This is a genomic window from Specibacter cremeus, from assembly GCF_003946885.1.
Lineage (GTDB): Bacteria > Actinomycetota > Actinomycetes > Actinomycetales > Micrococcaceae > Specibacter > Specibacter cremeus.
Map to the genome: position 1 here is coordinate 1 of NZ_RWKQ01000022.1, position 56933 is coordinate 56933.

The 56933-nt window shown below is 68.0% G+C and carries 45 protein-coding genes and 2 pseudogenes; 16 read left to right on the forward strand and 31 right to left on the reverse strand.

The window, feature by feature from the left end:
- Nucleotides 1-135: 135 nt before the first annotated feature.
- On the forward strand, nucleotides 136-858 hold the full coding sequence (locus EJC77_RS10145) for an AAA family ATPase (RefSeq protein ID WP_125612230.1): 723 nt from the start codon (nucleotides 136-138) through the stop codon (nucleotides 856-858).
- Between the two features lie 36 nt (nucleotides 859-894).
- Nucleotides 895-1467, forward strand: a complete 573-nt coding sequence (locus tag EJC77_RS10150; protein ID WP_125612232.1) for a YdeI/OmpD-associated family protein — start codon at nucleotides 895-897, stop codon at nucleotides 1465-1467.
- 135 nt (nucleotides 1468-1602) lie between these two features.
- Here the strand turns inward: EJC77_RS10150 and uvrA are convergent, their stop codons facing one another.
- The 4 genes from uvrA to EJC77_RS10170 form a co-directional block, all read right to left on the reverse strand.
- A complete protein-coding gene (gene uvrA / locus EJC77_RS10155; RefSeq protein WP_125612234.1) occupies nucleotides 1603-4485 on the reverse strand; it encodes an excinuclease ABC subunit UvrA in 2883 nt (960 codons plus the stop codon).
- A gap of 83 nt (nucleotides 4486-4568) precedes the next feature.
- The gene (locus tag EJC77_RS10160) at nucleotides 4569-4976 is read right to left on the reverse strand and encodes a GntR family transcriptional regulator (RefSeq protein ID WP_125612236.1); all 408 of its coding nucleotides are present in this window, start codon (nucleotides 4974-4976) and stop codon (nucleotides 4569-4571) included.
- Entirely contained in the window at nucleotides 4973-6907 is a 1935-nt protein-coding gene (locus EJC77_RS10165) for an ABC transporter ATP-binding protein (protein WP_125612238.1), read from the reverse strand. The genes EJC77_RS10160 and EJC77_RS10165 overlap by 4 nt, the downstream gene beginning before the upstream one ends.
- On the reverse strand, nucleotides 6904-8643 hold the full coding sequence (locus EJC77_RS10170; RefSeq protein WP_164520379.1) for an ABC transporter ATP-binding protein: 1740 nt from the start codon (nucleotides 8641-8643) through the stop codon (nucleotides 6904-6906). Before EJC77_RS10170 ends, EJC77_RS10165 begins: the two co-directional genes overlap by 4 nt.
- A gap of 145 nt (nucleotides 8644-8788) precedes the next feature.
- Between EJC77_RS10170 and EJC77_RS10175 the strand changes: the two genes are divergently transcribed.
- A complete protein-coding gene (locus EJC77_RS10175; protein WP_125612240.1) occupies nucleotides 8789-9460 on the forward strand; it encodes an MBL fold metallo-hydrolase in 672 nt (223 codons plus the stop codon).
- Nucleotides 9461-9508: 48 nt separating this feature from the next.
- Here the strand turns inward: EJC77_RS10175 and EJC77_RS10180 are convergent, their stop codons facing one another.
- Together EJC77_RS10180 and EJC77_RS10185 are read right to left on the reverse strand one after the other, a co-directional pair.
- Entirely contained in the window at nucleotides 9509-10237 is a 729-nt protein-coding gene (locus EJC77_RS10180) for a PIG-L deacetylase family protein (protein WP_125612243.1), read from the reverse strand.
- A gap of 10 nt (nucleotides 10238-10247) precedes the next feature.
- Nucleotides 10248-11036: a trans-aconitate 2-methyltransferase gene (locus EJC77_RS10185; RefSeq protein ID WP_125612245.1), complete on the reverse strand. Its 789-nt coding sequence runs from the start codon at nucleotides 11034-11036 to the stop codon at nucleotides 10248-10250.
- Nucleotides 11037-11080: 44 nt separating this feature from the next.
- Here EJC77_RS10185 and EJC77_RS10190 point away from each other — a divergent pair, with 44 nt between their 5' ends.
- Genes EJC77_RS10190 through EJC77_RS10200 form a run of 3 tightly spaced genes read left to right on the forward strand, consistent with a single transcriptional unit; the run spans nucleotide 11081 to nucleotide 15453 of the window.
- Nucleotides 11081-13618: a DEAD/DEAH box helicase gene (locus EJC77_RS10190; RefSeq protein ID WP_125612247.1), complete on the forward strand. Its 2538-nt coding sequence runs from the start codon at nucleotides 11081-11083 to the stop codon at nucleotides 13616-13618.
- 21 nt (nucleotides 13619-13639) lie between these two features.
- The gene (locus tag EJC77_RS10195) at nucleotides 13640-14158 is read left to right on the forward strand and encodes a GNAT family N-acetyltransferase (RefSeq protein ID WP_125612249.1); all 519 of its coding nucleotides are present in this window, start codon (nucleotides 13640-13642) and stop codon (nucleotides 14156-14158) included.
- Nucleotides 14155-15453: an alpha/beta fold hydrolase gene (locus tag EJC77_RS10200; protein ID WP_125612251.1), complete on the forward strand. Its 1299-nt coding sequence runs from the start codon at nucleotides 14155-14157 to the stop codon at nucleotides 15451-15453. Before EJC77_RS10195 ends, EJC77_RS10200 begins: the two co-directional genes overlap by 4 nt.
- 185 nt (nucleotides 15454-15638) lie before the next feature.
- Here EJC77_RS10200 and EJC77_RS10205 read toward each other — a convergent pair whose 3' ends face one another.
- The 4 genes from EJC77_RS10205 to speB all read right to left on the reverse strand — a co-directional run bounded on the left by EJC77_RS10205 (nucleotide 15639) and on the right by speB (nucleotide 21250).
- On the reverse strand, nucleotides 15639-16934 hold the full coding sequence (locus EJC77_RS10205) for a D-arabinono-1,4-lactone oxidase (RefSeq protein ID WP_125612253.1): 1296 nt from the start codon (nucleotides 16932-16934) through the stop codon (nucleotides 15639-15641).
- Between the two features lie 27 nt (nucleotides 16935-16961).
- Complete coding sequence (locus EJC77_RS10210; protein WP_205787091.1) at nucleotides 16962-18464, reverse strand: aldehyde dehydrogenase family protein; 1503 nt, start codon at nucleotides 18462-18464, stop codon at nucleotides 16962-16964.
- A gap of 79 nt (nucleotides 18465-18543) precedes the next feature.
- Nucleotides 18544-19995: a purine-cytosine permease family protein gene (locus EJC77_RS10215; RefSeq protein WP_125612255.1), complete on the reverse strand. Its 1452-nt coding sequence runs from the start codon at nucleotides 19993-19995 to the stop codon at nucleotides 18544-18546.
- A 256-nt stretch (nucleotides 19996-20251) separates the two neighbouring features.
- Complete coding sequence (gene speB / locus EJC77_RS10220; protein WP_205787100.1) at nucleotides 20252-21250, reverse strand: agmatinase; 999 nt, start codon at nucleotides 21248-21250, stop codon at nucleotides 20252-20254.
- Nucleotides 21251-21275: 25 nt separating this feature from the next.
- Between speB and EJC77_RS10225 the strand changes: the two genes are divergently transcribed.
- A complete protein-coding gene (locus EJC77_RS10225; RefSeq protein WP_338069471.1) occupies nucleotides 21276-22952 on the forward strand; it encodes a PucR family transcriptional regulator in 1677 nt (558 codons plus the stop codon).
- Between the two features lie 337 nt (nucleotides 22953-23289).
- Here the strand turns inward: EJC77_RS10225 and EJC77_RS21560 are convergent, their stop codons facing one another.
- From EJC77_RS21560 to EJC77_RS10245, 5 genes and pseudogenes are all read right to left on the reverse strand, one after another.
- The gene (locus EJC77_RS21560; protein WP_125612338.1) at nucleotides 23290-24042 is read right to left on the reverse strand and encodes an aminotransferase class I/II-fold pyridoxal phosphate-dependent enzyme; all 753 of its coding nucleotides are present in this window, start codon (nucleotides 24040-24042) and stop codon (nucleotides 23290-23292) included.
- A gap of 17 nt (nucleotides 24043-24059) precedes the next feature.
- Nucleotides 24060-24224, reverse strand: a pseudogene (locus EJC77_RS21565) (IS1380 family transposase); the annotation flags it as partial.
- A 161-nt stretch (nucleotides 24225-24385) separates the two neighbouring features.
- On the reverse strand, nucleotides 24386-24967 hold the full coding sequence (locus tag EJC77_RS10235) for a recombinase family protein (protein ID WP_125612257.1): 582 nt from the start codon (nucleotides 24965-24967) through the stop codon (nucleotides 24386-24388).
- Nucleotides 24968-25228: 261 nt separating this feature from the next.
- Nucleotides 25229-25585, reverse strand: coding sequence for a hypothetical protein (locus EJC77_RS10240; RefSeq protein WP_125612259.1), 357 nt, complete (start codon nucleotides 25583-25585; stop codon nucleotides 25229-25231).
- 181 nt (nucleotides 25586-25766) lie between these two features.
- Entirely contained in the window at nucleotides 25767-26225 is a 459-nt protein-coding gene (locus EJC77_RS10245) for an SgcJ/EcaC family oxidoreductase (protein ID WP_125612261.1), read from the reverse strand.
- Nucleotides 26226-26317: 92 nt separating this feature from the next.
- On the opposite strand from EJC77_RS10245, the gene EJC77_RS10250 reads away from it, so the two are divergent.
- Nucleotides 26318-26860, forward strand: a complete 543-nt coding sequence (locus tag EJC77_RS10250; protein WP_125612263.1) for a MarR family winged helix-turn-helix transcriptional regulator — start codon at nucleotides 26318-26320, stop codon at nucleotides 26858-26860.
- A gap of 47 nt (nucleotides 26861-26907) precedes the next feature.
- On the opposite strand, the gene EJC77_RS10255 is transcribed toward EJC77_RS10250, so the two are convergent.
- The 3 genes and pseudogenes from EJC77_RS10255 to EJC77_RS21055 all read right to left on the reverse strand — a co-directional run.
- The gene (locus EJC77_RS10255; protein WP_125612265.1) at nucleotides 26908-28032 is read right to left on the reverse strand and encodes an amidohydrolase family protein; all 1125 of its coding nucleotides are present in this window, start codon (nucleotides 28030-28032) and stop codon (nucleotides 26908-26910) included.
- Nucleotides 28033-28917: 885 nt separating this feature from the next.
- Nucleotides 28918-31992: a Tn3 family transposase gene (locus EJC77_RS10260; RefSeq protein WP_125612267.1), complete on the reverse strand. Its 3075-nt coding sequence runs from the start codon at nucleotides 31990-31992 to the stop codon at nucleotides 28918-28920.
- An 81-nt stretch (nucleotides 31993-32073) separates the two neighbouring features.
- Nucleotides 32074-32829: pseudogene (locus EJC77_RS21055) on the reverse strand (transposase family protein); the annotation flags it as partial.
- A 122-nt stretch (nucleotides 32830-32951) separates the two neighbouring features.
- Between EJC77_RS21055 and EJC77_RS10270 the strand changes: the two are divergent.
- Nucleotides 32952-33623, forward strand: coding sequence for a response regulator transcription factor (locus EJC77_RS10270; protein ID WP_125612269.1), 672 nt, complete (start codon nucleotides 32952-32954; stop codon nucleotides 33621-33623).
- An 11-nt stretch (nucleotides 33624-33634) separates the two neighbouring features.
- On the opposite strand, the gene EJC77_RS10275 is transcribed toward EJC77_RS10270, so the two are convergent.
- Together EJC77_RS10275 and EJC77_RS10280 are read right to left on the reverse strand one after the other, a co-directional pair.
- Complete coding sequence (locus tag EJC77_RS10275) at nucleotides 33635-35023, reverse strand: sensor histidine kinase (protein ID WP_164520381.1); 1389 nt, start codon at nucleotides 35021-35023, stop codon at nucleotides 33635-33637.
- Between the two features lie 730 nt (nucleotides 35024-35753).
- Nucleotides 35754-36050, reverse strand: a complete 297-nt coding sequence (locus tag EJC77_RS10280; protein ID WP_125612273.1) for a hypothetical protein — start codon at nucleotides 36048-36050, stop codon at nucleotides 35754-35756.
- A 432-nt stretch (nucleotides 36051-36482) separates the two neighbouring features.
- Between EJC77_RS10280 and EJC77_RS10285 the strand changes: the two genes are divergently transcribed.
- Nucleotides 36483-36725 (forward strand): trypsin-like peptidase domain-containing protein, encoded by a 243-nt coding sequence (locus EJC77_RS10285; protein WP_125612275.1) that lies wholly within the window; start codon nucleotides 36483-36485, stop codon nucleotides 36723-36725.
- A gap of 13 nt (nucleotides 36726-36738) precedes the next feature.
- Here EJC77_RS10285 and EJC77_RS10290 read toward each other — a convergent pair whose 3' ends face one another.
- Both EJC77_RS10290 and uvrB read right to left on the reverse strand, forming a co-directional pair.
- Nucleotides 36739-37722, reverse strand: coding sequence for a TerC/Alx family metal homeostasis membrane protein (locus EJC77_RS10290; protein WP_125612277.1), 984 nt, complete (start codon nucleotides 37720-37722; stop codon nucleotides 36739-36741).
- A 153-nt stretch (nucleotides 37723-37875) separates the two neighbouring features.
- A complete protein-coding gene (gene uvrB / locus EJC77_RS10295) occupies nucleotides 37876-39951 on the reverse strand; it encodes an excinuclease ABC subunit UvrB (protein WP_125612279.1) in 2076 nt (691 codons plus the stop codon).
- A gap of 104 nt (nucleotides 39952-40055) precedes the next feature.
- Between uvrB and EJC77_RS21345 the strand changes: the two genes are divergently transcribed.
- Complete coding sequence (locus EJC77_RS21345) at nucleotides 40056-40562, forward strand: DUF4190 domain-containing protein (RefSeq protein WP_125612281.1); 507 nt, start codon at nucleotides 40056-40058, stop codon at nucleotides 40560-40562.
- A gap of 69 nt (nucleotides 40563-40631) precedes the next feature.
- Here EJC77_RS21345 and coaE read toward each other — a convergent pair whose 3' ends face one another.
- From coaE to EJC77_RS10315, 3 genes are all read right to left on the reverse strand, one after another.
- On the reverse strand, nucleotides 40632-41816 hold the full coding sequence (coaE, locus tag EJC77_RS10305; protein WP_125612283.1) for a dephospho-CoA kinase: 1185 nt from the start codon (nucleotides 41814-41816) through the stop codon (nucleotides 40632-40634).
- A gap of 87 nt (nucleotides 41817-41903) precedes the next feature.
- Complete coding sequence (locus EJC77_RS10310) at nucleotides 41904-42233, reverse strand: type II toxin-antitoxin system PemK/MazF family toxin (protein ID WP_125612285.1); 330 nt, start codon at nucleotides 42231-42233, stop codon at nucleotides 41904-41906.
- Nucleotides 42230-42466, reverse strand: a complete 237-nt coding sequence (locus EJC77_RS10315; protein ID WP_125612287.1) for a DUF2191 domain-containing protein — start codon at nucleotides 42464-42466, stop codon at nucleotides 42230-42232. The genes EJC77_RS10310 and EJC77_RS10315 overlap by 4 nt, the downstream gene beginning before the upstream one ends.
- A 185-nt stretch (nucleotides 42467-42651) precedes the next feature.
- On the opposite strand from EJC77_RS10315, the gene EJC77_RS21570 reads away from it, so the two are divergent.
- Both EJC77_RS21570 and EJC77_RS10325 read left to right on the forward strand, forming a co-directional pair.
- The gene (locus EJC77_RS21570; RefSeq protein ID WP_125612289.1) at nucleotides 42652-42891 is read left to right on the forward strand and encodes an RICIN domain-containing protein; all 240 of its coding nucleotides are present in this window, start codon (nucleotides 42652-42654) and stop codon (nucleotides 42889-42891) included.
- Entirely contained in the window at nucleotides 42839-43534 is a 696-nt protein-coding gene (locus tag EJC77_RS10325; RefSeq protein ID WP_125612291.1) for an RICIN domain-containing protein, read from the forward strand. The genes EJC77_RS21570 and EJC77_RS10325 overlap by 53 nt, the downstream gene beginning before the upstream one ends.
- A 191-nt stretch (nucleotides 43535-43725) precedes the next feature.
- Here the strand turns inward: EJC77_RS10325 and EJC77_RS10330 are convergent, their stop codons facing one another.
- Complete coding sequence (locus tag EJC77_RS10330; protein WP_125612293.1) at nucleotides 43726-45147, reverse strand: FAD-binding oxidoreductase; 1422 nt, start codon at nucleotides 45145-45147, stop codon at nucleotides 43726-43728.
- A 114-nt stretch (nucleotides 45148-45261) separates the two neighbouring features.
- A complete protein-coding gene (locus tag EJC77_RS10335) occupies nucleotides 45262-48453 on the reverse strand; it encodes an ATP-binding protein (protein ID WP_205787106.1) in 3192 nt (1063 codons plus the stop codon).
- 80 nt (nucleotides 48454-48533) lie between these two features.
- Here EJC77_RS10335 and EJC77_RS10340 point away from each other — a divergent pair, with 80 nt between their 5' ends.
- Nucleotides 48534-49247 (forward strand): IMPACT family protein, encoded by a 714-nt coding sequence (locus tag EJC77_RS10340; protein ID WP_240630084.1) that lies wholly within the window; start codon nucleotides 48534-48536, stop codon nucleotides 49245-49247.
- A gap of 152 nt (nucleotides 49248-49399) precedes the next feature.
- On the opposite strand, the gene rpsA is transcribed toward EJC77_RS10340, so the two are convergent.
- Together rpsA and EJC77_RS10350 are read right to left on the reverse strand one after the other, a co-directional pair.
- On the reverse strand, nucleotides 49400-50875 hold the full coding sequence (gene rpsA / locus EJC77_RS10345) for a 30S ribosomal protein S1 (protein ID WP_125612295.1): 1476 nt from the start codon (nucleotides 50873-50875) through the stop codon (nucleotides 49400-49402).
- A gap of 104 nt (nucleotides 50876-50979) precedes the next feature.
- Nucleotides 50980-51420 carry a VOC family protein gene (locus EJC77_RS10350; RefSeq protein ID WP_125612297.1) on the reverse strand — a complete coding sequence of 147 codons (441 nt, stop codon included), beginning with the start codon at nucleotides 51418-51420 and terminating at the stop codon, nucleotides 50980-50982.
- Nucleotides 51421-51487: 67 nt separating this feature from the next.
- On the opposite strand from EJC77_RS10350, the gene EJC77_RS10355 reads away from it, so the two are divergent.
- On the forward strand, nucleotides 51488-52252 hold the full coding sequence (locus tag EJC77_RS10355; protein WP_205787108.1) for an ABC transporter permease: 765 nt from the start codon (nucleotides 51488-51490) through the stop codon (nucleotides 52250-52252).
- Here the strand turns inward: EJC77_RS10355 and EJC77_RS10360 are convergent.
- Nucleotides 52249-53589 carry a GNAT family N-acetyltransferase gene (locus EJC77_RS10360; RefSeq protein WP_125612301.1) on the reverse strand — a complete coding sequence of 447 codons (1341 nt, stop codon included), beginning with the start codon at nucleotides 53587-53589 and terminating at the stop codon, nucleotides 52249-52251. The genes EJC77_RS10355 and EJC77_RS10360 overlap by 4 nt on opposite strands.
- Before the next feature lie 107 nt (nucleotides 53590-53696).
- The gene (gene polA / locus EJC77_RS10365) at nucleotides 53697-56327 is read right to left on the reverse strand and encodes a DNA polymerase I (protein ID WP_240630087.1); all 2631 of its coding nucleotides are present in this window, start codon (nucleotides 56325-56327) and stop codon (nucleotides 53697-53699) included.
- Nucleotides 56328-56448: 121 nt separating this feature from the next.
- Here polA and EJC77_RS10370 point away from each other — a divergent pair, with 121 nt between their 5' ends.
- Nucleotides 56449-56922: a hotdog fold thioesterase gene (locus EJC77_RS10370; protein ID WP_125612305.1), complete on the forward strand. Its 474-nt coding sequence runs from the start codon at nucleotides 56449-56451 to the stop codon at nucleotides 56920-56922.
- Nucleotides 56923-56933: the final 11 nt, after the last annotated feature.

Consider the following 56933-nt stretch of genomic DNA (forward strand, 5'->3'; position numbering starts at 1 on the left):
CCTTGTCTGACCGTGAAACTAATAACCAGACTAGCGCCATACTGACCCTAAAAACCATCACCTACATTCCTGACGCACACCCCCCGTCTCCCCACCGGCCGCGGCGATGTCGGTGGCACCTGCCACACTGGTCGCATGGAGTTCGCCACCGTCCCCCTACGGGAAATCACCGAGAACCCGGACAACCCGCTCAATCGCACCGTGTGGCCCGGCACGCTGGCACCCGTGCGGCACATTCTCGACAACGGCCTGCGGCCGGGAAAGGCCACGGTCCTGGTGGGTGAAAACGGTACCGGCAAATCGACCGTCGTCGAAGCCATCGCGGCCGCCTACGGCATCAACGCCGAGGGCGGTTCCACGAACGCCATGCACCATAGCCGGCCCACCGAGTCGGACCTCCCGGTGCACCTCCGCGTCCTCCGCAATGCCGGAACCAGCCGCTACGGTTACTTTCTGCGCGCCGAGACCATGCACGGCTTCTTCACCTACCTGGAAGAGAATCCCAGCACCGGGCTGCCCGACCTGAAGTTCCACGAAATGTCGCACGGTGAATCGTTCCTGGGACTGATCACGTCCAGGTTCCGCGGCGGCGGGCTCTGGGTGCTCGACGAACCCGAATCGGCCCTGTCGTTCTCCGGCTGCCTCTCGCTGCTCAGCGTCTTGCGCACGCTGGTGGACGACGGCGACTCCCAGGTCATCCTCTCGACGCACTCGCCGCTGTTGGCAGCCCTCCCCGGCGCAGACATCTACGAAACCGGCGACTGGGGGCTGCGGCGCTCCGCTTGGGCGGACCTGGAGCTGGTCCGCAACTGGAGGCTGTTCCTGGACGGCCCCGAGCGGTTCTTCAAGTACATTTGACCTGCCGCCGGAATCAACGAACCGAGGAGCACGCCCATGACGGAGCAAGCCGGCGGCGCAGCAACGATCCTCTGCCGGGACGCCGCGGCCTTCGAGGCGTGGCTGGCCGCGCACGAAGGGCTGAAGGCCGGAGTCTGGCTGAAGCTGGCCAAGAAGGGTTCGGGCGTGCCGTCGATGACCAGTGACGAGGCCGTCGACGTGGGGCTGTGCTACGGCTGGATCTCCGGCCAGCGCAGGTCCTGCGACGATGTGTACTACCTGCAGAAGTACGTGCCGCGCAGGCCCCGCAGCCGGTGGTCGCAGGTCAATGTGGACAAGGTCGAGGCATTGACCGAAGCGGGGCGCATGCGGCCCGCCGGCATGGCCGAGGTCGACGCCGCGAAGGCCGACGGCAGGTGGGCGGCCGCCTACCAGTCCCAGCGAAACGCCACCGTGCCGCCCGACCTGGCAGCCGCACTGGACGCGAGCCCGCCGGCGGCCCGGGCGTTCGAGGCGCTGGGCAAGACCGAGCAGTACGTCCTGATCCTGAAACTGGACACCGCCCGCACCGCCACGGCCCGCCAAACCCATCTCCGCAAGGCGTTGGCCGCGCTCGAGGCGAACGGGTGATTGAGCTTGTCGAATTCGTGTCTCGACAGGCTCGACCACCGGGGTCTCGACAGGCTCGACCACCGGGGTCTCGACAGGCTCGACCACCGGGGTCTCGACAGGNAGCTCGACCACCGGTGATTTCGACAGGCTCAATCAGCGGCGCTCGCCCGACAACGCCTCCTGCAGGAACACGGCCGTATGGCTGTCCGTATTTGAAGCAACCTGCTCCGGTGTGCCCGTGGCCACCACCAGCCCGCCGCCGGTGCCGCCGTCGGGCCCCAGGTCGACGAGCCAGTCGGCGCTCTTGATGACGTCCAGGTTGTGCTCGATCACGATGACCGTGTTGCCCTTCTCCACGAGCCCCTGCAGCACCAGCAGCAGCTTGCGGATGTCCTCGAAGTGCAGGCCCGTGGTCGGTTCGTCCAGCACGTAGACGCTGCGCCCGTTGGAACGCTTCTGCAGCTCTGCGGCCAGCTTCACGCGCTGCGCCTCGCCGCCGGACAGCGTGGTGGCCGGCTGGCCCAGGCGCACATAGCCCAGGCCGACGCTTTCAAGCGTCTTCAGGTGCCGGGCGATCGGGGTGAACGCGGAGAAGAACTCGGCCGCCTCGTCGATCGGCATGTTGAGCACATCCGCGATTGTCTTGCCCTTGTAGTGGACCTCGAGCGTCTCCCGGTTGTACCGGGCCCCGTGGCACACCTCGCAGGGCACATACACGTCCGGCAGGAAGTTCATCTCGATCTTCAGCGTGCCATCGCCCGAGCAGGCCTCGCACCGCCCGCCCTTCACGTTGAAGGAGAACCGGCCCGGCAGGTAGCCGCGCACCTTCGCCTCGGTGGTTTCCGCGAACAGCTTGCGGATGTTGTCGAACACGCCCGTGTACGTGGCCGGGTTGGAGCGCGGGGTGCGGCCGATGGGGCTCTGGTCGACGTGCACCACCTTGTCCAGGTGCTCGAGTCCGTCCACGCGCAGGTGCCGGCCGGCAACCTGGCGGGCGCCGTTGAGCTTGTTCGCCAGCACCTTGTACAGGATCTCGTTGACCAGGGTCGACTTGCCCGAACCGCTCACGCCGGTGACCGCGGTGAACAGGCCCAGCGGGAACGTCGCGTCAATGTTGCGCAGGTTGTTCTCGCGGGCGCCGACCACCTTCAACTCGCGCTTCTTGTCGTACTTGCGGCGCTTGGCCGGCACGCCGATGCTCTTGCGCCCGGACAGGTAGTCGCCCGTGATCGACTTCGTGTTCGCCAGCAGGTCCGTCATCGACCCGGAGTGGACCACCTCTCCGCCATGCTCGCCGGCACCGGGACCGATGTCCACGATCCAGTCGGCCTCGGCAATGGTGTCCTCATCGTGCTCGACGACGATGAGCGTGTTCCCCAGGTCCCGCAGCCTGGTCAGCGTCTCGATCAGGCGGCGGTTGTCGCGCTGGTGCAGGCCGATGGACGGCTCGTCCAGGACGTACAGCACCCCGACCAGGCCGGAGCCGATCTGCGTGGCCAGCCGGATCCGCTGCGCCTCGCCGCCGGACAACGTGGCGGACGCGCGCTCCAGGTTCAGGTAGTCCAGCCCGACGTCGAGCAGGAACTGCAGCCGGGCCTGGATCTCCTTGAGCACCTGGCTGGCGATCTGGGCTTCGCGGTTGGACAGCTCGAGGCCGGACAGGAACGTGTTGCAGTCGCGCATGGGCAGCGCACAAACCTCGGCGATGGACTTGCCGTTGATCAGCACGGACAGCGACGCCGGGTTGAGCCGGGCGCCGTTGCAGGACGGGCACGGGATCTGCCGCATGTACTGCTCGTACTTGTCCCGGGCATAGTCGGATTCCGTCTCGACATGCTTGCGCTGGATGTACTCGTACACGCCCTCGAAGCCGGTGGAGTACTTGCGTTCCCGGCCGAACCGGTTGCGGTACTGGACCACCACCTTGTGGTCCTTGCCGGTGAGGATGGCGTTGCGCGCCTCGTCCGAGAGCTTCTTCCACGGCGTGTCGACGGCGAAGCCCATCTCCTCGCCGAGGCCAATCAGCAGCCGGTTCCAGTACTCGCTCGTGGCCGCGCCCAGCGACCAGGGGGCGATGGCGCCGTCGATCAGGGACAGGTCCGGGTTCGGGATGACGAGTTCCTCGTCGACCTCCAGCTTCGTGCCGATGCCGCTGCACGCCGGGCAGGCGCCGAACGGGTTGTTGAACGAGAAGGACCGCGGCTCGATCTCGTCGATGGCCAGCGGGTGCTCGTTGGGGCAGGCCAGGTTCTCGGAGAACGACCGGATCCGCCCCGCATCGTCAGCGGGCAGGTCAACCAGGTCGACCAGCACGCGTCCCTCGGCCAGGCCCAACGCCGTCTCCACCGAGTCGGTGAGCCGCTGCCGGATGCCGTCCTTGACGACGAGCCGGTCCACGACCACCTCGATGGTGTGTTTGAACGCCTTCTTCAGTTTCGGCGGCTCGGACAGCTGGATCTGCTCGCCGTCGACGCGGGCCCGCGAATACCCCTTGGCGCCCAGCTCCCGGAACAGGTCGACGAATTCGCCCTTCCGGCCGCGGACCACGGGGGCCAGCACCTGGAAGCGGGTGCCCTCGGGCATTTCCTGCAGTTGGTCGACGATCTGCTGGGGCGTCTGCCGGGTGACCGGCTCGCCGCAGACCGGACAGTGCGGGCGGCCCACCCGCGCCCACAGCAGTCGCATGTAGTCGTAGATCTCGGTGATGGTGCCGACCGTGGACCGCGGGTTCTTCGACGTCGATTTCTGGTCGATCGACACGGCCGGGGACAATCCCTCGATGAAGTCGACGTCTGGCTTGTCGACCTGGCCGAGGAACTGCCGCGCATACGCGGACAGCGACTCGACGTAGCGGCGCTGCCCCTCGGCGAAGATGGTGTCGAAGGCCAGCGACGATTTCCCCGACCCGGACAGGCCGGTGAACACGATCATGGCGTCCCGGGGCAGGTCAAGGTCGACGTTGCGCAGGTTGTGTTCCCTGGCGCCCTTGACGATCAGGCGTGACAGGTCGTTCGGCGTGGGTGCTGGCTGGGGCATGGTGTCCTTCGTGGAAGACGTTGCGCGGGTGAAAGCGCACGTCCCATCATACTCGAAAACTCGTTCGAACGCGTGTGCGGATGTCAGTGCCCGGCCGCGCGCTCCAGCGCGGCGGCGACGAGCGCCAGTGCCCGGTCGGCCGGCATGCCGGATTGACGGACGACGGCGGCAAACTCGGCTGCCGCCGTGGCGACGTCCTCGGCGAGCCGGTCCCCGCCGGCGGCAATGACCGTGCCGGCCCGGCCGGCCGTGGTGACGATCCCGGCCTGCTCGAGTTCCCGGTACGCCCGCGCCACGGTGTTCGCGGCCACGCCGAGCTCGGCGGCCAACGCCCGCACGGACGGCAGCCGGGCGCCCACGGCCAGCGCTCCCCCAACGGCCAGGTCGACGATGCGCAGCCGGATCTGTTCGTACGGCGGGACGCTTGATTGCAGGTCCGGCTTCCAGCGCCGCAGGATCACGGCCGCCGCGGCGGTGCTGGTGGGGTTCATGCGGTGGTCGGCTCCTCGATCAACGGATCGCTGAACTGGCTCATGTACAGGTCGTGGTAGAAGCCGCCGGCGGCCAGCAGGTCCTCGTGCGTGCCCTGCTCGATGATGCGCCCGTGGTCCATGACCAGGATCAGGTCGGCGTCGCGGATGGTGGAGAGCCGGTGCGCGATCACGAAGCTGGTGCGGTCCCGGCGCAGCCGGTTCATGGCCTGCCGGATCAGCACCTCGGTGCGCGTGTCCACGGAACTGGTCGCCTCGTCGAGGATCAGGATGCCGGGCTCGGCCACCCAGGCCCGGGCGATCGTCATCAGCTGGCGCTGGCCCTGGCTTAGCCCGGCCCCGTCGTCGGCGAGCACGGTGTCGTAGCCGTCGGGCAGCGCCCGGACGAAGTGGTCCACGTGGGTCGCCTCCGCCGCGGCGACGATCTGCGCCTCCGTCGCGTCCAGCTTGCCGTAGGCCAGGTTGGCCCGGATGGTGCCGCCGAACAGCCACGCGTCCTGCAACACCATGCCGAAGCGGCGGCGCAGGTCGTCGCGGGTCAGGTGTGCCGTGTCGACGCCGTCGATGGTGATCCGGCCCGAATCGATCTCGTAGAAGCGCATCAACAGGTTCACCAGCGTCGTCTTGCCGGCGCCGGTGGGACCGACGATCGCGACGGTCTGGCCGGGTTCGGCCACGAGCGACAGATCCTGGATGAGGGGTTCGTCGGGGTTGTAGCTGAAGTTCACGTGCTCGAACACGACCCGTCCCCGGGTGCCCTCGAGCACGGCCGGCGGCTGGTGGTCGGGCTCCTGCTCCTCGGCGTCGATCAGTTCGAACACGCGCTCGGCCGACGCGACGCCGGATTGCAGCAGGTTGATCATGCTGCCGATCTGCGCCATGGGTTGGCTGAACTGCCGCGAATACTGGATGAACGCCTGCACGCTGCCGATCGTGATGATGCCCGAGGCGACCTGGACGCCGCCGATCACGGCCACCACCACATAGTTGAGGTTGGACACGAAGTTCATGCTGGGCATGATGATGCCGGAGATGAACTGCGCCTTCGCGCTGGAGGCGTACAGGGCCTCGTTGGACGTGGCGAACTTGTCGATGGCCTGCTGCTGGCGGCCGAACGACTTGACGATCTCGTGCCCGGTGAACATCTCCTCCACGTGTCCGTTCAGCTCGCCGGTCGTCTTCCACTGCGCCATGAACTCCACGCGGGAACGTTTCGCGATGACCACCGTGACGGCGGCGATGACGGGCACCGTGACGAGCGAGATGAGCGCCAGCAGTGGGGAGATGGAGAACATCATGGCCAGCACCCCGACCACCGTCAGGATGGCGATGAGCAGCTGCGTGAGTGTCTGCTGGAGCGTCTGGGAGAAGTTGTCGATGTCATTGGTGACCTTGGACAGGACATCGCCGCGGGACTGCTCCTGGAAATGCGACATCGGCATCTTGTCCAGCTTGGCCTCGATGTCCTGGCGCAGCCGGTACATGGCCCGCTGCACGATGCCGGTCGTCACATACCCCTGGGACCAGTTGAAGAAGAACGCGACCACATACAGGCCGAGCACGATCAGCAACGTGCCGGCCAGGGCCGACAGATCGAGTCGCTGCCCGGGGACGGCGTTCATGCCGGAGAGCATGTCGGCCAGCTGGCCCTGCCCGGCGGCACGCAGCGCGGCCACGGCCGATTCCTTCGTGGTGCCGGGCGGGAACTGCGTGGCCAGCATCTTGCCGACGACGCCGTTGAAGATCAGGTCGGTCGCGTGGCCGAGCACTTTCGGGGCCACGACGGACAGGCCCACGGACACGGCCGCCATGACGACGACCCAGGCCACCCGCACCTTGTCGGGTTTCACGAGTCCCAGGATGCGCTTGACGCTCGGGCCGAACGCCATGGCCTTCTGCACCGGCGGCCCGCCCCTCATCATCATGCTCATGCCGCGTACTCCTGGTCCTCGTCGGTCATCTGCGAGGTCACGATCTCCTGGTAGGTGGGGCTGGTCTCCATGAGTTCGGCGTGCGTGCCCTGCCCGACCAGCCGGCCCTCGTCCAGGACCAGGATGTTGTCGGCGTGCATGATGGTGCTCACCCGCTGCGCCACGACCAGGACCGTCGAGTTCGTGGTCACGGGTTTCAACGCGGCCCGCAGCCGGGCGTCGGTGGCGAAGTCGAGGGCGGAGAAGCTGTCGTCGAACAGGTACAGCGCGGGCCGGGCGATCACGGCCCGGGCGATGCACAGGCGCTGGCGCTGCCCGCCCGAGACGTTCGAGCCGCCCTGGTCGATGGGCGCGTCCAGCCCGCCGGGCATCTCGGCCACGAAGTCGGCCGCCTGGGCGATCTCCAGGGCCGCCCAGATGTCCTCATCGGTGGCGTCCGGGAAGCCCATGCGCACGTTGGACGCCACGGTGCCGGAGAACAGGTACGCTTTCTGCGGCACCAGGCCGATGGCGCCGCGCAGCGAGTCGAGCGTCACGGACTTCGTATCGTGCCCGCCGACGCTGATGCTGCCCTCGGTGGCGTCGAGCAGCCGCGGGATCAGGTTCACGAGCGTCGACTTGCCGCTGCCGGTGGAGCCGATGACCGCCGTCGTCGTTCCCGGGGCCGCGGCGAAACTGACGCCCGAGAGCACCGGCGATTCCGCGCCCGGGTATTGGAACGCGGCGTCGCGCACCACCAGCGCGCCGTCGAGGTCCACGACGGCGGCGCCGGGCGCGTCGACGACCGACGGCTTGGTGTCCAGCACGGCCTGGATGCGTTCGGCGCTGACGGCCGCGCGCGGGATCATCATGAACATGAACATGGCCATCATGACGGACATGAGGATCTGCATGATGTAGCTCAGGAACGCGGTCAGGGCGCCGATCTGCATGTGTCCGGCGTCGATGCGCTGGCCGCCGAACCACAGCACGCCCACGCTGGTGACGTTGACCACGAAGAAGATGATGGGGAACATCAGCGACAGCAGCCGGCCGGTGCGCAGCTGCGACGCGGTCAGGTTGCCGTTGGCCGTGGCGAAGCGTTCGGCCTCGTAGTCGCGGCGCACGAACGCGCGGATGACGCTGATGCCGGTGATCTGTTCGCGCAGCACCCCGTTGATGGCGTCCAGCTGCTTTTGCACCTTGCGGAACGTGGGCACCAGCTTGCGCACGATCAGCCAGATCGACACGACCAGCAGCGGCAGGATCACGAGCAGCAGCGCGGACAACGGCACGTCCTGCTTCATGGCCAAGATGATGCCGCCGATGCACATGATCGGGGCGGTGACCATCATGGTGAAGGACATGAGCACCAGCATCTGGACCTGCTGGACGTCGTTCGTGGTGCGCGTGATCAGCGACGGCGCGCCGAACATGCCGACCTCCTGGGCGGAGAACGTCTGCACGGTGCCGAACAGGTCGCGCCGGACCGCCCGGCCCAGCCCCATGGCCGTGCGGGCGCTCAGGAACGTGGCGACGATGGCGCACACCACCTGCCCGGCCGTGATGAGCAGCATCCATCCGCCGAGGCCGAAGATGACGTCCGTGCGGCCCTTGACCACGCCGTCGTCGATGATGTCCGCGTTCAGCGTCGGCAGGTACAAGGTGGCCAGCGTGGACAGGAATTGCAGTGCGACGATCAGCAGCAACGGCCCCTTGTGGGGTGCCAGGTTGCGCGCGACCAGGCGATAGAGCACTTCTCCTCCAGCATTGGTTGATTCGGTCCGCCCACACCGGCCGTGCGGGTTGGACAAGGTTCAAGCTACTCCCCCGCCCCGACAAATGTCAGCGCAATTTTCCTCTCGGCGCAATCCGGTCCGGCGACCGTCCTAGACTGGGCGCATGGACAGCACCACCTGGACGCTCGCGGACGCCGTCATCCGCCACATCTCCGTCAGCGACATGGACAACAACGTCTACCTCATCACCTGCCGGCGCACCGGCGAGCAGCTGCTCATCGACGCCGCCGACGACTACCCGGCCATCGCCGCGCTGCTCACCGCAGGTGCGCAGGACGTGGACGACGACGTCACGGCCACGGGTGCCCGGGCGTCGCTGGCGCTGGTGGTCACCACGCATTCGCACTGGGACCATGTGCGTGCGCTCGCCGCGGTGGTGGCCGCCACAGGGGCGCCGACCGCGGCCGGACGCAAGGACGCGCCGGCCATTGAGGTCCCCACGGACACGCTGCTGGACGACGGCTCGGTGCTGGATCTCGACGGCGTGCGCCTGGATGTGATCGGGCTGCGCGGGCACACGCCCGGCTCCGTGGCGTTGCTGCTGCGCGACCCGGACGGACCGGACCACCTGTTCACGGGCGATTCGCTGTTCCCGGGCGGCGTGGGCAACACGCAGCATGACGCCAAGCGGTTCAGCCAGCTGTACGCCGACGTCGTCGCCCGCGTGTTCGACCCGCTCGACGACGACACGATCGTCCACCCGGGCCACGGCGCCGGCACGACGCTGGGCGCCGAACGGCCGTCGCTTGGCGAGTGGCGCGAACGCGGCTGGTAGCTGGGGTCTCGACGAGCTCGACCACCGACGAGCTCGACCACCGGGGAATCAGCCCAGGCCGTACAGCTCGAACCGGACCAGGCCGCCGGCCGTCACGTAGCCGACCTGGCGGCGGGCCTGCTCCTCCACCGGGTCGGGGCCGAGCGCCTGCAGATAACGGGCATGGGCGGCCAGCGACCGGACGGCCGCCGCAACACTGTCGGGGCCGACGGGTTGTTGGTGCGTGGGCCGCGGCGAGTTCATGGCCACGAAGCGCACCTTGTGCCGGGCCAGGCCCTCGCCGAGCAGGTCCGGGAAGATCCACTCATTGTCGGCGTCGGACACGGCGTCCAGCACGGCGCGGCCCACGGCCCGATGGTCGGACGAGTTCCAGCGCCCCGGCCCCCACGTGTCCGTGTGGTTGAGGGTGAGTACGACGTCGGGGCGCACGCGGCGGATCTGCCGGGCAAGGTCGCGGCGCAGCCCGGGCCCCTCCTCGATGCGCCCGTCCGGGTAATCGAGGAACACCAGGTCGTCCACGCCCACCGCCGCGCACGCCGCGGCCTGCTCGCGGCTGCGCAGCGGCGCGCACTCGTGCGGCGGGAGCCCGGCGATGCCGGCCTCGCCCCGGGTGACGAGCAGGTAGGAAACCCGCTTGCCGGCGGCCGTCCATTCGGCCACGGCCGCGGCCATGCCGTATTCCGGGTCGTCCGGGTGGGCGGCGATCACGAGCGCGCTGTCCCAGCCCGGCGGAAAGGGGGCCAGCGCCGGAGGGTGCGTGCCGCCGTCGTCTGTCATTGTTCGTCCCTCACTTTTTCTGTCCGACCATGAAGATGCGCCGGAACGGGAACACCGTGCCGAACTCGCCCGGCGGGTACGCCTCAGCCAGGAGGGCCGCGTACTCGGCCTCGAACGCGGCGGCGTCGCCCGGGCCGAGCGCGCCGACGACGGGCCGCAGCCCCGTGCCGCGCATCCAGTTCAGCACGGGCGCCTCGCCCGTCAGCAGGTGGTTGTACGTGGTCTCCCACACATCGGCCCGGCAGCCGCCGCGCAGGAACAGGTCCAGGTAGGCGTCGGGCTCCCACACGGCGTCCTCGTGGCGCAACACGCCGGCAAGTTTCGATGCCCAGCGTGGCGAGTCGGCAACCTGGCGCATGAGCGCGTGCGACGGCGAGTCGAAATTGCCGGGAACCTGCACGGCCAGCCAGCTGCCCGGCGCCATGCGGTCCAGCCAGCCGGCCATCAGGGCCTGGTGGCCGGGCACCCATTGCAGCGCCGCGTTGGAGACGATGACCTCGATGCGCTTGTCCGGCACGAACCGCTTGATGTTGGCCAGCTCGAACGACAGGTTGGCCGGCTGAGCCATGCCGTTGGCCTGGGCGATCATGTGCTGCGAACTGTCAAGCCCCAGCACGTCGGCCTCCGGCCACCGCGCCGCCAGGGCGGCCGTCAACGTGCCCGGCCCGCAGCCAAGGTCCACGACCGCGCGCGGCGCCGACGCGGCGATCCGGCCGGTCAGGTCGAAGAACGGCCGGTCCCGGAAGTCGCCGAACTCGACGTATTTCGCGGGATCCCACACAACATGTTCCGTGCCCATGCCGTTATCCTGCCACAGCCCCAAGCCCATAAGCTGGACCCATCATGAATCTTTCCGACCAGCTTTCGGCCCTCCCGCCCGCGCCCGCCGACGACGACGTCCTCGAGGCGTTCCTCGAATGGACGGAGGGCCGCGGCATCACCCTCTACCCGGCCCAGGAGGAGGCGGCCATCGAGCTGGTCAGCGGCAACAACGTCATCCTGTCCACACCCACCGGCTCGGGCAAGTCGATGGTCGCGATCGCCGCGCACTTCAACGCCATGGCCCGGGGCGCGGCCAGCTACTACACGGCCCCCATCAAGGCGCTCGTGTCGGAGAAGTTCTTCGCGCTGTGCGAGATCTTCGGCGCCGAGAACGTCGGCATGATCACCGGCGACTCGTCCGTCAACCAGGACGCCCCCATCATCTGCTGCACGGCGGAGATCCTGGCCAACATCGCGCTGCGCGAGGGCGAGCACGCCGATGCGGGCACCGTCATCATGGACGAGTTCCACTACTATTCGGACCCGCAACGCGGCTGGGCGTGGCAGGTGCCGCTGCTGGAGCTGCCGCAGTCGCAGTTCCTGCTCATGAGCGCCACCCTGGGCGACGTGACCTGCTTCGAGCGGGACCTGACGCAGCTGACCAACCGCCTGACCACCACGGTGTCCTCCGCCGAGCGGCCCATCCCGCTGCACTACTACTACGTCGAGACGACCGTGCAGGAGTCGCTCGAGGAACTGCTGGGCACCAAGCAGGCGCCCGTCTACGTGGTGCATTTCAGCCAGGCCGAGGCGATCGACCGCGCCCAGACGCTCATGAGCATCAACGTGTGCACCCGCGAGGAGAAGGACCGGATCGGCGAACTCATCGCCGGGTTCCGGTTCGCGGCCGGGTTCGGCAAGACGCTGAACCGGCTGGTCCGGCACGGCATCGGCGTCCACCACGCCGGCATGCTGCCCAAGTACCGCCGGCTCGTGGAACAACTGGCGCAGGCCGGGTTGCTGAAGGTCATCTGCGGCACCGACACGCTGGGCGTGGGCATCAACGTGCCCATCCGCACGGTGCTGCTCACGGCGTTGAGCAAGTACGACGGCGTGCGCACCCGCATACTCCAGGTGAGGGAGTTCCAGCAGGTCGCCGGGCGGGCCGGCCGGGCCGGGTACGACACGGCCGGGACGGTCGTCGTCGAGGCGCCCGAGCACGTCGTGGAGAACGTGAAGGCCCTGGCGAAGGCGCACGCGAAGTTCGGTGACGATGCGAAGAAGCTGCGCCAGGTGGTGCGCAAGAAGCCGCCGCAGGGATTCGTCAGCTGGGGCGAACCGACATTCAAGCGATTGGTGGAGTCGGCACCCGAGCCGTTGACGTCGTCGTTCACCATCACCCACGCCATGCTGCTGAACCTGCTGGAACGCCCCGGCGACCCCTTCCAGGCGGCCCGGAAGCTGCTCACGGCCAACCACGAATCGCCGGCCGCGCAGCGCCGGCTCATGCGCAAGGCCCTGGGCATCTACCGGGAGCTGCTGGGCGCCGGGGTGATCGAGCGGATCCCGCCGGCGGAACGGGAGGCCGACGGGCGCACGCTGCGGCTGACCGTCCACCTGCAGATGAACTTCGCGCTGAACCAGCCGCTGTCACCGTTCGCGCTGGCCGCCCTGGACCTGCTGGACCCGGAGTCGCACAGCTACGCGCTGGACACGGTGTCCGTCATCGAGGCCACGCTGGAGAAGCCGCGGCAGATCCTTGCCGCCCAGCTCAAGCGGGCGCGCACCGAGGCCGTGGCGGCCATGAAGGCGGACGGCGTCGAGTACGATGCGCGCATGGCGGCCCTCGACGAGGTGTCGTACGCGCAGCCCCTGGGCGAGCTGCTGGGCGGGGCGTTCGAGACGTACCGCAAGGCCGCGCCCTGGGTGGGCGACTTCGAGCTGAGCCCGAAGTCCATCATCCGGGACATGTACGAGCGGGCCATGAACTTCGGCGAATTCGTCCAGTTCTACCAGCTGGCCCGCTCCGAGGGCGTGGTGCTGCGCTATCTCGCGGACGGGTACAAGGCGCTGCGCCAGACCGTGCCGCAGGATGCGCTGCGCGAGGACCTGGAGGATCTCATCTCCTGGCTCGGGGAGCTGGTCCGCCAGGTCGACTCCAGCCTGCTGGACGAATGGGAGCAGCTGGCCGGCGGCGCGCCCGTGCCCGCCGAGGAGGACATCACTCCCCCGGCGCCCCCGCAGCTGACCGGCAATGTGCGGGCGTTCCGGGTCATGGTCCGCAACGAGATGTTCCGCCGCGTGGAGCTGGCCGCCGACGACGACTTCGAGGCGCTGGGCGCGCTGGACGCCGACGCCGGCTGGGACGCGGACCGGTGGGCGGATGCCCTGGACGCGTACTGGGATGAGCACGAGTCCATCGACGACGGGCCCGACGCGCGCGGGCCGGCGCTGCTGCACATCACCGAATCACCGGGACTCTGGACGGTCCGGCAGGTCATCAACGATCCGGCCGGCAACCACGACTGGGGGATCAACGCCACCGTGGACCTGGCCGCGTCCGACGAGGCCGGGCATGCGGTCGTGGCGCTGGCGGGGTTCGCGCGGCTGGGCGGCTGAGCGGGCGGTAGCCTTGAAAGCATGAGCCGTATCCGTTCAGCCTCGCCCGCAGACGTCCCCGCCATCCTGGGCATGATCCACGACCTTGCCGTCTACGAGTTGGAACCGGACGCCGTCCGGACCACCGCGGCCCAGCTGCACGACCACCTGTTCCGCGACAACGCCCAGGTGTTCGCCCACGTCGTCGAGAGCGACGACCCCGCGCTCAGCGGCGACGCCCGCATCCTCGGCTTCGCCCTGTGGTTCCTGAACTACTCCACCTGGGAGGGCACGCACGGGCTCTACCTCGAGGACCTGTACGTGCGCCCGGAGGCGCGCGGCGGCGGCCACGGGAAGGCGTTGCTGCAGGCCCTGGCGCGGGTCGCCGTCGACCGCGGCTATGCGCGTTTCGAATGGAGCGTGCTCGACTGGAACGAGCCGTCCATCAACTTCTACAAGAGCGTCGGCGCCGGCCCCATGGACGGGTGGCACGTCTTCAGGCTCGACGGCGACGCGCTGGCGTCCTTCGGTGCCGCGGCGGACGCCGCGGCCAGGGCATGAGCACCCGGCACCGCACCGGCGAACCGTACGTGGTACGCGGGCTGCGGCTGCGCGACCACTGGTTCACGGTGCCACTGGACCACGCCGATGCCGCCGGCCCCGCCATCACCGTCTTCGCGCGGGAGATCGCCGATGTGGAGGCGGCCACCGACCTGCCGTGGCTGTTGTTCCTGCAGGGCGGCCCGGGCGGGCGCGGCAACCGCCCGCTCGGGAACACCGGCTGGCTGAAGGCGGCCACCGCCCGGTTCCGGGTGCTCATGTTGGACCAGCGCGGCACCGGGCTGTCCACGCCGGCCGACCGGCGCACGCTGCCCCTGGTCGGCGACGCGGCCGCGCAGGCGGACTACCTGGCGCATTTCCGCGCCACCGACATCGTCGCGGACGCCGAACTCATCCGGACCACCCTCGGGTCGGGTCCGTGGAGCATTTTCGGCCAGAGCTATGGCGGGTTCTGCGCGCTGACCTACCTGTCGTTCGCCCCGGACGGCTTGCGTGAGGCACTGATCACCGGCGGGCTCGCCCCGTTGTCGGGGCCGGCCGAGGCGGTGTACGAGGCCACGTTCGCCCGCATGGCGGCTCGCAACGCCGAGTACTTCGCCAAGTACCCCGCGGACCGGGCGCTCGTGACGCGGATCGTGCGGCATCTGGAGTCGGTGCCCGAGTTCCTGCCGTCGGGTGAGCGGCTCACGCCCGAGCGCTTCCAGATGGCCGGGAACTACCTGGGCGGCAACACGCGCCTGGACGCCCTCCACAACCTGCTCGAGGATGCGTTCGTGCCCACGGTGGACGGCGACCGGCTCTCCGACGGATTTCTGTCGCAGCTCGGCGGCTTCGTGAGCCGGGCCGCGAACCCGTTGTACGCGCTCATGCACGAGTCCATCTACGTACAGGGCGAGGCATCGAACTGGGCGGCGCAGCGCGTGCTGGAGCGGACGCCGACGTTCCTGCCGACCGCGGCCGAGCCGCTGCTGACGGGCGAGGCCGTGCTCCCCTGGTATTTCGACCAGGACCCGGCGCTGGTGCCGTTGAAGGACGTGGCGGAACTGCTGGCCGCGCGCACCGACGGCTGGGGGCCGCTCTACGACGCGAAGCAACTCGCCCGGAACACCGTGCCCGTCGCCGCGGCCGTCTACCAGGACGACGTCTACGTGGACCATGACCTGTCCATGCGGACGGCGCGCGCCGTGCAGGGATTGCACGCCTGGGAGACGGCCGACTTCCACCACGACGGGATCGGCGACGACGGTGAGGGGATCTTCAACCACCTGCTGGGGCTGGTCCGCGGCGAGGCGTAACCCCACCGGTGATGATGCCGGGTACCAGCCCCAGCATCGCCGCCGGTCGCGGGGCAGCATGCCGCGCCGCATGGAGTCGTCGAACGCCCAACCGGCGTCTTGGATGGATTGGCAGCCATGGCGGTTCCCTTGTCGTCGACGGACCTGGCAACACGGCCGGGGCACAATCACCGTACCCGTCCGTGTCAGCCGACAAGCGCCCTCGTGTGGTCGTTGAGGAATACGCCGCGGGGATCGAATTCCCGGCGGACCTGGAGGAAGGTGTCAAGTTTCGGGTAAAGCCGCTCCAGACGTTCCCTGGTCATGAAATGGATCTTGCCCCAGTGTGCACGCGGCTCAAATTCCTGCAGCAATGCATCAGCATCACGGAAGAACTGCCAGTAGTCAGTCCCGGGCTCAGTGGTGAGTGTGATGACCGTTGTGTCACGCCCCTGGAACTGGGACATGTAGCCGTCGTCAGCTTTCACCCAACGCACTTCAACGGGGTACTTCTGGTCTGCATGCCTGGTGCGGATCAGCTCCAGGACGGCCTCGGTGGCGGCCAGACCGCACTCCGTGGGCACAAAGTACTCAAGTTCATGGAACGGAGTGGTGAATCCGCCAGGGTAAATGCGGTAGGACCGGTCCAGCCGCGATCCCTCCGTGCGGGACAGTTCACTCTCGTCCTGGATTTGGACGATGTTGTACCGCTTCGTGTAGCTGCGGTTCGTCATGCTCAGTCCTGGTGCACCGGGCAGGCCAAGGAGTTCGGCCGAGCCCTCCCCCGGGCACCAGAGGAGGGAATAGTGCCTGTTGCCGGCGATATCGGCATCCCAGGTTGCCGCGGTCTCGGCCCAGTCAGGATAGGTGATCTGCTCCTGCAGGTAATAGCTGTCCTCGACGGCCAGCTCGACCTCAAGAAAGATTCCCAGCGTCCCCAAAGCCACCTGCGCGGCCCTGAGCTCGCGCAGCTGCCCTTCACCGATTTCCACGATTTCGCCGTGGCCGTTGATCAGCTTGACCCAGCGAAGGCTCGAGGAAAAGCTGCCCAGATCCTTTCCGGAGCCGTGGGTGCTGGTCGAGAGCGCCCCGGCGATCTGCTGCTTGTCAATATCGCCCTGGTTGGCCAGAGCCAGCCCCTGCTCCCACAGCGGATCGCCGAAGGCGCTGATGGCGGTGCCGGCCAGGGCCCGAGCACGGCGGCGGGCCTTGTCCGTGCCGGTGATGCCCGCCAGCGCTGACATCTCCATCAGGACCCCGCCCGTCTGCACGAGCGGGGACGATGAATGCCCGGAACCGACGGCGCGCACGGGGAGGCCTTCCTTGATGGCGAACCGGACGGCGTCGAGCGCTTCCTGTTCCGTCCGCGGCCGCACGGTGAACGCCGGGGTGGCGTATTGGTTCTTGCCCCAATTGCTCCATGGCACATCCGTGCCAAAGGGAACGGGAGGGACTGCGGCACCTGTCAAAGGCACCCCGTGGCGAAGATTCGTCGTTGTCATCTCAGACTCCAATGCTGGTCGATACGCTTATGCGCCGTGGTTGATCATGACGTGCTTTGTCCGGGAGAAATCGTCGAGGGCGTACAGGGAGAGGTCGCGGCCGTAGCCGGAGCCCTTGAAGCCGCCCCACGGAACCTCGCACGCCAACACGAGGTGGGAGTTGACCCAGACCGTACCAAAATCGAGCTGCTTGGGGACGTTCAGGGACAGCCCCGCATCCTTGGTCCAGACCGATGCCGACAGGCCGTACGGGGTCTCGTTCGCCCGCGCAACTGCCTCTTCGGTGGTGCTGAAGGACTCGACGGTAACAACGGGGCCAAAGATTTCGTGGCTGGCAATCGCCGCTCCGGCCGGCACGTTGCTGAACACGGTGGGTTCGATGAAGTAGCCGGGGCCAGCCAGCACGTTGCCGCCAATGGCGGGGTGCAGGCCGGCAACCTTGGCCTCGGCCAGGGAGGCCCGCACGCGTTCGAAGTGCGGTCGTGAAATCATGGGGCCGATTTCAATGTCGCCTTCGACTCCCGGGGCGCCGACCGCGAGGGTGCTGACTTCCTGGACCAGGAGGTTGGTGAATTCCTCGGCCACAGATTCATGCACCAGCACCCGGCAGGCAGCACCGCAGTCCTGGCCGGCATTCCAGAATCCCGCGTTGCGCACGCCGGCCGCAGCCGCGGCAAGGTCGGCGTCCGGGAAGACGACAACGGGGGCCTTGCCGCCAAGTTCCAGGTGGACCCGCTTGACGGACCGTGCCGCCGTTTCCGCCACGGACTGTCCGCTGACCACACTCCCCGTCAGGGCGACAAGCGCGATGTCCGGGTGTTCGGCCAGGCGTTGGCCAACGGTCCGTCCCTGTCCCGTGACGACGTTGAAGATTCCGTCGGGAATGTGCCCGGCCACCAGCTCTGCCAGTTTCAGCGTCGACAACGGCGTCTGTTCGGACGGCTTCAGGACCACGCTGTTTCCCGCGGCCAGGATGGGCGCAACCTTCCAAGCGGCCATCAGCAGCGGGTAGTTCCAGGGGGTGATGACGCCGACCACGCCCACGGGCTCGCGCAGAATGACCGAGGTGTGTCCGGCGGCATAGTCACCGCTGGCGAGTGAGGTCAGTGTCCGGCAGGCGCCCGCCATGAAACGGAAGGTGTCAATGGTGCTGGAGATATCGTCTTCGACAACGGCTCGCGGCTTGCCGGTGTTGGCGGACTCCAACAGCTCAAGGCTTTCGCGGTTGGCCTCGATGATGTTCGCAATCCGGGTCAGCACCTCGGAGCGTTCCTTGGGCGTGGTGGAACCCCAGGCCTTCTGGGCCGCCACTGCGGCTTCGACGGCCGAGTCCACGTCCGCTGCCGTTCCGGCCGGCACCGTTCCCAGGACCTTCTCGGTGGCCGGGTTGACAACGTCGATGCTGTCCGCGGAGGAGCCCGGAACAAACGAACCGCCGATGAAGTGCCCTGCCGACGGCAGGTCTGCGACCGCATTCTGGTCGGCAGCTGGGCGCTGGACGGTAAAGCGTCCGATGTCAGTGAGTGTCATGGTTTTTGCTTTCTGTGCGTTGTACTGCTGCGTGGGAGGGTTTTCGTGCCGGCCGCGGGCCGGGTGTGCCGGCACAGCGTCAGACCGGGTCCGTCGTCAAAGCCGGAAATGGGGCGGCCGCTGGTGCCTTCGTGGTGGCACGGGCAACAAAGTAGTAGAGGGGTGCAACGACCACCAGGCCGACAATCCAAGACAAGTCCACCCCGCCCATGGCCCGTGCCACGGGTCCCATGAAGATGGCCGTTGAGGAGAACGGGAGCTGGACCAGCGTGCCGACGATGTAGCAGCCGATCGCCGCCCAGTTGAACCGGCCGTAAACGCCGCCGTCGCGGCGGAAGAAGTCTTCAACCCGGTAGTCGCCGTGGCGCAGAAGGTAGTAGTCGACCAGGTTGATGGCCGTCCACGGGACCAGGACGTAGAGCAGGAAGGAGAGGAAGTTGGTGTAGAAGAGCATGAAGTTGTCGCGGGCAAACAGTGCGATCGACACGGCCACGAGGAAGAGGATGACCGCGGCCACACCTCGTGTCTTGGCTCGCGGCAGCCAGGCCGGCTTGAAGGTCTGCCCGATTGTCAGGGTGCACAGCACCCCGCAGTAGAGGTTCATGGCGTTGGAGGCGGCCACACCGAGGCAGAAGATGGCGATGATCACCAGGGTCCATGGCGCCAGCTGGGTGCCCAGGGAGCCTACGATGTCCACGTTTGCCGGGTCCTTGGTCACCACCGACGCGAGGGATCCAACCACGGCGCCGAGCACCATGGGGAAGAGCGTTCCCAGCACACAGCCGGAGTATGAGGCCCAGAACGCCGGGCGGGAGCCGGTCCCTTGCGGCATGTAGCGGGAGTAGTCGGAGACGTAGGGTGCATAGGCCAGCTGCCAGAGTGCGGACACGGAAATCGTTGCCATGAACCCGACCCACTGGAAATGTCCCTCCGAGAGGAATCCGGCGGGCAGCCCGTGGACAAAGAGGATCCAGATAAACGCCAGCAGCAGGGCGAGGCCGGCCACGAGGCTCAGGAAACGCGCGTAGGCGTGGATGAGGCGGTAGCCGAAGATCGTCGCAATGACGCTGACCACGCCGATCAGGATGATGCCGCCGTCGACGCCGATTCCGGGACTGACAGTTGCCAGCGCCTCGCCGCCGAACACCAGGTTCGCGGCGAAGAATCCGACGTACATGATGACGACGATGACGACGATCAGCAGCGCCCCAAACGAACCGAATTGCCCGCGGGTTTGCACCATCTGCGCTACGCCAAGCTGTGGTCCCTGCGCGGAGTGCAGGGCCATGAAGATGGCGCCAACCAGGTTGCCGATGATGAGGCCGACGACGGCGGTGGTGAAGTCCAGTCCGAACACCGTGGTCGCGAGCCCGCCCGTCACGATCGTCATGATCATGATGTTGGAACCGAACCAGATGGTGAAAAGGTCACGTGCTTTTCCGTGGCGTTCATTCAGCGGGATGGGCTGGATGGTCTTGTCCTCCAGGCGGGGAACCTCTGTTGTTGCGGAGGGTGTGGATTTCATACTCATGACGTGCTCCAAGAGTTCATGGAAAACCTCGTTGTCTCCCTGGTTGCCCTGAGTGAGCTAGGAAGCTGACCGTTTAATCATTCGTGATGGGCGTCACTTTTGAAATCCGGTGATTGCACAGATATGTCGAGTCGTTTCATACATACGTCTAACAGGCCTGCAGGCCGGCACCATGGGCGCCGGCAGTTTAAATGGCATTGCACTCCCGCCACCTCGGTGGCGGGAGTGCAATGGTACTGCCAGAAGCTGGAGGTTTCTAGAAGGAAGCGGCCTCCAGGTCACGCTCCTCCACGATGCTTGCGCCCTTGCTGCGGTTGGCCAGCAGCCCCAGCAGGTCGAAGACAACGGTGGCGGCGGCAACGGAGGTGATGTCGGCATGGTCGTAGGCAGGGGCGACTTCGACGACGTCGGCGCCGACAATGTTGATGCCGTTCAATCCGCGCAGCAGGGCCAGCAGCTCGCGGGAATGCAGTCCGCCCATTTCGGGTGTCCCGGTGCCGGGCGCGAAAGCCGGGTCGAGGACGTCAATGTCAATGGAGACGTAGACGGGAGTGTTGCCAAGCCGGTCCTTGACCTGCTGAATGGCGGCCGGGACGCCGATGACGTCCAGGTCGGAGCAGCGAATGATCTGGAAACCGAATTCATGGTCCCGAAGGAAGTCCGCACGGTCGTAGACGGGGCCGCGGATGCCCACATGCATCGAGCTGTCCTCCACCAGCAGCCCTTCCTCAAAGGCGCGACGGAAGATGGTGCCGTGCGTCACGGGCTGGTCGAAGTAGGTGTCCCAGGTGTCCAGGTGCGCATCGAAATGCAGCAGGGCCACAGGTCCGTGGACCTTGGTGAGCGCCCGGAGCATGGGAAGCGCGATGGTGTGGTCACCACCGATCGCGACAACACGCTTGTCCTCGCCCATCAAGGGCAGGGCCTGTTCTTCAATTTCCTGGATGGCACGCGTGATGTCATACGGCGTACAGGCAAGGTCGCCGGCATCCACCACCTGCATCTCCTTGACGGGCTCAACATCGAGCTCCACATGGTAGCCGGGGCGCAGCAGCCGGGATGCCTCGCGCACCGCGGCCGGGCCGAACCGGGCACCTGGGCGGTAGGAAGTGCCGCCGTCGAACGGGACGCCGACAATGGCGATGTCATAGTCGGGCACCTGATCGATCTGCGGAAGCTTGGCAAAGGTGGCCAGTCCCGCAAAGCGCGGAACCTTGGTGGCTTCGACGGGGCCTACTGGCTTGTGGACGGTCATTGCGGACCCTCTTTCGTGGCTGCTCATGATTGCGGTGGAACTCGCTGGTTCAATCATTCGTGATGGGCATCACCTTGTACATCGAGCAATTGACCACGAAACGCTCGGGCATCTATACATTTGTATAAGAGGACGCGGGTTTCGATGCCGCCGCACCAACGAAGGAGCGATCACCATGGCGATTACTGTTGCCGAGCTGTTGGCCGAACCGCAGCTTGGCCTGAGCCTGATCGCCGGCGCCGACGGCCTGGGGAATCGCATCACGTGGGCGCACACCTCGGATTTGCCGAGGCTCTGGGAATGGGTCACGGGTGGCGAGATCATGATGACCAATGGCCTGTCGATCCCGCCCGACGCGCCGGGGCAGGTTGAACTGGCCCACGCGCTGGTCGACGCCGGCGCCAGCGGGCTGGCCATTGGCGAAAAGATGCACGCTCCGGCCCTCCAGCCCGAGTTTTTGGATGCCTGCAATGCATTGGCCCTGCCGCTGATCAATGTGCCGTATCCCTTGCCGTTCATTGCCATCGCACGAACCGTTGCCGAGTCCTCCCTGTTGGAGGAGTCCCGCAGGCTTCGGCAGACGGCACGGATCTACGACCTCTTGCGGTTGACCGACACGACCGGCAATCACTGGCAAAGCCTGGTCCAGGGAGTGGCCTCGGAGGTGGCCTCGCAATTGTTCGTCGTGGACCGGCGGTGCCTGCATCCCTGGCATCCGGACGGCGAAGCACTGCCCGGGCACGTGCGGGCCGAGGTGGAGCCGCTGATCAGAAACTCTGCCGCCAGCACCAAAACGTTCCGCTGGCACATGGTGGGCGACCATCACATCCTGATGGTCGACATTCCGACGCACACCAACGCGCTGTTGGTCGTCATACCGCATACGGAACCGCACCCGGACGCCGTCGTACTGCTCCATGCCGCCACCGTCCTGGGCTTGGAACTGTCCCGCACGGTCCTGGCGTTGGAGAGCCAACGACGCATGGGTGCCGAGTTCCTGTTGCAGGCGTTTGAGGGCCGCTACGGCCTGGCCGAAATGGAAAACCACCTGTCCCGCTTCGGCGTCCCGGCAGAAAAATTCCTGGTGCTCTCACTGTCCAGCGACGACGAGCAACACCTTGCCGACGTCCATCTGGAACTGTGGCGGCACGGATCTCCCGCCGTGTGCGTCCGGCGGCTGAACAGGCTGCACGCGATTGTCTCCGCACAGTGCCCTATGGACATGCTGCGCCACGCGGTCCGGCCCGATGTCAGGATCGGGGTGAGCACGCCGTCCACCGCCAACGATCTACAGCGGGCCCTGCAGGAATCCTTGTGGGCGCTGGGAACGGCCGGAAACAGCATCGAGCAGCTGGTGCGTTACGCTGACGGCCCGTCATGGTTGGGGCTGACCAGCCACGAGCAGGGAGCGGCGATCGTCCAGCGGCTGTTGGGCCCGATCGTGGACTACGAGCGGGGCCGCCAACCCGACCTGATGGTCACCCTGAAAACCTATCTCGAGCTGCAACGCTCCTGGGCCAAGACCGCGGCGGCCCTCTTCACCCACCGGCAGACCATCATCTACCGGATAAAGAAGATCAGCGAGCTGACGGGGCTGGACATGGCCGAAACGTCCACGGTGGCCCAACTCTGGTTTGCACTGCAGATCCATGAAGCGATGGATGGCCAGGGCGGGATGGGGAAGTCGCCGCTGCCAAAATGACCACCTGCGCTGCCGCGTCGAGACCGCTTACGCCGTACGGTCGACGGCGGCAAGAATGGATGCGCCAAGCTCGGCCGGTCTGGTGACGGGCAAGACCATCGCCGGAGCCTTCATGGATCCGCTGACCACCTCGGAGGTCCTGGCAGAGGCCAAGGCCGAATTCGACCGGTGGGTGCTGGAAGACCCCACGACGGCGCTCCTGCCGGCCGATTTCGTGCCCTCAGCGGATTCGACTGGCCCGATTGCCTGGTGCCTCCGACGCGTGCCGCGTCCAGAAACCGGTCGTTCTCGACCCGGGTGCCGACGGTCACGCGCGCCCCGCCGCCGATGCCGCGGATCATGACCGCGGCTGCTGCGGCGTGGGCGAGGAAGGAGGCGGAGCGCCCGCCCGGGGGGATGAAGAGGAAGTTGGCGGCGGGACGGAGCGAGGCGCGCGCCGGCCTGGGCCACTGAGCTGACGCCGAAGGGGACGGCGATCCGGCGGACGTACTCGACGAGTCCCACCGGTCCGATCAGGTAGCCAGCCCGCGGCCAGGCCGTGGGCCTGGCTGAAGGTGCGCAGGATCACCACGGTGCCGTGCGATCGGGCCAGAGCGGGCGAAGCCGTCCCGGGGGCGGCCAATTCGATGTGGGCCTCATCAATGACCACGGCGATGTGGTGGGGGACCCGCGCCACGAACCGGGCCAGGTCGCCCGCGTCCACGATCGTCCCGGTGGGGTTGTTCGGATTGCAGACAAAGATGACCCGGGTCCTGTCGGTGACTGCCGCTGCCATCGCCCGCAGGTCGTGGCGGTGCCCTGTCAGCGGGACCGGCACCGCGGTGGCGCCGGCGATGATGGTGGCGTTGCGGTAGTACGGGAAGCTGGGCGCGGCCAAGAGGACCTCGTCCCCGGGTCCGGCCAGGGTGGCGGCCAGGTCGCGGATCGGTGCGGTCGAGCCGTTGCCGACGGCGATCCGTTCCGGCTCCCGGCGACAAGGGACGCGATCGCCGCGATCATCCCGATGCCGGCGGTGTCCGTGTACCGGGTGGTCTCCTCCAGCGCCGCGCCCCTGGCCGAGCGGACGGCCGGCAGCGGGGTGTAGGGGGATTCGTTGGAGGCCGGCCGTGCGCCGTCGGCCAGGCCCGGGTTGACCTGCTCGATTTGGGCGTGTTGGCGGTGGGTTTTGTCGGCGGCGACCGGGCCGGGTGTTGCGGCCGGGACGGTGGTGAAGAAGGCGTGTAAGCGGTGCGTGTCGAACAAGGTTGCCTGCCCGTTCCGTGCTTTGGGGTTCGGGGTCTTGGTAGTAACGGCGGGAAATTGAACGCTAAGCTCGCGGCTCAGGTTGAGGTCGGGCCGCTGGCGGCCCGGTGGTCTGCGATGACGGTGTGGACGGGGCCTGATCTGCAGGGGAACAGTGGTTGGCGCCAATGAATCTGTTCGGGCGGCATGGTTCAGGTGTTGCCGGCGGGCAGGTGGCGGTAGATGGATGCACGGGAGACTCCCAGGGCCTTGGCGATCTGGGTGGGGCTTTCCCCGTTGGCATGCCGGGCCTGGGCGGCTGCGAGCTTATCGGCATCCATGACGGTGGGGCGACCGCCGGTGCGGCCCTGGGCACGGGCCGCGGCGAGGCCGGCCATGGTCCGTTCACGGATCATGTCGCGCTCGAGTTCTGCGAACGCCGCCATCATGACGAAGAAGAATTTCCCTTCCCCGGTCGGGCTGTAGGTTCCCGTCAGGGTTCCGCTGAGAATACGCAGGCCGACTCCCTGGTCGTGCAGGCCGTCGGCGATGGTCAGCACTTCCTTCACCGACCGGCCGAGACGATCCAATTTCCACACGCACAATGTGTCCGTCGGCCGGAGATGGTCGAGTGCTTCAACGAGCCCCGGGCGGGCGGTGGCGCGGCTGGAGATTTTGTCCTCGAAGATCCGGCCGCAGCCGGCGGTTTCAAGGGCGTCACGTTGGAGTTGGGAGTCTTGTCCGTTGGTGGAGACGCGGGCGTAGCCGATGAGATTGAAGTGCCGGGTTGCCATGCATCAACTGTCGCACAACCGTCTCACAACATCACTGCTCGCCCGGCATGTTGTGAGACGAGTTGTGGACGATTTTTGATCGGCGCGTCGTCGGGACCCGAAACCGTCTCAGAACCGGTCGTTTCTGCCACCCTATTGACATGACGACTTCCACGGTTCACACCTGATCCATATCGCACCCTGTTCTGTGCTGACCGCTACCCGGCCCGTAAAGCAATCTTCACCGGCGAATGTGCGCGCCGTAGTTCAACTCAAGATGAGTCAAAGACGATTCGGCAAGTCGAGCAAGTAGACATCAAGGTTTTGCTGCTGCGCCTTCAGGACGCGTCGTTGCCACACCCGAATAACCAGGTCCGGATGTCCGGAGATGTTCCGGATCCGATAGGTCACCGCGGTCCCTTGCGGATGCGATTTGAAGATGTACTCACCCTGGTACCAGTAGGCTCCATGCATCCACACCAGGGAACGGGCTGGCTCAGCACCCACAGTGAGGCCCGGCGGCTGATAATCCAAGCCCAGCAAGACCCGGGCACCGTCAACGTTGATGAGCGGGCGGATACGTTCGAACGGAACGGCAGCCACAGCGTTTGCGGTCCCAATGACCGAGCCATTCTTCATGCCGTGCAATATAGCCCCCTCACAGTCCATGCGTTAGCAGATCGCATTCCCGCGTGAGCTGTACGGCACTCCGGACGGTGGCCGTCATCTGCTCCGAACCAACGAGTCGCGACGGACGCGTGACTAGGCGCGATTCTGCGATAAGGCCGGCGGGTGTTGCGCCGCACGGTGCTAGCGCGGGTCATTTTTGTGCGGCAGGGATCGTGCTGGGGGCCGTCTTGAAGGAGATGGCCTCCATTAGCCGCTTGCGCTGGGTGTTGTGGAACGCTGCGATCAGCCACGTCCCGTCGGCCTCGCGGACGAGGGTGTGCGTTTGCACTTTGGACATTTTCGATGGCGCGGGGGCGCTGGCGCCCTTGTAGGTGTCGCCGCGGCCGGTGACGATCGCGGTGTCCGGGCCGGGGAACCGGATGTCGATGATGTCGGCCGCGAGCCGGGTGTTCTTCAGAAACTTTGAGAACAGCGTGCGGTGGCACGCCACAATGTCGGCCCTGCCGCTGTAGTGCGTACCGACGAAGGTGACGTAGGTGGCGTCCTCGGTGAACAGCGCTCCGTACGCGTCTGCGTCGTGCCGGGCCCAGGCGTCGTTCATCTCGGCCAGCACCGCGGTGATCGCCTCCCTGTCGTCCTGAATGGTCATGCCGTCCTCCTACTGGCTAAACTAGGGCAAAAACCTGCTTTCAAACAATAGCTGCATGCTAGCAGATGTTAGGATAAGGAGCGTCTACCTCGATGGCACACGAAACGTCCGAGGATCCCCACCGGATTTTCCGGCAGTACCTTGATGCCGTGGGATTGCACGGGATGGCCGCCGCGGAAGCCGCCGGGCTCCAGCCCACCGAGTGGTACGCGTTGAGCCTGATCGCCCTGACGGGGGGCATTACCGCGGGAGACCTGGCCGTCCGGGCCGGGCTGACCACCGGGGCCACCACCAGGCTCATCGACCGCCTCGAGAAGGCCGGCCACGTACGCCGCACCACGGATCCGGCCGACCGGCGACGGGTCATGGTCGAAGCCACGGCACCGACCTTTCCCGATATCGAGGACGTCGTCGCCCCCGCCCGCCGTCGGATCGCCGAAGTCCTGAACCGCTATACGCCCGAGCAGCGCGAGGTCCTCTTCGACTACTTCACCCACGCGGCACCCGCCTTCCGGGAAGCCTCAGAGGAGATCCGCGCCCGCGCTCCACGCACTCGCCGCCCCGGCCGCAAGCCCAAGCAGGGCACTGCACGAGCCGACCCTCCCGCGGCGAAGCACCCCGGCGGGCCCGGCTGAGCGAGCATGACAGGCCAAGACGTCCCTACCTGCATGGGAGCCCCCGGTCACCCCCACCCGGGTTCGTCCCCTGCTCCGGCACACCAGACGCGGCGGATTGTGCGGGTGGCACGGATGCCGGCGGTCGGGTCGCCATCGATCAGCAGCAGATCGGCGCGCAGTCCCGGCCGCACCGAGCCTCGGTCGGTCAGGCCAAAACTTCGGGCGGACAGGTCGGTAGCCGCCCGCAGGGCGTCGGTGGTGCTCAGACCCGCCCCGACCAGGAGTTCCAGCTCATCGTGCAGGCACTGCCCGTGATCAAGGTGAACCGGGACGCCCGGTAGGGCGTTGGCGTCGGTGCCCGCCACGATCGGCACCCCGGCCCGATACAGGGCGGCGACGTTGCGTGTCGCCGTCTCGAAGACGCTGCTCTCGCCGAGGGCGGCCACCCCTTGCATCATGGTCAGGGTCGGCACGCAGACCTGCCCTCCCGCGACGATCAGCTGCACGTCCGCAGGGGTCAGCACCTGATCGAGCGGGACGTGGGCGAGGACGTCGACGCCCGCATGGACGGCCATCCGGTAGGCGTCCGCAGTCAGCGCGTGCGCGATGACTTTCTTACCGTGCGCGTGGGCCGCCACCACGAGGGCGTCGGCGGTGGGCTGGTCCTGACCCCCTGCACCGCCCGGACCGGACGACCCGATCATGAGCTTGATGTAGTCCGCGCCCCGGGCCACCCGCCAGCCCACGGCGCCATCGGCCTCCCCGGGAGAGCGGACGATCGCCTCGCGCACCAGGTCCGGCGCCACCCCGGGCACCGCGTCCGCGTCGACGTCCCCGAGTACCGGGATCATAGCGCTGCGGATGTCGGTCGTCCCGGCCTGGTTACGCAGCTGCTCCACCAGATGCGGCTGCCAGGTCGCCATGTCCAAGGCGGTGGTGACGCCAAAGGAGCGCAGCTGCTCCAGATTGCCCGGGCCGTCGAGGTGGATGTGGGCGTCGATCAGGCCGGGAAGCAGCACGGCGCCCTTCGCGTCGATGACCTCCGCGCCGGCCGGGTCGGTGCCGATCACCGCGCCGTCAATGACCACGGTGCGCTGGCCGGACAGGCGTCGTCCGTCGAAGACCCGCACACCGCTCAAGGCGATCTTCTTGAGGCGCGTACCGGCGGCGGAGCTGGGGTCGGTCCTCATGGAAGGCCGGAGCCCATATGGGTGGGGTCGGGATGCCGCGGTGTCGGCGCAGGGCCCGGTATCGGACCGGGATGCGGCTCCGGGGGGACCGGCTCAGTCGGATCGGGATGCCGCGGTGTCGGCGCAGGGCCCGGCATCGGACCGNAGGGGGCGCAGGCTCGGCGGGGTCGGGCGGCGTGGGGTTGCCATGCGGAGGAAAGGCCATTGACTGCCCCTTTGACATAATGTGGCCGGTAGCCTTCAGCATACGTTCCGGATTACCGAGGGAACAGGGGCCAGGCATATGGCCGGTTGGTGCCCGGACCGAACCAGACCCCGCACTTGGGCCCTGTTATTGGATGCATCAAAAACGATCGTTGCAAGCCACTTCAAGGCATGATCAGCACGTTGGGGAAGTACGGGGCACATCTTGTCATGCTTGCCGTGCTCGCCGCCCTACGCGGGCAGCCTGTAACTCCCAAGTCGAGGACAACCCGCAAGGGTGTCAGTTCCATTAGGGGTCACACCGGCTGGTGGCCTATTACCATCATCCTGTTCCATTACTACTCAGACCCCAGTTACTGTCCGGGCGCTTCACCACGTTCGACCCCCGGTTCGATAGGGACGGAACCTTTGACGCCACCCGCGTCACCGGGCCCGAGCGCGACCGGCTCTGGGCACAACTGGGCCACGGCGTGGAGCCGAGCGCTCGGACGTAGACCGGCATCCTTGGCATTCGCTCCGGGGACCCATCCGCATCGGTATGCTGCCGTGGCTACTCGGCAACATGCCGTGCCGCCATCCATCGAAAGCTGCAGCTGCGGCATCGTCATAGGAATCAGCTAGGACCGCCAAACCGAACTGCGAAAAGGCCGCCATTCCGAACGAACAGTCACAGGGTGCGGGTCAGAGCTCGATTTGCCCGGCTGCGGGGTCTTGCAGCGGTCGTAGCCCGTCGGGTGCGGGTGCGGTGAAGGCGTAGCGGCCGAGCATGTTTATGTGCTGATCGGCCAACGGAGACAGGCGGGCGACGTCAACCTCGGGAATTTCCTGCCCGGCCTTGCGTAGCGCCGTGACGGCGGCGTCGGTGTACCGGGTGTTCCATAGCACGACGGCGTTGAGCACGAGTCCGAGCGCGCCAAGCTGGTCTTCCTGGCCCTCGCGGTAGCGCTGGTAGATCTGCCCGCGCCGGCCGTGGAAGATCGCCCTGGCGAGGCGGTGCCGTGACTCCTGGACGGTGAGCTGGGTGTTGATCGAACGCCGGTAGGTCTCATCCGTCGGGTCGACCAGGGCCAGCAGGTGCAGGGTCTTGGCGATGCGCCCATACTCCGCGATCGCCGCCCCGAGCGGGTTCGGTGCCCCGTTGTCGCAGGTGAGCATGCGCAGCACGTCGTAGGCGCGTACCGTCCCGGTGACCAGCGAGGCGGCCACGCGGGTCATGTCGTCCCAGTGGGCGGTGATCTTCTCCAGACGGATCTTGTGCCGGGCGACGTCGTTCAGCGCCCCGTAGTCGCCCGGTGCCTGGCCCGGGAGCGTGGCGCGCCACAGCCGCTGGTCCGCGAGGTCGGCGATGCGTGGTGAGAACCGGTATCCGAGCAGGGTGAAGATCCCGAAGACCATCTCGGAGTAGGAGGCGGTGTCCGAGGCGACCATCTCGGGCTTCGGGCCGCCGTCGAGGTTGAGCATGGTGTCCAGCACGTACAGCGAGTCGCGCACCGTGCCGGGCACGATGACGGAGCCGATGCCGGCGACCTGGTCGTTGACTGCGTTGAACCAGGTCAGCCCGCGCCCGTGGCCGAAGTACTTCGGGTTCGGGGCGGCGTTGATCGTGCGGACCGGCACGACGAACCGCAGCCCGTCGACCGAGGCCAGCAGCCCGCCGCCCCACGATGCGGCGATCGGCACGTCGGACTGGGCAGCGATCAGGAGGGCGTTCGTGGCCGTGTGGGTCTCGGCGCGAACGTAGTTCGCGTCCACATGCCCCAACCGGTCGCGGGTCAGCGCCGGGTGCCCCTCGGCGACCACCGGTGTCAGGCCGACGTTGCAGGCTTCAGCGATCAGGACCGCCGCGACCGAGACCGGCAAGTCACTCATCCGCGGGCCGGCGCCGGAGACGTGGGTGTAGGCGTGAAGGAACCCGGTCCAGGCGTGCACCTCGAGCAGGATCTCGGGCAAGTCCACCCGCGGCAGCATGCCGGCGACCCGTGCCCGCAACACCGTCAGGGACTCCGGTACATCGAGGGCATCCAGCGGCGCGGCCGACAGCTTGACCTTGCCGCCCTCGGTCTCGGTCAGCCGCACGCTCGAGTCCGGGCCGGCCCCAACGATCGCGTCAGCAAGGCCTCGCCAGGCGGCGTCCAGCAGTTCGACTTTGCCAGCCAGATGCTCGCTCACCGGGACATCCAGGCTCAGTGACCGAAGCGCCGGCCCGCGAGCCGCGTCCCAGGCCGGACCATCGAGCAATTGGGCGCGCGGGTCGGCCCAGCGCGTCGACGTCGTGGCGAACACGTCCCGACGTCGCAAGTGCAAGCGCAGCTGTTCCAGCACGCACACGACCCAGGCGTCCCGGTCCACCTCGACCTCGTCCGAACGGCCAAACACCGCGGAGTGCCAGGCCGGCGGAATAAGCTCTTCGTTGATCTCTTCGCGGCGTACCTTGCGCCGGCCCCGCAAAGCATCCAGGCCGGCAAGCGCCTCGAGCAGGGGCTGGCCGGGGACGGTCGCACCCCACGGGATCGTGGTGGCCAACAGCCGCAGGAACGGTGCCACCGTCCGGAAGCGGCGCGCCATCTGCTCGCGCATGGCGCCTTCGGTGCCGGAGCCCTCCGGCACAAGCTGGCCGACCGTCACCACGGCCTCGGCGATCTGGTCCCGCGCGGCGACCTGTTCCAATGCCGTCCAGGCTGCGGCGACGTCGACATGGTCGCCGGACTCCTCAAGCACGCGAAGCAGCCGGGCTCCGACACGGGCCAGGACGCGGGAGGCCTTCGCCAGCTCGGGCATCTTCGCCAGCTGCTCCGCGGCCGCCGCACGCCGCGACGGGCCGAGCACCCTCGTGGTCATCAGCAGATCAAACAGGTCCAGCGCATCATCGACCGCGTTAGCCTCCAACGCCGTGACCGTCGCCACGAGCGTCGCTGTGCGTCGTGGTTCGGCCAAACGCCGCAACGACTGTGCCTTGGCCCCGATCCCGTACCGGGCCAAGGCACGCACCCGCGCCGGCGGCACCGCCGACAGGTCCACCGCCCCGGCCCCGAGGGCCCGCACCGCAGCGACCCTGCCCAGCGCTTTGTCCAGCTCAGGGCCCGAGACCCTCGTCGGGCCCGCCCGCAACGCCTCCAGACGGCTCGCGCGCTCACCCGGGTCAGTCACGAGCAGCCCGCGCAGCACCACCGGCAACTGCGGATCGACAGCGCTGGCCGCCGTCGCGACGACGCCGTACACCCCGGACTGCGCCGCCTCGCGCGCAGACTGCACCACCCGCACGAGCGTCGTCACCCCGGGAAGAAGCACACGCTCCCGACGAAGCCACGCCGTCGCAAGCTCGAAAAGAACAGTCGGCCCCTCCCCGTGCGTCCACGCCCTCGAGTAGACGTACGCCGACAGGTCTTCAAGGACAGGCCCGACCAGGTCACGGTAGCCGTAAACAGCCCGGATCTCGCGGGCGTGCTCGTGAACCGTCGGTCGCCGCCGCATGTATTTCTTCACGATCGAGGGGTCCGCGATGCCGAGCCGGGCCGAAAGGTAATCGACAACACCCCACGGAACATCAAGCGGATCCGCAAGCAACACACCCAGGAATCGGATCGTCCCAAGCTGCACGGCAAAGCCGAGCCGGTTGTGGTCTCCACGCCGCTTCGCGATCAACTCCAGATCGGCGTCATCAAGATAGAAAAACCGCTCCAGATCAGCCCGCGACGGCTCACCCGGGAAGCGCCCGAAACCGCCCGCCTGCTCCTCGCTCAGAAACTCCACCGACACACACCAAGGCTACCGAACAGCACCAAGACCAGCTCATCGAGGCTTAGCGTTCAATTTCCCGTCGTTACTACCAAGACCCCGGTTCGGTTCGGGGATGCGGCACACGACCAGGCGCCCGGTGATCCGTTCGCTCTTCTTGCGGGAGCTGAACGCGGTGAATACGATCTCGGCGACCTCGGCGCAGGATACCCAGGTGGTGGCGTCCTCGTCGACGACCGCATTGGTGTACTCGATGGCCTCTCACGCGCTCTCCGGGATGGCGGCGATGGCGCGTGTGACGGCCAGGTCCCTGCGCACCGTCACCGAGACATCGGCCCCGCCGGCCACGCCGCGGCGGCCACCCCGGCGTGGCCGTAGTGCGCGCAGTCAAAACGGCACAACACCGGCCCGGTCGTGCCGCCCCGGCGCAGCCGTTGGCCGATGATCACCTTCGGCGGAGCCCTGCTTCTGGTACCCGTGGACTTCGATGATGATGTCGTCCACGTCGACGAAGATGAAGCCTTCCCCGGTTGACGCCCCGAACAAGGGTGCCCGTTGTGCCAGGTTCACCGGGAACCGGGAGGCGACCGCGTCGAGTTGGCGCACGTGCCCGAAGGTGAAGGCGCGGAGGAACGAGCCCAGGGTCGATGGTGCGTAGGCGGCGGTGAAGAGCCGTTTCATCCCGGCATGGCGCAACAGGGCCATGCCATCGATCGAGTCCGCCCCGACCACCATGCCCGCCACCAGGGCGGCGGCCTTCAACCCGGCGTTCGCGCCCTTGTCCGTGGGCATGCCCAGCCACTCATCGGCCAGTCCGGGCAGCCCAGCGTCCTGGGCCGGCCGCATCACCGGAACCAACGTCGCGGGGGCGCGTTGTGAGGAAGCTGAGAGGGCGCGCGGTTCTCAGGGGTGGCTCAGGTCCGGTGGGGCAGACTGGCCCTGACGGACTTACCGGGAACCGCGAGTGAAGGGACGGGTGTATGCGTATTCTGCTTGTCGAGGACGAGAAGTCGCTGGCCGAGACGGTGCGTCGCGGCCTGAGCGGTGAGGGGTTCGTCGTCGACGTCGTCCACGACGGGGTCACCGGGCTGTGGGCGGCCACCGAAAACCCGTATGACGTCATCCTGCTGGACCTGATGCTGCCCGGCATGCACGGCTACGCGGTGTTGAAGGAAATGCGGGAGCGGCAGATCTGGACCCCGGTCATGATGCTCACGGCCAAGGACGGCGAGTATGACCAGACCGATGCCTTCGACCTGGGCGCCGATGACTACCTGACGAAACCCTTCAGCTTCCTGGTCCTGGTCGCCCGGATCCGGGCGCTGATCCGGCGCGGCGCCCCCGAGCGGCCCGTGAACCTGGCCGTGGGTTCCCTGGTGTTGGACCCGCTGAAGCGCGCCGTCACCCGGGCCGGGACGGAGATCACGCTGACGGCCCGTGAATTCGGGCTCCTCACGTACCTGATGCGTCACCCCGGGGAGATCGTCTCCAAGGCGGAAATCCTGGACAACGTCTGGGACCCCGCGTTCGAGGGCGGCGAGAACGTCGTTGAGGTCTACATCGGCTACCTGCGGCGCAAGATCGATGCGCCGTTCGGGCTGGCAACGCTGGGAACGGTGCGGGGCATGGGGTACCGGCTCGCCGCCGGTTGACCCGGGGCCGCTCAGGCCACGGGAAGCCGGATCTCGAACCGGCAGAACCCGTCCGGGGCCTGGCCGGTACCGATCCGTCCGCCGTGGGCCTCGAGCAGCGACCGGGCGATGGCCAGCCCCAATCCGCTGCCGCCGCCGTCCCGGGACCGGCTCTCATCCAGCCGGACAAACCGGTCAAAGATCCGTTCCCGGTCGTCCACCGGGATGACCGGGCCGTCGTTGTCGATCAGAACCACCGCCGTGGACCCCTCAACACTCATGGTGGCCCTGATCCCGTGCCGGGCGTGCCGGGCCGCGTTGTCCAGCACGTTCCGCAGCACCTGGGCGAGACGGCCGGGGTCCCCGCTGACACGGACGGGCAGCAGCGAGGAGACAATGTCGTGGGTGCCGGTGGCCCGGAGCCGTTGCAGCTCGGTCGCCAGCACGTCATCGAGGTCGACGTCCCTGCGCTGCAGCGAGAATCCGCTGTCCTCGGCCTTCGAGAGCGTCAACAGGTCCTCGACGAGGAATCCCATCCGCCGGGCCTCGTCCTGCAGCAACGGCGCCAGGTCGTGCCACTGCCGGTTGGTTGGGTCCTTGGCCGCCACCTCAAGGCCCGTCCGCAAGGTGGTCAGCGGGCTGCGGAGCTCATGGCTGGCGTGGCTGAGGAAGCGGCGCTGTTTGGCATCGGCCGCCTCGATCCGTCCCAGCATCGCGTTCATCGTCACGGCCAGGGCCTCAAGCTCATCCTTGGTCTGCGGCACGTCCACGCGTCCGGCCAGCCGGCCGGCATCGATGCGGTCAACCTGGGACCTGACGGTTTCCACCTGGCGCAGCGAGCGGCCCACCAGAAACCGCACGGCCACCCCGACGACGACCAGCAGGACCGGGGTGGCCAGCAGCAGGAACAAGCCCACCGTGCGCAGGGTGTCGGACTGGACCTGCACGCTGCGGGCGGCCAGCACCACATACCGGTTCTGGCCCGACTGGGCCCCGACGGCCACCACGTAGTACTCCCCGCCCTCACCCGTAGTCCTGAGGCCGGACACCCGTTGAGCCGCGCTGTCCCCGCGGGCCGGGCGCAACGAGCTGATCGGGGCGGTCTTCCAGGCCGGATCCGAGGCCGCGACCACCTTCCCCGATCCGTCAACGATCTGCACCAGCAGGTCCTGGCCGCCGGTGGCGGAAATACTCTGCCCGGCCTCGGTCACGTCCTGGCTGGCAATCAGGGAGGCCACATCGTGCGCCTTCGTGCGCAGGACACCGTCCGTGGCCGATGTCAGGGCGTTCTGCAGCAACAGCAACAACAACAGGCCGCCGACCACCAGTGCGCAGGCCACCACCACGACGGCCACCGCCGTCGACTGATTCCGGATACCCCACTTCCTGACCGACGCCAGGGCGGACGCGGGCGAATACATGCTCCAACAATCCATGCTCAACCCCCCGAAGGCAACCTCGCGCCCGCGTCCTTGCCCCGTCCCTTCGTCGTGTCGGCAGCCCCACCATCGATAGGCGATCATCCGGTATCGGAACCGGGTTCGATCGGTCTTTTGGCATGCCCGCCCGGACGGCCCGGCGGTGCCCGAGGCCCAGTCACCTGAACGGTGCTCAGATCCCCCTCAGCGGGGGTGCGGCATGCTCAATGGATAGACCGGTTAGGGCCGCCGCTGTGAGCCTGCCGTGGACGTTGATTGTGACCTGCACCTACCATGCTCTACCGCCTTGGGGGCGCATTTTTATCGTGCTGGCCTCCCGCTTGAGGTGCCAGCGTCGCTCCTGATGTTGGAAATCACGCGGTTTCACTCAACGGCGGCGCTGGCCCGCCATGATGGGCTGTTACTTCGGGAATGTTGACAGCACTTTTCAGCCGGTCAAGTCTGATGGTGTGATTCCGGCGATTCTCTGTGGCTCGGGACCATGCCTGGCACGTGGCCGGCAGGGTCCTTGGTGCTGTTCACGCCCCCGGGCGGGATCGCGTGGGCTCATGGCCGTGGCTTGGCATGATGGGTCACGGAGCCGTTGTTGTGGATGACCAAGGCGGTGATGGCACCAGCCATCGGCTGGGCGACCGGTCTGGGCCCCATGCCGGGGCAGGCCTGTGGCGGGCCGGACGCCGTTCGTGTCCCGCCCGCCACCGGGGCGATGATTTTATTTGCTGCCAGGGGCATCACCTGGATCCTGGTGGTCACCGGTCTGCTGCACGTCCTGCTGGATGTTGGGGCCGGTGTCGGCGGCTCCGGCCTTATCCGGTGCCTCGGCCTGTCCCGGGGTGTCCGGGGTGGCTGCCGTTCCGGTCGCATCCGGGGTGTCCCCCGGCGTGGCCGTGTCGGTCACCGAGATGCCGGGCGCCGGCGGCGGGGTGGCGGCGTTCGCGGCACCGGCCCCCACACCGACGAGTGCCAGCAGCCCCAGGGTGCCGGCCGCAATCTTTGCCTTTAGTTGCATGGTTTCTTTTTCCTTTCCGTGGGTGACCGTTGGGGTCACCGGGTCGCCCGGGTTGGGTGGCCATGATTTGAGTCTGGCAAAGGGTGCCTGAGAGCATGCACAGAAGAGTTGAGGAGCGGCTGAGGAACGCCCCGGGGACCCGATCCTGTCCGCCAGGCGATGTGCATGCCGCTTCCGAAAGGGGTGGGCAGGCGGGACTCGGGATGGTGTGCTGAACCCCTCCCGCAAGGGGCGGTTGTCGTGGGGTCATCCGGGTCCCCACGATCCGGGGCATCGACGGTCGTGGCGGTCGGCTTGCTCCCGCGGGCCAAGCAACGCTCGACCGGTCCGGATCATGGCGAGGTGTTTTCACCTTGCCGGTGTTGCCGCCCCGGCATCGGTGCTCATATTGACTGCCGCGGGTGTACGGGAGCCCCGGGGCCGGTTGGCCCCATGGATGCCGGGCCTCCGGCAGTTCCGGACATCGTCAAGGCTGTGGAGCCGTCGGTGGTGACGATGCGAACTGCGATTGGCCTGGGCAGCGGTGATGTTTACCACGCCGACGGCATCATTGTCACGAACGCCCATGCGGTGGAGGACCGGCTGAAACATCCGTTCAGCACCGTTCAGGTGCAATTCGCCGATGGCTCCCGCGTGCCGGCGTCCGTGGTGGGTGTGGATGGGGTGGCTTTGTGAAAAAGTGAAACATCTACGCCTCCACGGACGGTTTGTTGCGCTGCACCAGAAGGCTGAGCACGACGGCGACGATGAGCGTGCCGACGATGACGGCGAGCGAGACGAACGTGGGGATCTCCGGCACACCGTGCAGTGGCTCGCCGCCGTTGAGGAACGGCAGCTCGTTCACGTGCAGGGCGTGCAGGATCAGCTTTACGCCAATGAAGGCCAGGATGACCGACAACGCGTGCTTGAGGAACACGAGCTTGTCCATCAGGCCGCCGAGCAGGAAGTACAGCTGGCGCAGGCCCATGAGGGCGAAGATGTTCGCCGTGAACACAATGAACGCGCTCTGCGTCAGCCCGAAGATGGCCGGGATGGAGTCGACGGCGAACAGCAGGTCGGTGACACCCAGCGAGACGAACACCAGCAGCATGGGGGTGAACAGCTTCTTGCCGTCCACGACGGTGCGGATCTTGTTGCCGTCGTAGTGGCCGGCCATCGGCAGGACCGTGCCGATGCGGCGGACCAGGGCGTTGTCGGCGCCTGCTTCCTCACCCCCGTGGTCGACGGCCTGCCGGTAGGCAGTCCACAGCAGGAACGCGCCGAAGATGTAGAACACCCAACTGAACTGCTCGATCACGATGGCGCCCACGGCGATGAAGACGGCGCGCAGGATGAGCGCGATGATGATGCCGACCATGAGGGCGCCCTGCTGGTACGGCCGGGGCACGGCGAACCGGGCCATGATGATGAGGAACACGAACAGGTTGTCGACGCTCAGGCTGTATTCGGTGATCCAGCCGGCCAGGAACTCGCTGCCGTGTTCGGGTCCGGTGAACACGAACAGGAGCGCGGCGAAGACCAGGGCCAGGGCGATGTAGACGCCTACCCAGATGCCGGCCTCCTTCATGGAGGGCACGTGCGGGCGCTTGTAGACGATGAGCAGGTCTGCGAGGAGGATCAGGGTGAGGACGGCAAGGGAGCCGATTTCAAACCACAGCGGTAGCGCAGTCAACGGAGGGACCTTTCGGGGTACGACGACGGACCGTAAGTCTCTCCGCCGACCAGCCAGTCGACCACCACACCCGGCACGGCATCATTGCCGTACGTGTTGACGTGTATGGTGCGCGGGATACTCCCCTACCAGGCTTCCATGCTACCGCATTTGCTATGCATGGCCGGCCTGGCGCATCTGGCGCAGCTCCTTCTTCAGGTCCTGGGCCTCGTCGCGCAGCCGGGCGGCCAGCTCGAACTGCAGTTCCGCGGCGGCGGCGTGCATCTGCGCGGTCAGCTCCTCGATGAGGCCGGCCAGCTCGCCGGCCGGACGGGCGGCCAGGCCATCCGGGCGGATGCCATCCCCGTCCTTTCCGGAGCCCTTGCGCGCATCGGCGAGCAGCGCGGCCGTGTCGGCGTCCTCGCGGGCCAGCTGGTCGGTGATGTCGGCGATGCGTTTGCGCAGCGGCTGCGGGTCGATGCCGTTGTCCTGGTTGAATTTCTGCTGGACGGCGCGGCGCCGGTTCGTCTCGTCGATGGCGAAGTTCATCGAGTCGGTGATCCGGTCCGCGTACATGTGCACCTGGCCGGAGACGTTGCGGGCGGCACGGCCAATGGTCTGGATCAGCGATGTGGACGAGCGCAGGAACCCCTCCTTGTCGGCGTCCAGGATGCTGACCAGGGACACCTCCGGCAGGTCCAGGCCCTCACGGAGTAGGTTGATGCCGACCAGCACGTCAAAGGTGCCCATGCGCAATTCGCGCAGCAATTCGACACGGCGCAGTGTGTCGACGTCCGAATGCAGGTACTCGACCCTGACCTTCTGCCCCAACAGGTACTCGGTGAGTTCCTCGGCCATGCGCTTCGTCAGGGTCGTGACGAGCACGCGCTCGTTCTTCGCCACCCGATCACGGATCTCCCCGAGCAGGTCGGTGATCTGGTCCTTCGACGGCTTGACGATGACCTCGGGGTCGATCAAGCCGGTGGGCCGGATGATCTGCTGGACGTAGCCATCGGACTTGCCCAGCTCATACTTGCCCGGTGTCGCCGACAGGTACACGGTCTGCCCGACCCGCTCCAGGAATTCGTCCCACTTCAGCGGCCGGTTGTCCATGGCGGACGGCAGCCGGAACCCATGGTCCACGAGGGTGCGCTTGCGGGACATGTCGCCCTCGTACATGGCGCCGATCTGCGGCACGGTCACGTGGGATTCGTCGATGACCAGCAGGAAGTCGTCCGGGAAGTAGTCGAGCAGGCAGTGCGGGGCGCTTCCCGCGTCACGGCCGTCGATGTGGCGGGAGTAGTTCTCGATGCCGTTGCAGAACCCCATCTGCTCCATCATCTCCAGGTCGTACGTGGTGCGCATGCGCAGCCGCTGGGCCTCGAGTAGCTTGTTCTGCCCCTCCAGCTCCTTGGTGCGTGCCTCGAGTTCGTCCTCGATCTGCTTCACGGCCCGCGACATGCGTTCGGGCCCGGCCACGTAGTGGGAGGCCGGGAAGACGTACATCTCGACCTCTTCCCGGATGATCTGGCCGGTGAGCGGGTGCAGCGTGTGGATGCTCTCGATCTCGTCGCCGAAGAACTCGATGCGGACGGCCTGTTCCTCATACATGGGGATGATCTCGACCGTGTCGCCGCGCACGCGGAAGGTGCCGCGGTGGAAGTCGACGTCGTTGCGCGTGTACTGCATGCTGACGAATTTACGCAGCAGGTCGTCCCGGTTCTGTTCGGCCCCCCGGCGCAGCGTCACCATGCCCGCCACGTATTCCTCGGGCGTGCCGAGACCGTAGATGCAGGACACGGTGGCAACGACGATGACGTCGCGCCGGGTCAGCAGCGCATTGGTCGCCGAGTGCCGCAACCGTTCGACCTCCTCGTTGATGGACGAGTCCTTCTCGATGAAGGTGTCCGACTGCGGGACGTATGCCTCCGGCTGGTAGTAGTCGTAGTAGGAGACGAAGTATTCGACGGCGTTGTTCGGCAGCAGCTCACGGAACTCGTTGGCGAGCTGCGCGGCCAGGGTCTTGTTCTGCACGAGCACGAGTGTGGGCCGCTGCACCTGCTCGATCAGCCAGGCCGTCGTGGCGGACTTGCCGGTTCCGGTGGCACCGAGCAGCACCACGTCCTTCTCGCCGTTGTTGATGCGTTCGGTGAGTTCCTTGATCGCCTGCGGCTGGTCGCCGGCCGGCTGGAATTCGCTGATGACCTCGAACGGCGCCACGACACGGTTGATTTCCTGCGCAAGACTCATGCCTCAACGCTACATCGTGGCGCGGACAAAGCAGCAGGGCGACCGGGTCGTGCGACGATCACGCGTGCGCGGGCATGGGCGTGCTTGAATGAACCGGAGAGCACATGCATCCCCTCGAGAACAAGGACACCATGACCGAGAACAACGCACCAGACGAACCGGGTATCCCGGCGGCGCCGCAGCCCGCTTACAACGCCCCGCCACCGCAGGCCTATCCCGCTCCGCAAGGGTACGGCGCCCCTCAAGGATACGGTGCGCCCCAGGGGTATCCGGCCCCGCAAGGATACGGTGCACCGCAGGGCTATGCTGCGCCGCAGGATCCCGGCAAGGTCATGGGCATCATCGCCCTGGTGCTGCCGTTCGTCGGGTTCGGCCTGGTGGGTCTGATCCTGGGCATCATCGCCAAGGTCAAGTCGAAGCGTGCCGGGTTCAGCAACATCCCGGCCCTGATCGCCATCATCATCGGCGCCGTCTCGATCCTGGTGGGCATCATCGTCGCCATCGTGCTCATCACCTACTTCGCGTCCATTGCGAACGAGATGCACCAGCAGTGCAGCAGCGGCTCGCCCACGTTCACCATCGGCGGCCAGAGCGCCGCCTGCCCGACCTGACAGCTGTGGTTGAGCCTGTGGGTGGTTGAGCATCGAAACCACGCGGGTCTCGACGAGCTCGACCACCGGTCAGGTCAAGCCTGCCGCGGCGATGACGCGGGGCACGGCGGATGCGAACCAGGGTTCCTTGGCCTCGGCGTAGCCGGCCGTCGTGGCGTCGCCGGCGTGGGCCGCGGCCAAGGCGCGTTTCACGGACTCGTATTCCCGCCGGGCGTCCGCATTGGCCCGCAGCCAATCCCGGAAGGCCAGTGCGAGGTCGGCCCCGGGCGACCCGTCGACCCGCACATGCAGGTTGACGGGCCGCCCGGGGTCGGCCGCGTTGTGGAACCGTTTCGCCCAACCGTCCGCCCTGCCCCACACCGTGTGTGGCGTGTCCGCCCGGACTTCCGGGCGCACCGGGTACCCTGCGGCAGCCAGATCGGGGGCCAATTCGTCGGCCACGGCCAGGCTCGGCACGCGCAGCTGCAGGTCGATGACGTCCTTGGCCGCCAGGGACGGCACCGATGTTGAACCGATGTGGTCCACGGCAACGGCCCGGTCCCCCGCCGCGTGCATGATGCGTCCGGCCAGCCGGGCGGCCTGGGCCGGCCAGTCCGGATCGGCCGGCACAAGCACGGCCGGGCCCGGGTGCGGTGCCGGCCGGCCGGCGGCGAGGTTCGCGGCGAACGGACGCAGCCGGGCGTCCCACAGCGCGTCGACGGCCGCCAGGACCTGCGCAGTGTCACCGTTGTTGGCAAGCACGACGTCGGCTGCCGCCAGCCGCTGCTCCCGGCTCGCCTGCGCGGCGATCCGTGACTGGGCGTCCGCACGACTCATGCCGCGCTGTTCTCGCATGCGTCCGATCCGCGTCTCATCGTCCGCGTCGACCACCACAACCAGGTGGAACGCGGCCCCCTGGCCGGTTTCCACCAGCAGCGGGATGTCCTGCACCACGATGTCCGTGGGCCCGGCGGCCGCGGACAGTTCACGTGCGCTCGCGCGCACCAGCGGGTGGGTGATGCCATTGAGTGCGTCCCGTTTCGCCGGGTCCGCGAAGACCAGTGCACCCAGTGCGGCCCGGTCCAGCGAACCGTCGGGCAACAGCATGCCGGGGCCGAACGCGTCGACGATTCCGGCCAGGCCTTCGGTCCCGGGCGCCACCACCTGCCGGGCCAGCACGTCGGCGTCTATGAGCACGGCACCTAGCTCGGCCAACCGCGCGGCCACGAGTGACTTGCCGGAAGCGATGCCGCCGGTCAATCCGATGCTGAACATCCCATCAGTGTAGTCAGCGATGGGTATCGCACACCGTTGGCGGCCCGTTCGTTCGGCGCGGGCGGTTTCAGCCGCGCGTCTACCTGGTCAGCCTCGGCAGTCGACCGCGATCTCGAGGGCAGCGCAGATCTCGCGCATGCGCGAATCGGCCAGCCGGCCGAGTCTGGTCACAAGCACGGCGAGCGAGACGCTCTCCACGGAATCGAGGTTGACTGCCGAGCGGTGAGGGATCGGATCGTCTCCGGGCTTGAGGACGACTTCGCTGGGAAGTGCTCGAATAGTCGTCGTGCACGGGGCGACGAGGGCGCGGCCATGCCTGGGGATCGCGGCGTCACGCGACAGGACGACAACGGGGCGTCGGCCGATCTGGGCAAGCTCGCACCACCACAGTTCTCCCCGTGCCGGCAGCGCGCTCACGAGGCTGCTGCGGCTTGTCGAAACGAGGCCAGGTCCCCCCACTCGTCCGGCTCGCCGAGCGGGTGTTCGTCGTAGGCGGCGTAGCTTGCGTCCACCTCTGCGGCGCGGTGCCGAACGACCAATGCTTCCAGGGCCGCGTCTATGAGAGTGGCGTCGGTAACGCCGGACATCACGCGCCGGGCCCCTGCCAGGAGGTCGGCATCCACGGTCGTGCTCAAGCGTGTGCGAGTCATGCCATAATCATGCCGCTTCCCGCCCGGTGCCGCGTCGGAGGCTATCAAGAGCGGTTCATCGGGAGGTGTGCGCGCCAGCGCCCGGACCGGCGTGGCGAGAGGACGTGTGAACGGCGGGAGCCGCGCAGCGCGGTCAAGGCTACGAATACTCGGGTGGCGAGCCGACGTGCCAGAAAGTGGTTTCGATGCGGTTTCAGCGGGTTTACAACTGGGCTGGTGACCGGGTGCTGGATGTGCCAGACGGTGATCCGGACACCGATCGGGTGCAGCAGTTCACATTCAATGGTGGTCGCAACCAGCAGTGGGGGCTGGTCCCGGTCCCGGACTCGCCGTTCGCGCAGCTGGTGTGCCGGACGACCGGACGGGCACTGAGTGTTGCCAGACGTCGACCCGGCGACGTTCGCCACCCGGGTGCTTGCCGATGACGGGCCGGGCGGGATCGATCATCCGGCCAACGAGATGGTCCTCGACATTCCCGACGGTATCGGCCGCGACGGCGGGGACGTGCAGCTGTTCGCGTTCAACGGCGGGGCGAACCAACACTGGGCGGTGCAGCCGGTCGAGGACGTCGATGCGTTCCTGATCATCTCGGTGCTCCCCGGGCTGGTGCTGGACGTCCCCGGCTTCACCGCGGCGGACCAGCCGATCCAGCAGTTTGACTACAACGGCGGACCGAACCAGTTGTGGCAGTTGCTCGACGCGAACGGCCAACCCTACATCCCGTTCACCGACGCCGGCGAGGGCCCGGGCCCGTTCACGATCGTGTCGCTGTCCACCGGCAAGACACTGCACCTCGACGCGCAGGGCCTGCTCGCCCAAACCGAGCCGACCGGCGGGGACGACCAACAGTGGCTGGCCATCATCCGCGAGTTCCCCACCGGACTCGACGCCGAAAGCGCCTGGCTGATCCAGCACCAGTCCACCGGGCTGGTGCTCACCGAGGTATCACGCGTGGCCGGCGCCGGCGTCGGTGCCCAAGCCGATGCCGGCGGAGACCGCACCCAAGCCTGGTGGTTCACCCGATCCGGCGAGCACCTGTTCCAGTCCGGGATCTGGCCCCCAGTGTAGACAGCGACGCGCTTGCGGTGATTGAGCCTGTCGAAATCACCCGGGTCTCGACAAGCTCGACCACCGGGGGTCTCGACAGGCTCGACCACCGGAACCGGTGATTGAGCCTGTCGAAATCACCCGGGTCTCGACAAGCTCGACCACCGGGGGTCTCGACAGGCTCGACCACCGACAGGCTCGACCACCGGGTTTCAGCCGGCCGGTGGGATGTTCTGGTTGATGTGGAACACGTTCCGCGGATCGTAGACGGCCTTAACGCGGGTCAGCCGGGCGTAGTTGTCGCCGTAGGCGGTCCGCACCCGGTCGTCGCCCTCCTGCCCGAGGAAGTTGACGTAGACGCCGTCGGCCGACGTCGGGTGCAGTTCGTCCCAGTAGCTCCGGGCCCAGGCCGTGATGGCGGGTGCCTGTGCCGGATCCGGATCGACACCGACGATCACCCCGGCCCAGCCGCCGTCGCGGTACGGGAACGCCGTGGCGGCCCCGTCAACGCGGGCGGCCGCACCGTCGATCGGGTACAGGTGCATGGTCGAGTGGCCCGTCGGCAGCTGCTCGCCGTACTTGGCGTGGATGTCGATGGCCGCGTCGCTGATCTCGGTGAACATGTCGGCCTTCCAGTACCACTGCAGGCCGGCCGGGTACAGCGGGTCGAAGGCGGACTGCAGGGCGGAGAACGGCATGGGCGCCAGGCCCACCACCAGCGGGTTGCCGAACTCGCGCACGGGGGCCGTCACGGCGTCGGCCTTGTCCGCCGGGCCGGTGTAACACCACACGATGACGCAGGACTTCCTGCCCCACAGCTCCTCCGGGAACGGCGGCGCCGGCGAGATGGTGATCAACCCGATCCAGCCGCTGAGCTCCTCCGGCAGGGCGGGCAGCAGCTCCCGGTACCAGCGCATGACCGCCGGGGCGTCGGCGAGGTCGTACAGCACCGGGCCGGCCACGACCGTCCCGTTCTCGCCGATGTCGTGGCAGGCGAAGCGGAACGACACGACGACGCCGAAGTTGCCGCCGCCGCCGCGCAGCGCCCAGAACAGGTCGGGGTGGTTTTGCTTGTCGGCCGTCAGCAGGGTGCCGTCGGCGGTGACGACGTCGGCGCTCAGCAGGCTGTCCACCGTCAGCCCGTAACGCCGCGACAGGTAGCCGACACCGCCGCCGAGGGCCAGCCCGCCAACACCCGTGGAGGCCATGAAGCCCGACGGCGTGGCCATGCCGAAGGGAACCGTGGCGCTGTCGACGTCGCCCCACGTGCAGCCGCCGTCAACACGCACCGTGCGGGCCACCGGGTCCACGGTCGTGCTGCGCATGGTGGACAGGTCGACGACGAGCGCGCCGTCCCACACGCCGAGACCGGCCGCGTTGTGGCCGCCGCCGCGCACGGCAAGCTCCAGCCCGTGCTCGTTGGCGAAGCGCACGCAGCTCACGACGTCCGCGGCGTTCGCACACCGGGCCATGGCGAGCGGCCGGCGGTCGATCATGGCGTTGTACACGGCGCGTGCCGCCTCGTAGTCGGCATCCGCTGCCGTGATCAGTGGCCCGCGAAGCGCGGCGGCAAGGTCCGCCAGCGGTGCGGCAGGGTGCAGCCGTTCCTCGGCGGGGGCGTTTGTGGTTGACATGGTGTTCTCTCCCTGCGGCATGGCGGCCCGGTGGCCGCCGTCATGTCCCCAACGCTAGGACGGCCGCGTTCGCCCGGCGTTCGCCGCCGTCGGCGGCCGGCGAACGCCGGGCGGTCATGGTGCCCGGCCGACGGCGGCAAGCCGTGCGGCCAGCATGGGGCTGTGCTGCTCCCGCGCCAGGGTGCGGGCGCGGGCCAGCAGCGATGCGGCGCCCTGCGGGTCCTCGAGCCGCGCACGCAGGCGCAGCACCTCCGGCAGCCACCACAGGTCATCGCGCTGGTACGCGGCCGCCTCCGCCGCGGCCAGCACGGCGCGTGCGGAACCCGGGCGGCCGCAGCGCAGCAGGGTGTCGGCGAGCAGGGCCAGCCAGTACGGCATCCGGGCGAAGGCCCCGACGGAACGCAATTCGCTGATACCCGTCCGGACCGCCGCGAGCCCCGGCTCCCCGCCGGCGAGCCACCCTTGCAGGATGGCACCCCACTGGCCGTAGTAGGCGAAATCATAGCGTCCGCACAGTTGCCGCAGCTGGTCCGCGGAGCGTGCCAGCGCCTCCGCCTCCGTTCCTCCACCGAGCCCGGACCCCAGGCGCAGCTGGTGCAGGACCGCGCCGTACGCCAACGCCACGGCCAGGCTGTACGGGTGCCCGGCCCGGGTCGCGCGGTCCTCCGCCTCCGCGGCCAAGGCCAGCGCGCCGTCGTCGTCCCCGGCGAGCCAATGCGCATGCGCCGACCACGCGCGTGCGTGCACCTCGACGCGGGTGCCGAGGATGTACGAGTAGGTGTCCGGGGACAATGCGGCCACCCGGTCGAAGTGGTCGATGGCCTCGTCCGTGCGGCCCAGGCTGGTCGCGGCGCCGGCGAACGCGAAATGGGCCTGGCCGGCGAGGTCGGGCATGTCCTTGGCCAGGCCCAGCGCACGCGCGGCAATGCTGTGGGACAGGGCCGTCTCACCGTGGACGAATGTGGCCGCGAAGAGCCCGATGAGCCCGGAGACGAGGATGCGTGGGTGTCCCAGTTCCCCGGACAGCTCGACGATCCGAACAAGTGTCCGCCGCAGCTGCGGGGAGGAGTAGCCCTGCAACGCCGTCAGGGGTGCGGGCATCCGCACGCGCACGTCGAGCTCGCTTTCGGCCGTCTCCCGTCCCGGCGGCTGGCCGTCCAGGATGTCCAGTCCGCTTTGATAGTCGGCCAGCGCCCGGGCATTGGCAAAGATCCGTGTCGCCGCGTCACCGGCCCGCAAGTAGTAGTGCAGGGCACGTTCCGGAGCTCCCGACCTCCGGTACTGGTCGGCGAGCTGGGCGGCCACGGCGTCGACGTTGCCCGGATGCAGCGCCTCCAGGCCCTGGGCCAGCCGCCGGTGCAGCAGCCAGTGCTGTGGCGGGGACACCTGGTCGTAGGCGGCCTGCCGGAGCAGGTCGTGGCTGAAATCGTAGCCGCCGCGTTGTTCTCGCAGGATCCGCCGGCGCCACAGTTCGTCCACGGCCTGCACCAGCGACCGCTCGTCGGCGTCCCATGCCTGGGCCAACAGGTCGAGGTTGAAGACCCTGCCCACGGCGGCGGCCAGGGCCGCCACGTCCCGCGCCGGCTGTGAGCACTGTTCAAGCCGGCGGCGCAGGACGCCGTGCCCGTCCAGCGTGCCGAGCAGCACCTCGGCCAGGCCGGCTTCGCCCATGCCGCGGGCCGCCTCGACGATGTAAAGCGGGTAGCCCCCCGTTGCGGCGTGCAGCAGGGGGATCTCCTGCGGGGTCAGGCGACGGCCGATCACCGACTCGGCAAGTTCTGCGGAACTCGAGGAATCCAGCGGTGCCAGGGCCAGCTCCGACACCCAGCCCGCGTTCCGCAGGACGTTCAACGCCGCGAGGGTCCCGGTGTTGGCCGCCAGGTCGTCGGTGCGTGCGGTGGCGGCGATCAGCAACGGCGCGCCGGGGGCATGGTCAAACAGGAAGGACAGCCAGTTCAGCGATTCCTCGTCGCACCACTGGAGGTCGTCGAGGACGAGGAGTGTCGGCCGGCCGGGAGCCAGCACGGCCTGGGCCATGCCCTCGAAGAACCTGAGGCGTTGCCAGGCGTCGGCAAGTCCGCCGGAGACGCCCTGTGGGGCCGCGTCGGCGCGGGGCATGGCGGCGGCTTCCGGGCCATCCGGGATCGACGGCAGCAGGCGGCCGACTTCCCCGCTCCAGGACGAATTCCGCGACCCGGCGACGGCCTGGAAGTCCGTGCCGCCCAGCCAACCGGCCACCGGGGCCAAGGCGATGCCGCCCGACCCGGCAAAGCACCGGGCATAGGCCGTGACGGCCCGTTGCGCCCTGGCCGCCGCGAAGAGGGAGACGACCAGCCGCGTCTTTCCGACCCCGGCGTCGCCGGTCACGAGGACCAGGCCGGGGGCACCGGCGGTGGCGCGGGTCCACCGTGCGCGCAGCATCGACTCCTCCCGCTCACGGCCGACAGGGCGTCCCGCCCCGGGCCCCGGCTCAAGGACCATGACGGCCCGGCCGCCCGCGGGCCGCAGCGCCGGCGTGAAGCCCAAGAGGCTGCGCGCGAGTTGCCGTGTGCGCGGCCCGGGCGCCACACCCAGTTCCTGTTCCAGCACGGACGCGCACCGATGATACGTGCGCACGGCGGCGGCCGTGTCACCGAGGGCCGCCTGCAAGCCGATCAACGTCTGGTAGCCCGCCTCCTCCAACGGTTCCAACTGGATGCGGCGCCGGGCGGCCGCCACGGCCCGCACCGGGTCGCCGGCGACGTCGGCGGCCGCAGCCACGCGGTCGCACAGGTCAACGCATTGGCGGTGCAGCGCCTCGCGCTCGGCCAGGACCCAGTCGTCGTACAGGCCCGGCAGCAGGTCCCCCGCATACGCCTCGATGGCGGCCCAGCCGTGGCGTAGCAGCCCGGCCGGGTCCCCCTCCCGCTCGAGGCGCAGCGCGGCCGTCCGTTCCACCGCGAAATCGCGCACATCGGCCCGGCACCCGGGCCCGTCCTGCCAGCTGAGCGCGGTGCCGTCGGCGCGGATGTTGGCGCCAAGCCCGGGCCGGTGCCGAAGCCCGTGCAATTCCCGGCGCAGGTTGGTGCGCGACTGCTGGCCGCCGCTCTCGGGCCACAGCAACCCGGCCAGCCGTTCGCGCTCCTGCGGCCGCCCCGCGTTGACCACCAGATAGGCGAGCAGTTCCAGGGCGCGCCCCACGACGGGCGGCGACGTCTCCGCCGCACCCTGGTCCCGCACGCGCTGTTCCCCCAGGAAATAGAGCCGCAACATGGCATGCTGCTCCTCGGGCGATGGACGCTTGTCCTGCTCCCACCAGTTTTCCACCCCGGCACCCTGCCAACAAGAAACCGGGGAGAAGATTCCGCCGGCCCGAACAGCCACGGCTTCCCGGCTAGGCTGGCAGGGTGAGGATCCACCCGCCGGCGGCTGTTGACCGGCCCGCCGCATACACGACGCTGGCACCCGGCGCCGGCCTCCGCCACGAACTCGTCATCAAACGCTCCCGGTTCATCACCGTGCTGCGCCGGGTGGAGGATGAGGCCGGCGCACGCGCCCTGGTTGCCGAGCTGCGGCGCGAATTCCATGACGCCCGGCACCACTGCTCGGCGTTCGTGCTGGGGCCGGACCGGGGCATCCAGCGCTCCAACGACGACGGCGAACCGTCCGGCACCGCCGGCATGCCCATGCTCGACGCGCTGCTGAAACGCGAAACCCGTCCCGGCACCCCACCGGCGGCCGACCTCAGCGACGTGTGCGCCGTCGTCGTCCGCTATTTCGGCGGCGTGCTGCTCGGCGCCGGCGGGCTGGTCCGCGCCTATTCCGACTCAGTGTCGGCCGCCCTGGACGCGGCCGTGCTGGTGCGCCGGTCGCGGCTGCGGCTGTTCACGGTCGCCGTGCCGCACGCGGACGCCGGCCGGCTGGAGCACGAGCTGCACACCGCCGGGTACACGATGACGGGGAACGGCTATGATGCGCGGCGCACGCTGGTGGGGCTCGCCGTGGCGGACGACGCCGGCACGATCGCGGGTGCCCGGGCGCGGCTTGCGTCGCTGACGGCGGGAGCGGGCGAGCTGGTCGATGCCGGCACCGACTGGGTCGACACGCCCGTGCCAGGGTGAGGTGCGGTGGTCGAGCTCGTCGAGACCCGCGGTGGTCGAGCTCGTCGAGACCTCTTCCGGATTTCGACGAGCTCAATCACCGGGTTAAGCACGACGGGCCCCGCCTCGCGGCGGGGCCCGTCGTCACTGTCCTGAAAACAGTGTTGGCGGAATCAGTTTCCGGTCAGCTTCTCGCGCAGTGCGGCGAGGGCCTCGTCGGAAGCCAGGGTGCCGGCACCGGCATCCGAGGCGGCCGGCTCCGAGGAGTAGCTGGTCGCGGCGGACTCGTGGTCGCCGGAGCCCGTTGCGGCGGCGTCCTCGGCGGAGTGCGCGGCAACCTGCTTCTTGTGGGCTTCCCAGCGGGCCTGGGCGTCTGCGTACTGCTGCTCCCAAACGGCGCGCTGGGTCTCGTAACCCTCGAGCCACTCGTTGGACTCCGGATCGAAGCCCTCCGGGTACTTGTAGTTGCCCTCGGCGTCGTACTCGGCAACCATGCCGTACAGGGCCGGGTCGAACTCGGTGCCCTCGGGATCGACACCCTCGTTGGCCTGCTTGAGGGAGAGCGAGATGCGGCGGCGCTCCAGGTCGATGTCGATGACCTTGACGAACAGCTCGTCACCGACGGAGACGACCTGCTCGGCCAGCTCCACGTGGCGCACGGCCAGCTCGGAGATGTGGACCAGGCCCTCGATGCCGTCTTCGACGCGCACGAACGCACCGAACGGAACCAGCTTGGTGACCTTGCCGGGGACAACCTGGCCCAGCGCGTGCGTGCGGGCGAAGGTCTGCCACGGGTCTTCCTGCGTGGCTTTGAGCGAGAGCGACACACGCTCGCGGTCCAGATCCACTTCGAGAACCTCGACGGTGACTTCCTGGCCGACCTCGACAACCTCGGACGGGTGGTCGATGTGCTTCCAGGACAGCTCGGAGACGTGCACCAGGCCGTCGACGCCGCCCAGGTCCACGAACGCACCGAAGTTGACGATGGAGGACACGACGCCGGGACGAACCTGGCCCTTTTCCAGCTTGTTGAGGAACGTGGAACGGACCTCGGACTGGGTCTGCTCCAGCCAGGCACGGCGGGACAGGACCACGTTGTTGCGGTTCTTGTCGAGCTCGATGATCTTGGCTTCGATCTGCTGGCCGATGTACGGAGCCAGGTCGCGGACGCGGCGCATCTCCACGAGGGAGGCGGGCAGGAAGCCGCGCAGGCCGATGTCCAGGATAAGACCACCCTTGACAACCTCGATGACGGTACCGGTAACGACACCATCCTCTTCCTTGACCTTTTCGATGTCGCCCCACGCACGCTCGTACTGAGCGCGCTTCTTGGAGAGGATCAGGCGGCCTTCTTTGTCTTCCTTGGTGAGCACCAGGGCTTCGACCTGGTCGCCGACGGCGACGACGTCGCCGGGGTCGACGTCGTGCTTGATGGAAAGCTCACGGGAGGGGATGACACCTTCGGTCTTGTAACCGATGTCGAGCAGGACTTCGTCGCGGTCAACCTTGACGACAACACCTTCGACGAGGTCGCCGTCGTTGAAGTACTTGATGGTTGCGTCCACTGCGGCGAGGAAGTCTTCAGCAGTACCAATGTCGTTGATGGCGACGACGGGGGTACCGGTCTTCTCGGGAGTCGTGATGGTCATGTAGTAGGGGCTCCGATGTGGATAGATGGTTAGTAGTTCTTCGGTGATCGCGCACTACGCGCCCGTTCAGTTTAGAACGTTGGGCCAAGGAGCGCAAAAGCGTGTCACACGGACCGGATGGACCCGTCGGCGTCGCGCACATAGCCGGGATTGTGCACGAAATCCCAGCGGAACCCGTCGGGGTCGGCCACGCAGCCACTAGTGCCGCCCCACTCGCGCAGCGTCGGCTCGGTGACGGCGGTGGCGCCCGCGGCGAGGGCCCGGTCGTACAGGTCCCGGACGGCCGCGGCCGAGTCCACGTTCTGCCCGAGCGACATGGGTGGGGCCAAGGGCCCGTGCCCGACGTTCCCGTACTCGCCGGGCATGCTCGCCACGTTCCACAAGGCCAACAGTGGACCGTGCCCGGACTGCACGAACGCGATCTCGCCGGGAATGGTGCTGATCTCCCGGAACCCCAGCCCGTCGACGTAGAAGCGCAGCGAGGCGGCCACGTCGGCGACGCCGAGCGTGACGGCCGTGATGGCCGCGTTTTCGGTGGGTGCCATGTCCGCCAGCCTACCGCGCGGCGCGGCGCCGGGCACCAGGGGAACGGGCGACGGCGATAATTGCGTTGTGAACGGATCGAGCGTTTTGAACCTGGGGCCCCTGACGTGGGTGCTGTTGCCGGTGTTGTTGCTGCTCGCGGCCGTACTGTGGCGGGTGGCACTGGGCCGGGATCCGCGCCAGATCGTGCTGGCCGGGGTGCGTGCCTTCGCCCAGCTGGCCGTCGTGGCCCTCGTCATCGCCTGGCTGTCCGGACGGGGTCCGCTGGCGTTCGCGTTCGTCGCGCTCATGTTTGCCGTGGCCGTGTGGACGTGCGGGCGGCGCATCGCCCCGGACGGGCGCTGGTGGCTGGCCGCCGTGCCGCTGGCGGTCGGGGTGGTGCCCGTCGCCGCGCTGATGTTCGTCTCGGGCGTGCTGCCGGTGGATGCGTTGGCCATCATCGCCGTCTTGGGCCAGCAGATCGGCGGTGCCATGTCGACGACGACGCTGGCCGGACGGCGCATCCGGGACGAGCTCGGGCAGCGGTTCGGCGAGGTCGAGGCGGCCGCCGCGCTGGGCCTCGACTGGCCCCGGGCCCGGGGCATGGTGGCCGGCCCGGTGGCCGGCGAGGCCGTGCTGCCGTCCATCGACCAGACCCGGACGGCCGGCATGGTCACCCTGCCGGGCGCCTTCGTCGGCATGATCCTCGGTGGCGCGTCCGCCGTGGACGCCGGCATCGTCCAGCTGCTGGTGCTGGTCTCGCTGCTGGCCGTCAACGCGGCCACCGCGGGGACCACCCTGTGGCTGTGCAACCGCGATGCGTTTCGCACACCGGCCCGGGCGGGGTCTGGCTAGAAGTCCGTCAGGCTGTGGGCCCGCACCGGCGAGCCGAACAGCAGGTCGAACTCCGCCAACGCGCCGGCCCGCTGCTCCCGGACCCGGCCGGCCGCGGCCAGCGTGTGCGCCAACACGTTGCCGAAGTACAGGCTCGACAGTTCGGCGACGCCGAGGGCGAGGTCGGCGTCGTCGTCCTCATCCACGACGAGAACCGTCGCCGCGCCGGCCGCGACGCTGATGCGGTAGGTGCCCGAGACGTGCCCCAGCGGGTCGGTCACGTGCAGCGTGAGCTCGCCGTCCGCCCAGTACCGCCGCGCCGACAGGCTGCGCGGCACATCCAGGATGCGCAGCCACAGGTGGTCCTCGGTTTCCGTGCGCCGGTAATCGCGCTTGTTCACGATGGCCCATTCGAGCGGGTCGTTCTCGGGCGCCTCGGTCCAGGTGACGCGTTCGATGAGGTCCAGTGAGCCGAGATAATTCCACAGGGCCAGATACGCGCTGCTGTCCACGGCCAGCACGTCGACGACCTTCGCCGTCGGCCCGGCCGGGTCGCGTTCGTCCACCTTGTAGGTGACGTACCCGTCCACGCCGCCCGCCGCGTCATAGTGCAGCGCGGCACGCACCGCCGGATCCTTTTTCGGGTGTTCGTACCCGCCCTGGCCGGAGACGATCGACCTGTACAGGTCCTGCCGCCCGATTGAACCGTAGGTGCCCGCATGGACGCGGGCGAACACGTCGTCGTGCAGGTCGGCGACAACGGCGGGCTCGGCCACCTCCACCACCCCCGAATGGGCGGCGGCAGCGTTCTGGAACACCAGCCCGCCCTTGGCCGCGACCTCCACCGAGCAGTGGTGCGTGGCCGTGCCGAAGCCGAAACGGCCGTAGATCACGGCCTCCGACGCGGTGAGCGCGGCCATCGGCAGGCCGGCCGCCTTCGCCTGGGCGAGATCCGAGGTGATCATGGCCCGCAGGATGCCGCGGCGGCGGTGGCTCGCGCGCACCGTCACGGCCGTGATCATGTGCACCGGGAGCCGCGCCGGGGCGCCCACGTTCAGGTCCTTGCGATGATAGGCATAGGTGGCGACCGGGATGCTGGCATCCCACGCCCCGGCCGGCGTCTCGGTGCCGACCAGGTACGCGCCAACCACCACCCGGCCGTCCACCTGCTCGCTCTCCACGAACTTGCGCATGTCCTCCGGGTCCGGGGCTTCCCCATAGAAGCCGAACACCGCGGCCTGGATCCACTGGAGCAGGCGACCGGGCACCTCGCCGTCCTCGAGCCGCGACGGGAAGGACCGCAACTCGTACGGGAACGCCCGCGGGTGGCGGAGAACGGTGGTGCGGTCCGTGGTCATGCTGGTTCCTTTGCTGGATGGGACGGGCGAATGGGCGGATGGGTCCACGCTTGCCAGGTTCCCGAAAAATCGCGCTAGCGATTTTTCGGGAACCTGGCAAGCGTGGATCAGTGGCCGGCGTCGTTCCAGCTGTTGCCGGCGCCGAGCTGGACCTCGAGCGGCACGGACAGTGCCGCGGCGCCGCCCATCCGGGCGACGAGGATCTCGTCGACCGCCTCCCGCTCCCCCGGCGCCACCTCGACGACCAATTCGTCATGGACCTGCAGCAGCATCCGCGACTTCAGGCCCCGCCGGTCGAGTTCGGCCGCGACGTCGAGCATGGCGTGCTTGATGATGTCCGCGGCAGACCCCTGGATGGGCGAGTTCAACGCCACCCGCTCGGCCAGCTCGCGCAGCTGCCGGTCGGTGCTGGTCAGGTCCGGCAGGTAGCGCCGGCGGCCCTCGATCGTCGTCGTGTAGCCGTCGACGCGGGCCTGGTCGACGACGCCGCGCAGGTAGTCGCGCACCCCGCCGAACCGGTCGAAATAGTCCCGCACGAGGGTTCGGGCCTCGTCGACGGAGATCTCCAGCTGCTTGGACAGCCCGAAGCTGGTCAATCCGTAGGCCAACCCGTAGGACATGGCCTTCACTTTCGAGCGCATGGCGCCGGTGACCTCCTCCGGCGCCACGTTGAACACGTGCGAGCCGACGTAGCGATGCAGGTCCTCGCCGTCGGCGTACGCCTTGATCAGCCCGGCGTCACCGGACAGGTGCGCCATGATGCGCATCTCGATTTGCGAGTAGTCGGCGGCCACCAGGCACTCGTAGCCGTCGCCGACGACGAAGATGCCGCGCACGCGGCGGCCCTCCTCCGTCCGGATCGGGATGTTCTGCAGGTTGGGGTTGTTCGAGGAGATGCGACCGGTGGCGGCCACGTTCTGCGCGTACGTGGTGTGGATGCGGCCGTCCTCGCCCACGGACTTCTTGAGCGTCTCCACCATCTGGCGCAGTTTGGACGCCTCCCGGTGCGCCATGAGCTGGACCAGGAATTCGTGTCCCGTCTTCTCCAGCAGGGCCTTCAGCGAGGCGGCGTCGGTGGTGTAGCCGGTCTTGATCTTCTTCGTCTTCGGCAAGCCGAGTTCGTCGAAGAGCACCTCCTGCAATTGTTTCGGCGAACCGAGGTTGACCTCGTGCCCGATGGCGGCGTACGCCGCCTCCTGGGCCGCGTTCATGGCCTTCGTGAAGTCGTCCATGAGTTCGTCGAGCCGGTCCGCGGAGACCGCGATGCCGGCCAGCTCCATCCGGGACAAGACCTTGGCCAGCGGCAGCTCCAGCTCGGTGAGCAGGTGTTCGGCCTTGCGCTCGACGAGCAGGGTCTCGAAATGCCGGCTGAGCAGCAGCGCCACATAGGCCGACTGGACGTTCGCGGCGGCCGTGCCGTCACCGTCCAGTCCCAGCTCGAGCTGGCCCGACGACGAGGCGTCGGCCGCCGCGAACGTCACCTTCAGGTGGACCTGGCTCAGGTCCGGCAGGTCGTAGGAGCGGCGGTCGGGCTGGATCAGGTAGCCGGAGATCGACGGGTCGTCGACGACGCCGGCCAGTGACAGGCCCCGGGCGTCGAGCGCCTTGAGCGCCTCCTTGTATTCGTGCACGACCTTCGGTGCGGCCGGGTCCAGCAGCCAGCCGGACAACGCGTTTTCCAGGTCCGCATCGGCGCTGGCCAGGTCGACCCAGGCGGCCTTGTGCTCCGTGGCGATGGCGACGCCGACGGCCTCGGTCAGGTGGCCGGCCGGGGCGGCGGCGACCTGCACCCCGGCCTTGCCGTCCACGCCGGCCAGCCACTCGCGCAGCGCCCCGGCGGTGGTGAGGGACCGGTGCGTGGGCACCCGGTGGCCCTCGCCGTCGTCGACGGTCTCCTCCTCGCCGAAGAGGTCGAACAGCCGCTTGCGCAGGGTGTTGAACTGGAGCGTGTCAAACAGTTCCTCGACCTGTTCGCGGTCCGGGTGGTGCAGGACCGTGTCCTCGAGCGCGACGGGCAGGTCCATGTCCCGCAGCAAGTGGTTGAGCCGCCTGTTGCGCTTGACGCTGTCGACGTGCTGGCGCAGCGAGTCCCCGACCTTGCCGCCGATGGCGTCCAGGTTCTCCAGGATGCCCTCGAGCCCGCCGTACTGGGTGATCCACTTGGCCGCCGTCTTGGGCCCGACGCCGGGCACGCCGGGCAGGTTGTCGGCGCTCTCGCCGACGAGCGCGGCCAGGTCCGGGTAGCGGTTCGGCGGCACGAAGTATTTGGCCTCGACGGCGGCGGCGTCCATCGGCGGGATGTCCGAGATGCCCTTCTTCGGGTACAGCACGAGCACCTTGTCGGTGATGAGCTGGAACGCGTCCCGGTCGCCGGAGACCACGAGAACGTCCCACCCGGCCGCCTCGCCCTGCGTGGAGAGCGTGGCGATGATGTCGTCGGCCTCGAAACCGTCCACGGCGACCGTGGGGATGCGCATGGCCTCCATGACCTTGATGATCAGGTCGATCTGGCCGTGGAACTCCTCCGGCGTCTTGTTCCGCCCACCCTTGTAGTCGGCGTATTCCTCGGAGCGGAACGTGGGCGTGTCCAGGTCGAAGGCGACGGCCACGTGGGTGGGCTTCTGCTGGCGGATCATGGTCAGCAGCATGGAGGTGAATCCGTGCACGGCGTTCGTGTGCTGACCGGTGTCGGTGGCGAAATTCTCCGGTGGGAGGGCATAGAACGCACGGAACGCCATGGAGTGGCCGTCGATGACCAGGAGCCTGGGCGTGGTGGTGCCCGAAGTGCCCAGTCCAGAAGTGCCAGGTCCAGAGGGGGAAAGTTTGGTTGATTCGCTCACACCTGAAAGCCTAGTGGCCATGACCGACAAATTCACGCCGCCCCCCGCCGCGGCCAACCCGTTCGCGGAGCAACTCACGGCCCACGGCATCCCCGAGAGGCACCATCAGCTGTTCGCCGAACACGGCGTGGGCCCGCTCGCGGTCAAGCTGGGCATCGTGTTCACGGAATTCGGCACGGAACGGCTTACCGCGACCATGCCGGTGGAGGGAAACCAGCAGGTGTATGGCATCCTGCACGGCGGAGCCAGCGTGGCACTGGCCGAGACACTGGGTTCGTTCGCGGCGGCCGCGCACGCGGGGCCCGGCCGGCACGCGGTGGGTGTCGACATCTCCGCCACCCACCACCGCCCGGGCGTCGCGGGCCTCGTCACCGGCGTGTGCACGCCGCTGCACCTGGGCCGCAAGGTGGCCACGCACGAGATCGTCATCACGAACGACGCGGGCAAGCGCCTGTGCACGGCCCGGATCACGAACCTGCTCCTCGATGACTGAGATGACTGAGA

What these genes read in the sequence shown, in the direction of transcription:
- coaE (WP_125612283.1), bottom strand. Translation starts at nt 41,816, where the DNA reads ATGTTCAGCATCGGATTGACCGGCGGCATCGCTTCCGGCAAGTCACTC.
- EJC77_RS10270 (WP_125612269.1), top strand. Translation starts at nt 32,952, where the DNA reads ATGCGTATTCTGCTTGTCGAGGACGAGAAGTCGCTGGCCGAGACGGTG.
- EJC77_RS10165 (WP_125612238.1), bottom strand. Translation starts at nt 6,907, where the DNA reads ATGAGCATGATGATGAGGGGCGGGCCGCCGGTGCAGAAGGCCATGGCG.
- EJC77_RS10200 (WP_125612251.1), top strand. Translation starts at nt 14,155, where the DNA reads ATGAGCACCCGGCACCGCACCGGCGAACCGTACGTGGTACGCGGGCTG.
- EJC77_RS10280 (WP_125612273.1), bottom strand. Translation starts at nt 36,050, where the DNA reads ATGCAACTAAAGGCAAAGATTGCGGCCGGCACCCTGGGGCTGCTGGCA.
- EJC77_RS10145 (WP_125612230.1), top strand. Translation starts at nt 136, where the DNA reads ATGGAGTTCGCCACCGTCCCCCTACGGGAAATCACCGAGAACCCGGAC.
- EJC77_RS10315 (WP_125612287.1), bottom strand. Translation starts at nt 42,466, where the DNA reads ATGACTCGCACACGCTTGAGCACGACCGTGGATGCCGACCTCCTGGCA.
- EJC77_RS10215 (WP_125612255.1), bottom strand. Translation starts at nt 19,995, where the DNA reads ATGAGTATGAAATCCACACCCTCCGCAACAACAGAGGTTCCCCGCCTG.
- uvrA (WP_125612234.1), bottom strand. Translation starts at nt 4,485, where the DNA reads ATGCCCCAGCCAGCACCCACGCCGAACGACCTGTCACGCCTGATCGTC.
- EJC77_RS10285 (WP_125612275.1), top strand. Translation starts at nt 36,483, where the DNA reads ATGGATGCCGGGCCTCCGGCAGTTCCGGACATCGTCAAGGCTGTGGAG.
- EJC77_RS10185 (WP_125612245.1), bottom strand. Translation starts at nt 11,036, where the DNA reads ATGGGCACGGAACATGTTGTGTGGGATCCCGCGAAATACGTCGAGTTC.
- EJC77_RS10330 (WP_125612293.1), bottom strand. Translation starts at nt 45,147, where the DNA reads ATGTCAACCACAAACGCCCCCGCCGAGGAACGGCTGCACCCTGCCGCA.
- EJC77_RS10250 (WP_125612263.1), top strand. Translation starts at nt 26,318, where the DNA reads ATGGCACACGAAACGTCCGAGGATCCCCACCGGATTTTCCGGCAGTAC.
- EJC77_RS10240 (WP_125612259.1), bottom strand. Translation starts at nt 25,585, where the DNA reads ATGAAGAATGGCTCGGTCATTGGGACCGCAAACGCTGTGGCTGCCGTT.
- uvrB (WP_125612279.1), bottom strand. Translation starts at nt 39,951, where the DNA reads ATGAGTCTTGCGCAGGAAATCAACCGTGTCGTGGCGCCGTTCGAGGTC.
- EJC77_RS10225 (WP_338069471.1), top strand. Translation starts at nt 21,276, where the DNA reads ATGATTGCGGTGGAACTCGCTGGTTCAATCATTCGTGATGGGCATCAC.
- EJC77_RS10195 (WP_125612249.1), top strand. Translation starts at nt 13,640, where the DNA reads ATGAGCCGTATCCGTTCAGCCTCGCCCGCAGACGTCCCCGCCATCCTG.
- EJC77_RS10255 (WP_125612265.1), bottom strand. Translation starts at nt 28,032, where the DNA reads ATGAGGACCGACCCCAGCTCCGCCGCCGGTACGCGCCTCAAGAAGATC.
- EJC77_RS10190 (WP_125612247.1), top strand. Translation starts at nt 11,081, where the DNA reads ATGAATCTTTCCGACCAGCTTTCGGCCCTCCCGCCCGCGCCCGCCGAC.
- EJC77_RS10245 (WP_125612261.1), bottom strand. Translation starts at nt 26,225, where the DNA reads ATGACCATTCAGGACGACAGGGAGGCGATCACCGCGGTGCTGGCCGAG.
- EJC77_RS10370 (WP_125612305.1), top strand. Translation starts at nt 56,449, where the DNA reads ATGACCGACAAATTCACGCCGCCCCCCGCCGCGGCCAACCCGTTCGCG.
- EJC77_RS10180 (WP_125612243.1), bottom strand. Translation starts at nt 10,237, where the DNA reads ATGACAGACGACGGCGGCACGCACCCTCCGGCGCTGGCCCCCTTTCCG.
- rpsA (WP_125612295.1), bottom strand. Translation starts at nt 50,875, where the DNA reads ATGACCATCACGACTCCCGAGAAGACCGGTACCCCCGTCGTCGCCATC.
- EJC77_RS10150 (WP_125612232.1), top strand. Translation starts at nt 895, where the DNA reads ATGACGGAGCAAGCCGGCGGCGCAGCAACGATCCTCTGCCGGGACGCC.
- EJC77_RS10235 (WP_125612257.1), bottom strand. Translation starts at nt 24,967, where the DNA reads ATGGCAACCCGGCACTTCAATCTCATCGGCTACGCCCGCGTCTCCACC.
- EJC77_RS10160 (WP_125612236.1), bottom strand. Translation starts at nt 4,976, where the DNA reads ATGAACCCCACCAGCACCGCCGCGGCGGCCGTGATCCTGCGGCGCTGG.
- speB (WP_205787100.1), bottom strand. Translation starts at nt 21,250, where the DNA reads ATGACCGTCCACAAGCCAGTAGGCCCCGTCGAAGCCACCAAGGTTCCG.
- EJC77_RS10275 (WP_164520381.1), bottom strand. Translation starts at nt 35,023, where the DNA reads ATGTATTCGCCCGCGTCCGCCCTGGCGTCGGTCAGGAAGTGGGGTATC.
- EJC77_RS10205 (WP_125612253.1), bottom strand. Translation starts at nt 16,934, where the DNA reads ATGACAACGACGAATCTTCGCCACGGGGTGCCTTTGACAGGTGCCGCA.
- EJC77_RS10175 (WP_125612240.1), top strand. Translation starts at nt 8,789, where the DNA reads ATGGACAGCACCACCTGGACGCTCGCGGACGCCGTCATCCGCCACATC.
- EJC77_RS21570 (WP_125612289.1), top strand. Translation starts at nt 42,652, where the DNA reads ATGCGGTTTCAGCGGGTTTACAACTGGGCTGGTGACCGGGTGCTGGAT.
- polA (WP_240630087.1), bottom strand. Translation starts at nt 56,327, where the DNA reads ATGGCGTTCCGTGCGTTCTATGCCCTCCCACCGGAGAATTTCGCCACC.
- EJC77_RS10210 (WP_205787091.1), bottom strand. Translation starts at nt 18,464, where the DNA reads ATGACACTCACTGACATCGGACGCTTTACCGTCCAGCGCCCAGCTGCC.
- EJC77_RS10360 (WP_125612301.1), bottom strand. Translation starts at nt 53,589, where the DNA reads ATGACCACGGACCGCACCACCGTTCTCCGCCACCCGCGGGCGTTCCCG.
- EJC77_RS21345 (WP_125612281.1), top strand. Translation starts at nt 40,056, where the DNA reads ATGCATCCCCTCGAGAACAAGGACACCATGACCGAGAACAACGCACCA.
- EJC77_RS10350 (WP_125612297.1), bottom strand. Translation starts at nt 51,420, where the DNA reads ATGGCACCCACCGAAAACGCGGCCATCACGGCCGTCACGCTCGGCGTC.